55 protein-coding genes, 1 tRNA gene and 1 pseudogene are annotated in these 55031 nt (G+C 62.7%); 29 read left to right on the top strand and 28 right to left on the bottom strand.

From position 1 onward, the window contains the following. Positions 1-65 precede the first annotated feature (65 nt). The 3 genes from DQG18_RS14485 to DQG18_RS14475 form a co-directional block, all read right to left on the bottom strand. Positions 66-719 carry an SH3 domain-containing protein gene (locus tag DQG18_RS14485; protein WP_116654965.1) on the bottom strand — a complete coding sequence of 218 codons (654 nt, stop codon included), beginning with the start codon at positions 717-719 and terminating at the stop codon, positions 66-68. A 182-nt stretch (positions 720-901) separates the two neighbouring features. Continuing rightward, positions 902-1285: an acyl-CoA thioesterase gene (locus DQG18_RS14480; protein ID WP_116654964.1), complete on the bottom strand. Its 384-nt coding sequence runs from the start codon at positions 1283-1285 to the stop codon at positions 902-904. Further along, positions 1282-1881, bottom strand: coding sequence for a thymidine kinase (locus DQG18_RS14475; protein ID WP_116654963.1), 600 nt, complete (start codon positions 1879-1881; stop codon positions 1282-1284). Before DQG18_RS14475 ends, DQG18_RS14480 begins: the two co-directional genes overlap by 4 nt. Positions 1882-2180: 299 nt before the next feature. Here DQG18_RS14475 and DQG18_RS14470 point away from each other — a divergent pair, with 299 nt between their 5' ends. Then, positions 2181-2585 (top strand): DUF2147 domain-containing protein, encoded by a 405-nt coding sequence (locus DQG18_RS14470; protein WP_157970196.1) that lies wholly within the window; start codon positions 2181-2183, stop codon positions 2583-2585. Between the two features lie 75 nt (positions 2586-2660). Here DQG18_RS14470 and DQG18_RS14465 read toward each other — a convergent pair whose 3' ends face one another. Together DQG18_RS14465 and DQG18_RS14460 are read right to left on the bottom strand one after the other, a co-directional pair. Next, the gene (locus tag DQG18_RS14465; RefSeq protein WP_116654961.1) at positions 2661-3557 is read right to left on the bottom strand and encodes a DMT family transporter; all 897 of its coding nucleotides are present in this window, start codon (positions 3555-3557) and stop codon (positions 2661-2663) included. Between the two features lie 302 nt (positions 3558-3859). Then, a complete protein-coding gene (locus DQG18_RS14460) occupies positions 3860-4285 on the bottom strand; it encodes a CBS domain-containing protein (RefSeq protein WP_116654960.1) in 426 nt (141 codons plus the stop codon). Positions 4286-4429: 144 nt separating this feature from the next. Between DQG18_RS14460 and DQG18_RS14455 the strand changes: the two genes are divergently transcribed. Next, a complete protein-coding gene (locus tag DQG18_RS14455) occupies positions 4430-5632 on the top strand; it encodes a pyridoxal phosphate-dependent aminotransferase (RefSeq protein WP_116654959.1) in 1203 nt (400 codons plus the stop codon). 1280 nt (positions 5633-6912) lie between these two features. On the opposite strand, the gene DQG18_RS14450 is transcribed toward DQG18_RS14455, so the two are convergent. From DQG18_RS14450 to DQG18_RS14435, 4 genes are all read right to left on the bottom strand, one after another. Then, positions 6913-7806 (bottom strand): LysR family transcriptional regulator, encoded by an 894-nt coding sequence (locus DQG18_RS14450; RefSeq protein ID WP_116654958.1) that lies wholly within the window; start codon positions 7804-7806, stop codon positions 6913-6915. Positions 7807-7838: 32 nt separating this feature from the next. After that, complete coding sequence (gene trxB / locus DQG18_RS14445) at positions 7839-8789, bottom strand: thioredoxin-disulfide reductase (RefSeq protein ID WP_116654957.1); 951 nt, start codon at positions 8787-8789, stop codon at positions 7839-7841. Between the two features lie 367 nt (positions 8790-9156). After that, on the bottom strand, positions 9157-9630 hold the full coding sequence (gene greA, locus DQG18_RS14440) for a transcription elongation factor GreA (RefSeq protein WP_116654956.1): 474 nt from the start codon (positions 9628-9630) through the stop codon (positions 9157-9159). A gap of 299 nt (positions 9631-9929) precedes the next feature. Further along, the gene (locus DQG18_RS14435; protein ID WP_116654955.1) at positions 9930-10142 is read right to left on the bottom strand and encodes a cold-shock protein; all 213 of its coding nucleotides are present in this window, start codon (positions 10140-10142) and stop codon (positions 9930-9932) included. Positions 10143-10572: 430 nt separating this feature from the next. On the opposite strand from DQG18_RS14435, the gene ltaE reads away from it, so the two are divergent. Beyond that, positions 10573-11592, top strand: coding sequence for a low-specificity L-threonine aldolase (gene ltaE, locus DQG18_RS14430; protein ID WP_198669783.1), 1020 nt, complete (start codon positions 10573-10575; stop codon positions 11590-11592). A gap of 8 nt (positions 11593-11600) precedes the next feature. Here the strand turns inward: ltaE and DQG18_RS14425 are convergent, their stop codons facing one another. The 5 genes and pseudogenes from DQG18_RS14425 to carB all read right to left on the bottom strand — a co-directional run bounded on the left by DQG18_RS14425 (position 11601) and on the right by carB (position 17814). Further along, complete coding sequence (locus DQG18_RS14425; RefSeq protein ID WP_116654953.1) at positions 11601-11912, bottom strand: type II toxin-antitoxin system RelE/ParE family toxin; 312 nt, start codon at positions 11910-11912, stop codon at positions 11601-11603. Next, positions 11899-12189 carry a type II toxin-antitoxin system ParD family antitoxin gene (locus tag DQG18_RS14420; RefSeq protein ID WP_116654952.1) on the bottom strand — a complete coding sequence of 97 codons (291 nt, stop codon included), beginning with the start codon at positions 12187-12189 and terminating at the stop codon, positions 11899-11901. Before DQG18_RS14420 ends, DQG18_RS14425 begins: the two co-directional genes overlap by 14 nt. Positions 12190-12334: 145 nt before the next feature. Next, positions 12335-13132: pseudogene (locus tag DQG18_RS14415) on the bottom strand (phytanoyl-CoA dioxygenase family protein). Between the two features lie 350 nt (positions 13133-13482). Next, entirely contained in the window at positions 13483-14400 is a 918-nt protein-coding gene (locus DQG18_RS14410) for a DUF4344 domain-containing metallopeptidase (RefSeq protein ID WP_116654951.1), read from the bottom strand. A gap of 102 nt (positions 14401-14502) precedes the next feature. Continuing rightward, a complete protein-coding gene (carB, locus tag DQG18_RS14405; protein ID WP_116654950.1) occupies positions 14503-17814 on the bottom strand; it encodes a carbamoyl-phosphate synthase large subunit in 3312 nt (1103 codons plus the stop codon). 270 nt (positions 17815-18084) lie between these two features. Between carB and DQG18_RS14400 the strand changes: the two genes are divergently transcribed. Beyond that, the gene (locus tag DQG18_RS14400; protein ID WP_116654949.1) at positions 18085-18912 is read left to right on the top strand and encodes an aldo/keto reductase; all 828 of its coding nucleotides are present in this window, start codon (positions 18085-18087) and stop codon (positions 18910-18912) included. A 289-nt stretch (positions 18913-19201) separates the two neighbouring features. Beyond that, the gene (gene ypfJ, locus DQG18_RS14395; protein WP_116654948.1) at positions 19202-20104 is read left to right on the top strand and encodes a KPN_02809 family neutral zinc metallopeptidase; all 903 of its coding nucleotides are present in this window, start codon (positions 19202-19204) and stop codon (positions 20102-20104) included. Here ypfJ and DQG18_RS14390 read toward each other — a convergent pair. Then, complete coding sequence (locus DQG18_RS14390; RefSeq protein ID WP_157970195.1) at positions 20101-20631, bottom strand: cytochrome b; 531 nt, start codon at positions 20629-20631, stop codon at positions 20101-20103. The two genes, ypfJ and DQG18_RS14390, sit on opposite strands and share 4 nt — an antisense overlap. 74 nt (positions 20632-20705) lie before the next feature. On the opposite strand from DQG18_RS14390, the gene DQG18_RS14385 reads away from it, so the two are divergent. After that, a complete protein-coding gene (locus DQG18_RS14385; protein WP_116654946.1) occupies positions 20706-21146 on the top strand; it encodes a MarR family winged helix-turn-helix transcriptional regulator in 441 nt (146 codons plus the stop codon). Positions 21147-21407: 261 nt separating this feature from the next. On the opposite strand, the gene carA is transcribed toward DQG18_RS14385, so the two are convergent. Next, positions 21408-22607, bottom strand: coding sequence for a glutamine-hydrolyzing carbamoyl-phosphate synthase small subunit (carA, locus tag DQG18_RS14380; RefSeq protein ID WP_116654945.1), 1200 nt, complete (start codon positions 22605-22607; stop codon positions 21408-21410). A gap of 239 nt (positions 22608-22846) precedes the next feature. Between carA and DQG18_RS14375 the strand changes: the two genes are divergently transcribed. The 9 genes from DQG18_RS14375 (at position 22847) to DQG18_RS14330 (ending at position 30096) form a co-directional block, all read left to right on the top strand. Continuing rightward, positions 22847-23296, top strand: a complete 450-nt coding sequence (locus DQG18_RS14375) for a GatB/YqeY domain-containing protein (protein WP_116654944.1) — start codon at positions 22847-22849, stop codon at positions 23294-23296. Between the two features lie 43 nt (positions 23297-23339). Further along, the gene (locus DQG18_RS16770) at positions 23340-23858 is read left to right on the top strand and encodes a CopG family antitoxin (RefSeq protein WP_425454228.1); all 519 of its coding nucleotides are present in this window, start codon (positions 23340-23342) and stop codon (positions 23856-23858) included. 256 nt (positions 23859-24114) lie between these two features. Then, positions 24115-24672: an HdeD family acid-resistance protein gene (locus tag DQG18_RS14360; protein WP_116654942.1), complete on the top strand. Its 558-nt coding sequence runs from the start codon at positions 24115-24117 to the stop codon at positions 24670-24672. 122 nt (positions 24673-24794) lie between these two features. After that, positions 24795-26702, top strand: coding sequence for a DNA primase (gene dnaG, locus DQG18_RS14355; RefSeq protein ID WP_116654941.1), 1908 nt, complete (start codon positions 24795-24797; stop codon positions 26700-26702). 266 nt (positions 26703-26968) lie between these two features. Beyond that, positions 26969-29032, top strand: a complete 2064-nt coding sequence (rpoD, locus tag DQG18_RS14350; protein WP_116654940.1) for an RNA polymerase sigma factor RpoD — start codon at positions 26969-26971, stop codon at positions 29030-29032. Between the two features lie 15 nt (positions 29033-29047). Beyond that, positions 29048-29233 carry a DUF4160 domain-containing protein gene (locus DQG18_RS14345; RefSeq protein ID WP_116654939.1) on the top strand — a complete coding sequence of 62 codons (186 nt, stop codon included), beginning with the start codon at positions 29048-29050 and terminating at the stop codon, positions 29231-29233. Continuing rightward, the gene (locus DQG18_RS14340) at positions 29223-29495 is read left to right on the top strand and encodes a DUF2442 domain-containing protein (protein ID WP_157970194.1); all 273 of its coding nucleotides are present in this window, start codon (positions 29223-29225) and stop codon (positions 29493-29495) included. Before DQG18_RS14345 ends, DQG18_RS14340 begins: the two co-directional genes overlap by 11 nt. Before the next feature lie 10 nt (positions 29496-29505). After that, complete coding sequence (locus tag DQG18_RS14335) at positions 29506-29793, top strand: HlyU family transcriptional regulator (RefSeq protein WP_116654937.1); 288 nt, start codon at positions 29506-29508, stop codon at positions 29791-29793. 78 nt (positions 29794-29871) lie between these two features. Next, on the top strand, positions 29872-30096 hold the full coding sequence (locus tag DQG18_RS14330; protein WP_116654936.1) for a hypothetical protein: 225 nt from the start codon (positions 29872-29874) through the stop codon (positions 30094-30096). 132 nt (positions 30097-30228) lie between these two features. Here the strand turns inward: DQG18_RS14330 and DQG18_RS16225 are convergent, their stop codons facing one another. Together DQG18_RS16225 and DQG18_RS14325 are read right to left on the bottom strand one after the other, a co-directional pair. Next, positions 30229-30396 carry a hypothetical protein gene (locus tag DQG18_RS16225; protein WP_157970193.1) on the bottom strand — a complete coding sequence of 56 codons (168 nt, stop codon included), beginning with the start codon at positions 30394-30396 and terminating at the stop codon, positions 30229-30231. 69 nt (positions 30397-30465) lie between these two features. Beyond that, positions 30466-31077, bottom strand: a complete 612-nt coding sequence (locus tag DQG18_RS14325; protein WP_116654935.1) for a tellurite resistance TerB family protein — start codon at positions 31075-31077, stop codon at positions 30466-30468. A gap of 93 nt (positions 31078-31170) precedes the next feature. Here DQG18_RS14325 and DQG18_RS14320 point away from each other — a divergent pair, with 93 nt between their 5' ends. Continuing rightward, positions 31171-31791, top strand: a complete 621-nt coding sequence (locus tag DQG18_RS14320; RefSeq protein WP_116654934.1) for a GyrI-like domain-containing protein — start codon at positions 31171-31173, stop codon at positions 31789-31791. A 65-nt stretch (positions 31792-31856) separates the two neighbouring features. On the opposite strand, the gene DQG18_RS16580 is transcribed toward DQG18_RS14320, so the two are convergent. After that, entirely contained in the window at positions 31857-34118 is a 2262-nt protein-coding gene (locus DQG18_RS16580) for an OmpA family protein (RefSeq protein ID WP_116654933.1), read from the bottom strand. A 155-nt stretch (positions 34119-34273) separates the two neighbouring features. Beyond that, positions 34274-34633 (bottom strand): hypothetical protein, encoded by a 360-nt coding sequence (locus DQG18_RS16370; RefSeq protein WP_198669782.1) that lies wholly within the window; start codon positions 34631-34633, stop codon positions 34274-34276. A 337-nt stretch (positions 34634-34970) separates the two neighbouring features. Between DQG18_RS16370 and DQG18_RS14305 the strand changes: the two genes are divergently transcribed. Further along, positions 34971-35816, top strand: a complete 846-nt coding sequence (locus tag DQG18_RS14305; RefSeq protein ID WP_245958475.1) for a sulfite exporter TauE/SafE family protein — start codon at positions 34971-34973, stop codon at positions 35814-35816. 13 nt (positions 35817-35829) lie between these two features. Here the strand turns inward: DQG18_RS14305 and DQG18_RS14300 are convergent, their stop codons facing one another. The 3 genes from DQG18_RS14300 to DQG18_RS14290 all read right to left on the bottom strand — a co-directional run bounded on the left by DQG18_RS14300 (position 35830) and on the right by DQG18_RS14290 (position 39444). Continuing rightward, positions 35830-36543 carry an SIMPL domain-containing protein gene (locus tag DQG18_RS14300; protein ID WP_116654932.1) on the bottom strand — a complete coding sequence of 238 codons (714 nt, stop codon included), beginning with the start codon at positions 36541-36543 and terminating at the stop codon, positions 35830-35832. A gap of 373 nt (positions 36544-36916) precedes the next feature. After that, complete coding sequence (locus DQG18_RS14295) at positions 36917-38512, bottom strand: AMP-binding protein (protein ID WP_116654931.1); 1596 nt, start codon at positions 38510-38512, stop codon at positions 36917-36919. Next, positions 38509-39444 carry a hydroxymethylglutaryl-CoA lyase gene (locus tag DQG18_RS14290; protein ID WP_116654930.1) on the bottom strand — a complete coding sequence of 312 codons (936 nt, stop codon included), beginning with the start codon at positions 39442-39444 and terminating at the stop codon, positions 38509-38511. Before DQG18_RS14290 ends, DQG18_RS14295 begins: the two co-directional genes overlap by 4 nt. A 181-nt stretch (positions 39445-39625) precedes the next feature. Here DQG18_RS14290 and DQG18_RS14285 point away from each other — a divergent pair, with 181 nt between their 5' ends. The 12 genes from DQG18_RS14285 to DQG18_RS14230 all read left to right on the top strand — a co-directional run bounded on the left by DQG18_RS14285 (position 39626) and on the right by DQG18_RS14230 (position 50335). After that, positions 39626-40174 carry a MarR family winged helix-turn-helix transcriptional regulator gene (locus DQG18_RS14285; protein ID WP_116654929.1) on the top strand — a complete coding sequence of 183 codons (549 nt, stop codon included), beginning with the start codon at positions 39626-39628 and terminating at the stop codon, positions 40172-40174. Continuing rightward, positions 40174-41166, top strand: a complete 993-nt coding sequence (locus tag DQG18_RS14280; RefSeq protein ID WP_116654928.1) for an NAD(P)H-dependent flavin oxidoreductase — start codon at positions 40174-40176, stop codon at positions 41164-41166. Before DQG18_RS14285 ends, DQG18_RS14280 begins: the two co-directional genes overlap by 1 nt. Continuing rightward, positions 41167-41901, top strand: coding sequence for an enoyl-CoA hydratase/isomerase family protein (locus DQG18_RS14275; RefSeq protein ID WP_116654927.1), 735 nt, complete (start codon positions 41167-41169; stop codon positions 41899-41901). Further along, on the top strand, positions 41898-43103 hold the full coding sequence (locus DQG18_RS14270) for a CaiB/BaiF CoA transferase family protein (RefSeq protein ID WP_116654926.1): 1206 nt from the start codon (positions 41898-41900) through the stop codon (positions 43101-43103). Before DQG18_RS14275 ends, DQG18_RS14270 begins: the two co-directional genes overlap by 4 nt. After that, positions 43100-43861 carry an enoyl-CoA hydratase/isomerase family protein gene (locus tag DQG18_RS14265; protein ID WP_116654925.1) on the top strand — a complete coding sequence of 254 codons (762 nt, stop codon included), beginning with the start codon at positions 43100-43102 and terminating at the stop codon, positions 43859-43861. Before DQG18_RS14270 ends, DQG18_RS14265 begins: the two co-directional genes overlap by 4 nt. Positions 43862-43935: 74 nt before the next feature. Continuing rightward, positions 43936-44907, top strand: a complete 972-nt coding sequence (locus DQG18_RS14260; RefSeq protein ID WP_116654924.1) for a Bug family tripartite tricarboxylate transporter substrate binding protein — start codon at positions 43936-43938, stop codon at positions 44905-44907. Between the two features lie 85 nt (positions 44908-44992). Continuing rightward, positions 44993-46084, top strand: a complete 1092-nt coding sequence (locus DQG18_RS14255; protein WP_116654923.1) for an enolase C-terminal domain-like protein — start codon at positions 44993-44995, stop codon at positions 46082-46084. A gap of 5 nt (positions 46085-46089) precedes the next feature. Next, a complete protein-coding gene (locus DQG18_RS14250; protein ID WP_116654922.1) occupies positions 46090-47256 on the top strand; it encodes an ATP-grasp domain-containing protein in 1167 nt (388 codons plus the stop codon). Further along, positions 47256-48125 carry a succinate--CoA ligase subunit alpha gene (locus tag DQG18_RS14245; protein ID WP_116654921.1) on the top strand — a complete coding sequence of 290 codons (870 nt, stop codon included), beginning with the start codon at positions 47256-47258 and terminating at the stop codon, positions 48123-48125. Before DQG18_RS14250 ends, DQG18_RS14245 begins: the two co-directional genes overlap by 1 nt. Before the next feature lie 22 nt (positions 48126-48147). Continuing rightward, the gene (locus DQG18_RS14240; protein WP_157970191.1) at positions 48148-48600 is read left to right on the top strand and encodes a tripartite tricarboxylate transporter TctB family protein; all 453 of its coding nucleotides are present in this window, start codon (positions 48148-48150) and stop codon (positions 48598-48600) included. After that, the gene (locus DQG18_RS14235; RefSeq protein WP_245958474.1) at positions 48597-50114 is read left to right on the top strand and encodes a tripartite tricarboxylate transporter permease; all 1518 of its coding nucleotides are present in this window, start codon (positions 48597-48599) and stop codon (positions 50112-50114) included. The genes DQG18_RS14240 and DQG18_RS14235 overlap by 4 nt, the downstream gene beginning before the upstream one ends. A 145-nt stretch (positions 50115-50259) precedes the next feature. After that, positions 50260-50335 (top strand) — tRNA-Ile (locus DQG18_RS14230). 192 nt (positions 50336-50527) lie between these two features. Here DQG18_RS14230 and DQG18_RS14225 read toward each other — a convergent pair. The 5 genes from DQG18_RS14225 to DQG18_RS14205 all read right to left on the bottom strand — a co-directional run bounded on the left by DQG18_RS14225 (position 50528) and on the right by DQG18_RS14205 (position 54781). Continuing rightward, positions 50528-51355 carry a metallophosphoesterase gene (locus DQG18_RS14225; RefSeq protein WP_116654919.1) on the bottom strand — a complete coding sequence of 276 codons (828 nt, stop codon included), beginning with the start codon at positions 51353-51355 and terminating at the stop codon, positions 50528-50530. Next, complete coding sequence (locus DQG18_RS14220) at positions 51352-51921, bottom strand: metallophosphoesterase (protein ID WP_116654918.1); 570 nt, start codon at positions 51919-51921, stop codon at positions 51352-51354. The genes DQG18_RS14225 and DQG18_RS14220 overlap by 4 nt, the downstream gene beginning before the upstream one ends. Positions 51922-52042: 121 nt before the next feature. Then, a complete protein-coding gene (locus tag DQG18_RS14215; protein ID WP_116654917.1) occupies positions 52043-53098 on the bottom strand; it encodes a CBASS cGAMP-activated phospholipase in 1056 nt (351 codons plus the stop codon). A gap of 4 nt (positions 53099-53102) precedes the next feature. After that, positions 53103-53540, bottom strand: coding sequence for a type II CBASS E2 protein (locus tag DQG18_RS14210; RefSeq protein ID WP_245958473.1), 438 nt, complete (start codon positions 53538-53540; stop codon positions 53103-53105). Then, the gene (locus DQG18_RS14205) at positions 53537-54781 is read right to left on the bottom strand and encodes a nucleotidyltransferase domain-containing protein (protein WP_116654916.1); all 1245 of its coding nucleotides are present in this window, start codon (positions 54779-54781) and stop codon (positions 53537-53539) included. The genes DQG18_RS14210 and DQG18_RS14205 overlap by 4 nt, the downstream gene beginning before the upstream one ends. Positions 54782-55031 lie beyond the last annotated feature (250 nt).

Genomic DNA, 55031 nt, shown 5'->3' with positions numbered 1-55031 from the left:
CTTGAGGGAGAGGGGCCGGGGGTGAGGGGCTCGCGATGTGGCGACGAATGCTGGGTGCTCAGGCGTTACCGGGCGCGCGAGATCCAGTAGGAGGAGATGTCGTCCGAGAGCATGCCCAGATTGCGGACGGAGCGATCGATCACGGCGCAGCGGCCCGAGAAGTTGGTGTCGGTGCAGACCGTGGCTTCGGCGTTGCCTTCGACGCGGGCCGAGCGGATACGGTTGTCCCAGAAGCGCTCGATATAGCGGGCGCTGTCGCCGCCCGAGGCGCAGAAGCTGCGGCCGCGATAATCGTACTCTTCGAAAAAGCAGATCTGGCCCGAGGGGCGTGGGGGCGTGATGCCGGGACGGTTGCCGGTGCCGATCTCGAACGAAAAGTTCGGGGTGTTGATCGAAATACCCACATCAGGCTGGCCGGTCGGCGGGGTGGGGCGCACCGGCGTGCTGCCGCCCGCAACCTGTTGCAGATAGCGCGACGAGGCCCAGCCCTGGATGGTGCGATCCTGAATGCGACACCAGGTATTGGAGGGGGTGCATTCGAGAACCTGAACGACCTGGTTCTGCTCCAGGACACCCACGACGCGGTAATTGGTGCCGGGCCCCGAGCGGACGTTGAGCGCGGTGGTCGCGGCGGCATCGTAGGCGAAGGCCGCGCCTGCGCTGGTCATGAGCGTTGCGATGGCCAGGAGCGCGGCGGTGGCAAACTTGCGAGCGTTCATTTCATTCTCCCTTGGGCGAGATGCCGGTCACTTGGAAAGAAAACTTCCAGAGGGGCCGGTCAGTTCCGGGCAACCCGTCCGCCGTTACTGCCACGGCCGACGTTCAACATGGCCGCGACAAATAAACGGGGCCGGTTGAACCGGACATGAACGGGCCGATGCTTGCCGATACCGGAGGCGCGCTAAGTTCCGATGATACGCTTGTGGCCGTCCTCGGTGAGCGCGACATAGATGAACTTGCCCTCGGTTACCTTGGTGCGGTTGGGGGTGTGGCGCGAGCGGGTATAGGCTTCCATGCCGATGGTGATGGAAGTGTTGCCGACGCGATCGACCCAGGTATAGACGCAAAAGACGTCGCCCACCCGTACCGGCGCGATGAAGGCCATGGCCTCGATGGCGACGGTCGCGACGCGCCCGCCCGCGTGCTCGACCGCCGCGATGGCCCCAGCCACGTCCATCTGGCTCATCACCCAGCCGCCGAAAATGTCGCCCGCCGGATTGGTATCGGCGGGCATGGGCATGGTGCGGATGGTCAATTCGCCCCTTGGTTCGGTGTCAGCGTTCATCGTTTATCCTCTGGCCGGTAGCGGCCGGTTTCTTCCTCCCAGTGGGGGCGGCACAGCGAAACATATTTGTCGTTGCCGCCGATGTCGATCTGTTCGCCTTCGACCAACGGGGTTCCGTCGGCGCCCAGCCGGATGACCATGGTGGCCTTGGCGCCGCAATGGCAGATGGTGCGGATTTCGCGCAGGGTATCGGCGATGGCGAGCAGTTCGGCCGAGCCGGGAAAGAGCTTGCCCTGAAAATCGGTCCTGAGGCCATAGCACATGACGGGGATGCCCAGCCGGTCGGCGACGCGGGCGAGCTGCCAGACCTGGGCGGGGGTGAGGAACTGGGCCTCATCGAAAAAGACGCAACTGAGGGGCTGCCGGGCGTGGGCTTCGGCGATCTGGTTGAACAGATCATCCTCGGGGCCGAAGAGGCGCGCCTGTTCGGAAACGCCGATGCGCGAGGCGATGACGCCGAGGCCGGCGCGGTCGTCGAGCGCGGCGGTGAACAGGAGGGTTTTCATGCCTCGTTCGCGGTAATTGTGGGACGCCTGAAGCAGAATCGTCGATTTGCCGGCATTCATGGCGGCGTAGGAGAAATAAAGCTTGGCCATCGGCGCTCCGGGGGCAAGGGGCGGACCCTTGCTTCTTATCGCGCTCTGGCGGTGCGGCCATGCGCCGGTGCGGGGCATCCACAGAAAAACGGCCGCCGGGACGGGCGGCCGTGAAGGGAGCCGGCGGGGAACCGGCGGATGCAAGCGGGGTAAGGCTTGCTGGGGGTAGTGGTAAGGGGGCGGGATGACAGTGGTGTGACGGGGGTGCTTCCTTTTTTTTCGGCGCTTCCCTACGGTTCAGGCGTTGTTCATGTGGTTTGGGAAAAATGGCGGGTGTTGCCGCAGTCAGGAGCCGAACGATGTTGCGTAAAATGATTTCGCTGTGCCTTGGTCTCACGCTTGGCGTTGTGGGGGCGGCGGGTGTGGGAGCGCAGCAGGGGCTCGATCCGATCGGGGTCTGGGAGCCGGACAATCGTGAGTCCCGCTATGAATTTTCCTATTGCGGAGAGAATGGCGACCGGTTGTGCGCGGAGCTGATCTGGATTCAGGAGGACAAGAAGGACGCGCGCAACACCAAATATCTCAACACCTATATGTTCAAGAACGCGCGGCAGACGCGCTACGGACATTGGCAGGGCACGGTGACGCTCGAGGGCTTCAATATCGGCGGGACGGTGACCCAGACCGGGCCGGACAACATGGAACTCAAGGCCTGCGCGCTGTTCGTCATCTGCGAGAATATCGCGCTCAACCGGGTGCGGTAGAGCTGTTTTGATGAAGTCAAAACAGCTCCAAGCCTTTGATTTGTCGCGCTCCCGAACCGAATAAGTGGTGCCCACTTATTCTGGAAGCGCTTCAGTGCTGCGTCTGCGCAATTGCGGAATTGCTTCGACCAGGACGATGGCGGCAAAGATCAGCGCCGCCCCGGCATAACCTTCGGGCGGCAGGCGCTCGCCTAGCAGCAGCGCGCCGCCAAGCGCGGCGAAAAGGCTTTCGGCTGAAAGGATGATGGCGGCGTTGGCGGGGGGCACGTGCTGCTGGCCGACGGCCTGAAGGGTATAGGCGATGGCGGTGGACATGACGCCTGCGTAAAGGATTTCGACCCAGCCCGATGAGATCGCTTCGAGGGAGGGTGCCTCGAAGGCCAGCGCTCCCACAGCGCTGAGCCCGCCCGCGATCAGGAAGCTGATGGCGGAGATGAGGACCGGGCGTCTGGTCCTGGTGGCGAGCAGGCCGATAAGCAGGACGTGCAGCGCCCAGAAGACGGCGCTTGCGATGACCAGCGCATCGCCGCGGTTAATGGCGCTGAGTGTCGCTCCATTGAGCAGGAACAGGCCGAACAGCGCGAACGGGGCCGCGAACCACACGATGCGATGGGGCGCGGTGCGAAAAAAGACCAGCAGGATCAGCGGCACGAACAGCACATAGAGCCCGGTGAGAAAACCGCTGTTGGTGACGGTGGTGAAGATGAGCCCCAGTTGCTGGAGCAGCGAGGCGATGAAGAAAACCACGCTCATGACGCCGATGAGCGACCAGTCGCGACCCGTGAGCGGGGCGGTGCGCAAACCATTCTCGCGCAGGGCAAGCGGCAGGATGACGAGGCCGCCGAGCAGGTAGCGTGAGGCCATGAAAGTCAGTGGCCCCATGACGTCCATCGCCGTCTTCTGGGCAATGAAGGCAAAGCCCCAGATGGCGGTGGTCAGCAGCAGGCAAAAAAGCGCGATGGAACGGGGCATGTGGGGATGGGCTGCGGGAGACGAGGTGCCGGGAGTGGTAGCCGGTTGTGGGGGGAGGGGCAAGGGGAGGGCGTTAGCGGGGTGCTGTGATTTTTCTTAGTGCTCTGCGTTTGCGGGGGGCTATCGCATCCTGAATCTGCGTGTGTGGCTTCACCCCTCCCCAGCCCTCCCCATCAAGGGGAGGGTGCTTCCTTTGCTTGGCTGTCCCTATGCGCACAAGGCCAGCACCTCCCCCCTTGTGGGGGAGGTTGGGAGGGGGGAGGGAGGCGATGGGGCCGCTGGCTTTCGAGGGGAGAGGCCGTTCAGCTTGAAATGTATTCGCGCAGTTCGTTGGCTTCCTGTTCGGCCATGTCGATCTTGCGTTTGACGACGTCGCCCATGGAGATGATGCCGATGAGGCGGTCGTTTTCCATGACGGGAAGGTGGCGGAAGCGGCCAGTACTCATTTTGGCCATGGCGTCGTCGAGCGTGTCGTTGCGGGTGCAGGTCTTGGGGGTGCGCGTCATGATGGTGGCGACGGGCTGGCTGCGGAAGCCTTCGGCGCTGCTGGCGAGGTGGCGGACGACGTCGCGTTCCGAGACGATGCCGGTAAGCCGTCCATCATCGACCACGAGCACGGCGCCGATATTGTGCTGGGCAAGGGTGGCAATGAGTTCGCCGATGGTGGATCGCGAAGTAACGGTGACGATGGTGCCGTCCTTGGCGTTCAGAATCGTTTCGACGTGCATGGCGCTGGTTCCTCCTGATAGCTAGACCTTGCCTGCATGATGCTCAACGCGCAAGAGCGGCTTTGGTGGCATGGCGGGCGTGGCGCCGCCCCGTAGAGAGCGGTATATGAGAGCAAGACCAAAGACATGGACGGAGTTCGACTGATGGCCCTTTTATCGGATGCGCTTTTGCGGGTGCAGCCTTCGGCGACCGTGGGGATCAGCCAGTTGGCGCGCAAGATGCGCCAGGCGGGCAAGGACGTGATCGCGCTTTCGGCGGGAGAGCCCGATTTCGATACGCCCGAGCATGTGCGCGCAGCGGCCATCGCGGCCATCAACCGGGGGGAAACGCGCTATACCGATGTGGACGGGATCGCCGAGCTCAAGGAAGCGGTGGCGCAAAAATTCCGGCGCGATAACGGGCTGGACGTGACGGCGGACGACTGTTTCGTTGCGACGGGTGGCAAGCAGATCATTTTCAATGCCTTGCTGGCAACGCTCAATCCGGGCGACGAGGTGGTGGTGCCGGTGCCCTATTGGGTGAGCTATCCGGAAATCGTGCGGCTGGCGGGGGCCGAGCCGGTGTTTGCCGAAGCGAGCCAGGAGACCGGGTTCAAGCTCACCCCCGAAGTGCTGGAGGCGGCGATCTCGGAGAAGACCAAGTGGCTGATCCTTGGTTCACCCTCCAATCCGTCCGGCGCGGCCTACACGGCTGACGAACTCAAGGGGCTGGCCGAAGTGCTGTTGCGGCACCCGCACGTTCATATCCTTACCGACGATATCTATGAGGTGCTGGTTTATGACGGTCGGGATTTCGCGACGATCGCCCAGGTCGAGCCGCGGCTGATGGCGCGCACGCTAACTATGAACGGGGTTTCCAAATCGCACGCGATGACCGGCTGGCGGATCGGCTATTGCACGGGGCCGCGCGAAATCCTGAAGGCGATGACGAAGCTGCAGGGGCAATCGACGACCAATCCGCCCTCGATCTCGCAATGGGCGGCGGTGGAGGCGCTGAACGGGCCGCAGGCGTTTCTGGGCGCGTGGCGGGCGGTATTCCAGAAGCGGCGCGACTATGTGGTGGGGCGGCTTAACCAATGCGAGGGGCTCGAGTGCCTCGTTCCCGAGGGGGCGTTCTATGCGTTCCCCTCGTGCAAGGAATTGCTCGGCAGGACCAGCGCCGGGGGACGGGCGCTTGCAACCGACGAGGATGTGGTGATGGCGCTGCTTGAGGAGAACGGAGTGGCGCTGGTGCATGGCAGCGCGTTCGGGCTGGCGGGACATTTTCGCATTTCCTACGCGGCAGCCGATGCGGAGCTGGAACAGGCGATGGACCGGATCGAGGCGTTTTGCGCGGGGGTGCGGTAGGGGCAGCCTGCTACGGAGCATGATGCCGGCATCGCTGACCCCCTCACCCCCAACCCCTCTCCCACGGGGGGAGAGGGGGGCTCGTGTGGCGGCCCCGGTTCCCCTTCTCCCCTCGTGGGAGAAGGGGGCCGGAACGGAGTGGAGGTCGGATGAGGGGGCTGCGATGTTGCAGTCCGCTGCCGTGCGCAGCAAAAAAAGAGGCTCCGCCAGAAGACGGAGCCTTGATCGGGCGAACCCAAATCTTTTCAGTTTGCGGCCGGACCGTGGGAGGAGGATACGGCGGGCCGGGTGAACGGGGGTTCGTGGGAGGAGGATACGAACCCCGGTTCGGTTGTCATGAGCGAGGGGCCCAGGGAGGAGGAGGGGCGCGTCGCTCGATTGACAATGCGAATATGGGGCCAGGGGTTCCCCGCTTCAATGCGTAATTGCGCATATCAGCCATGCACGAGGCAAATCGCCCGAGCGGGCAAAAAAAGAGGCCCCACCTTGCGGTGGGGCCTGATCTGTCGGCCAAAATCGAGGGAGGAGGATCGATTAAGGCCGTGGAGCGGGTCAGGAAGGGAGGAGGAGAAACCTTTCCCGCTCAGTGTCACCTCGCGGGGGGCTTGGGAGGAGGAAAAGCGCGCCGCGTCAGTGACGGTCTCTATATGCATGCTTAATCACGACTTGGGAAGTCGTGATTAGACATGGCAGCCATGCATCTCGTGCATGTGTTGCCGATTTGCACTTAGAGCGCCTAACAGAACCAGAGATGGCCACGATGGCGATGAGGAAGGGCGGGCTGGCGCATGGGCAAAAAAAAGCCCCGCTCGAGGGGGGAGCGGGGCGGAGTGCAAGAGGTAAGCCTCTCGCAAGGAGGGAACATCAAACGCGCTCAAAGGGAGGAGGAGAAAAGCGCGCAATGTCTGCCGGGGAAGTAGTGTTTCGAGTGATGGAGGGCAAGCCCGGCAGGTTCATGTCAGCCATGCGTCTGGTGCATGGCTGGGCGTGCAGGGTGCGCAAGGGCCAGGGATACTGGGGGTTGCGCGGGGTGGTGGCAGGCTGGAGCGGGGAGGGTTGTCATTGTGTCGCAGGGGTAATGGCGAACGTGCCGGCTCTTTTTGTCCCTTCCTCCTTGAGGCCGGGCTACCACAGATGGATTTGCGTGTGTGGCTTCACCCCTCCCCAACCCTCCCCATCAAGGGGAGGGTGCTTCCTTTTCTTCGGCACTTCCATACGCGCAAGGCCAGCACTTCCCTCCTTTTGGGGAAGGGAATCTGTTGTGGGCTGGAGAGATCGGTTCAGAAATTCCAGTCGCGGGCCTTTTCGACGAGGAAGTCGCGGAAGACGGCGACGCGTTTGGAGTTCTTGAGGGCAGGGGGGTAGACGAAATAGGTCTCGAAGGCGGGCAGTTCGAGATCGGGGAGCACTTCGACGAGGCTGGGCTCCTGTTCGGTGATGTAGTGGGGCAGCATGGCAATGCCGATGCCCTGGCGGCACGCCTGCATCATGCCGTAGATGGCGTTGACCTTGAGCGCGGTGCGGCGCGGGCTGTTATCGGGGCGGCCGATGCGTTCGAGAAAGTTGACGTCGCCCAGATAGGAGGGCGAGGGCTCGCCAAAGGAGATGATCTTGTGGGCGTCAAGTTCCTCCACGCTTTGCGGCGCGCCGTGCTCGGCGATGTAACTTTGGGCGGCGTAGATGTGGAAGTGCACGGTGAACAGCTTGCGCTGGATCATCTCGGACTGGTTGGGCCGGTGCAGCCGAATGGCGACGTCCGCCTCGCGCATGGCAAGGTCGAGCTCGGCGTCGTCGAGCTTTATTTCGAGCTGGATGGTGGGATAAAGGTTCACGAATTCGTGGATGCGGTTGGTGAGCCAGGTCGAGCCGAACCCGACCGTAGTGGTGACCAGAAGCGGGCCGGTGGGCACATCCTGGCTTTCGGTCATCTGGGCGTGGACCGATTGAAGTTCCCATGCCATGCGGTGGGCGGTGCGGAAGAGTTGTTCGCCCACCTCGGTCAGCACCAGCCCGCGCGCGTGCCGGATGAAGAGTTTCAGGCCAAGGTCTTCCTCGAGCGCGGAAATCTGGCGCGAAACGGCCGACTGGGACATGCCGAGCTTTTCGGCGGAATGGGTGAAACTTCCCGATTCAGCGGCGACATGAAATATGCGCAGCTTGTCCCAATCCAGCATCCTCCTTGTCCCCTCTTTTACTATATTGCTGCCTATTCGGCGGCTTCAGCCAGTTCGTGCGCGGCAAGATAGCGCTCGGCTTCGAGCGCGGCCATGCAGCCCATGCCCGCGGCGGTAACTGCCTGACGATAAACGTCGTCGGTGACGTCGCCAGCCGCGAAAACGCCGGGCACCGAAGTCGCCGTGCTGTCGGGCGCGGTAACGATGTAGCCGCCGGGCTTCATGTCGAGCTTGCCGGCAAAGATCTCCGTGGAGGGTGCGTGGCCGATGGCGACGAAAATGCCGTCGACCTCGAGCTCGGCGGTCTCGCCGGTCGTGACACTATGCAGGACCGCGCCGCGAACCGAAGGGGGCATGTTGTCGCCCCGGACCTCGTCGAGCACGGTGTTCCAGCGCACTTCGATCTTGGGGTGCTTGAAGAGGCGCTGCTGCAGGATCTTTTCGGCGGTGAACCGGTCGCGGCGGTGAATGAGAATGACCTTCGAGGCGAAATTGGTGAGGAACAGGGCTTCCTCGACCGCCGTGTTGCCACCACCGACAACGAGCACGGTCTTTTCGCGGTAAAAGAACCCGTCGCAGGTGGCGCAGGCGGAAACGCCGAAGCCCTTGAATTTTTCCTCGGTGGGCAAGCCGAGCCATTTAGCCTGGGCGCCGGTGGCGATGATGACGCTGTCCGCGGTATAGACCGTGCCGCTGTCGCCGGTGAGCCGGAAGGGAGGACGGGAGAAATCGACGTCAACGATCAGGTCGTTCTCTATCCTCGTGCCCATGTTTTCGGCTTGCGCGCGCATCTGGTCCATGAGCCACGGCCCCTGGATGGGATCGGCGAAGCCGGGGTAGTTCTCGACGTCGGTGGTGATGGTCAACTGTCCGCCGGGCTGGGTGCCGGTGATCATGAGCGGTTCGAGCATGGCGCGAGCGGCATAGATGGCGGCGGTGTATCCGGCGGGGCCGGAACCGATGATGATGGTCTTGGCGTGCATGGGCTCTATGTGTCCGGTTCAGATGAACAAAATATGGCACGCCGCACGCACGTTACAAGCCGCGCGCGGGGGAAGGGGGCCGAAAGCTGTGAGCTTGCGGCTTATTTGCCGCAATGGGGAATGATTTGCCCGGAAAGGGGTATTTGGAGGGGGGATTTTGGGGGACGCGAATCTCTTGGGGGCAGGTTATTGGACGGTCCTGCGCTTGTAGCTTCACCCCTCCCCAGCCCTCCCCATCAAGGGGAGGGTGCTTTCTTTTCCTGTGCACTTCCCTACGCACAAGGCCAGCGCCTCCCCCTTGAGAGCGCAGAAAGGGTGCGGGTGAGAATGGGAGGGGGAAGGGGGGAGGCCGATCCCCCCGAGCGATTCAGGCGAAGGCGATCTTAAGAATTTCGTAGCCGCGGGCGCCGCCGGGGGCGGAGACTTCGATTGAGTCGCCGACCGATTTTCCGATGAGGGCACGGGCGATGGGGGAGGACACCGAGATGCGGCCGGCGCTGGCGTCGGCTTCGGGATCGCCCACGATCTGGTAGGTCTTTTCCTCGTCGGTGTCCTCATCGATCATGGTGACGGTGGCGCCGAACTTGACGGTGTCGCCCGAGAGCTTGGAAACGTCGATGATCTCGGCCAGCGCGAGCAGGGATTCGAGCTCCATGATGCGGCCTTCATTGAGGCTCTGCTGCTCCTTGGCCGCATGATATTCAGCGTTTTCCGACAGGTCGCCATGCGCGCGCGCTTCGGAGATCGCATCGATGATCGCGGGGCGGTCCTGGCCGGTGCGGCGCTGCAATTCTTCGACCAACGCGGCGTGTCCGGCCACGGTTATCGGGATCTTGTTCATTTTCCTTTTCGCTCCCGTAGATAAGGGGTGAGCCAATAAAAAGCCAACCTCGCCGATGCGTCATCAGCGCCATTCGCCTTGTACTGCCGGGGATTGCTTCGCGCAGGTTGCCCCCGACTTGGTGCGGGGTCAAGGGCGCGTTTCATATCCCGGCGGGTTGGGCGCAATATGGGGTGCAGGTGGCGGGCTGCAAGCCCCGGTCCGGTATAAGAAAAGGGCGCGAAACCTTTCCGGTTCGCGCCCTCGTGTTCTTGCCCCGGCCGTTTGAGCCGGGCGATGTGCTCAAGTGGCGGGGAGACCTATTCGGACGCCGCGAGGTTGCCGGCGGCGGATTTTCCGGTGCGCTTGTCCTTCACGATCTCGTAGGAGATGCGCTGGCCCTCGTCGAGCCCGGCCATGCCGCTGTTCTGGACGGCGGAAATGTGGACGAAGACGTCCGCGCCGCCTTCATCGGGCTGAATGAAGCCGTAGCCCTTCTGGGTGTTGAACCATTTGACAGTGCCAGTAGCCATGGCGTGTCCTTTCGTCGTGCTGTCGTAACTTGAGGAACCACCATCGACGGCTCCCGGTATATCGAAAGTTTGTGGTTCAGGACGTCAGCAGGCGAAAATCGCTAGGCTAGATCGGTCGGCCGCAAATTCGATCCCGTTTTTGTAGATGAAACAAGGGCAATATTCAAGCGAAACTGAATTGATGCCGAACCGAAAAATTTTTACTGGTTCGCTCGACAATAGAACTCCCGATCCGGGGCGCGAAGGGCTTCTAACATGCCAGTAACGTCGCCCGATCGTGGCGGGGCGGGCGCGGAGTTGCAAGTATTACGGCTCGGGCGCCGGGTAACAAGCGGCAGGTTGGGGCGCGGTGAGCCGGGAAAGCGATGGCCCGGCACGGCGGATGGCGCTAAGTGTATCGCCCGATGACCCAACCCGTTGCGAGGGCGCCTTGACCATACGTTTTTACGATTTCCGTTCCGATACCGTCACCCGTCCCTGTGCGGGAATGCGCGCCGCGATGGCGGCGGCCGATGTGGGCGACGACGTCTATGGCGAGGACCCCACGGTCGCAGCGCTCGAGGCGCGGGTGGCCGGATTGATGGGGAAGGATGCGGGGCTTTTCTTGCCCTCGGGCACGCAATCGAACCTCATCGCACTGATGAGCCATTGCGGGCGGGGGGATGAGTTCATCGCGGGGCAGGAGGCTCATTGTTACAAGTTCGAGGCGGGTGGGGCGGCGGTGCTGGGCTCGATCCAGCCCCAGCCGGTGGAGAATCTGCCCGACGGGACGATGGCGCTTGGCAAGATCGAGGCGGCGATAAAGTCAGACGATCCGCATTTTGCGACGACGCGGCTGCTGGCGCTCGAAAATACGATCGGAGGGCGCGTGCTGCCCGAGGATTTCGTGGTTGCGGCGACCGGACTGGCGCGGCGGCATGGGCTGGCAACGCATCTGGATGGCGCGCGCATATTCAACGCGGCGGTCAGGAGCGGGCGGGATGCAGCGGACCTCGCGGCGCCGTTCGATACGGTTTCGGTCTGTCTTTCCAAGGGACTTGGTGCGCCGGTGGGGTCGGTGCTGACGGGCAGCGCGAAGCTGATCGAAAAGGCGCGGCGGCTGCGCAAGATGCTGGGCGGGGGCATGCGACAGGCGGGCATTCTGGCGGCGGCGGGTCTTTATGCGCTCGACAACAATATCGCGCGGCTGGCGGAGGACCATATCCGGGCCAAAAGACTGGCGGAGGGGCTGGCGTGGTTTCCGGCGCTATCGGTCGAGATGCCGCAGACCAACATCATCTTCATGCGCGTCGAGAAGGGGCTGGCGGACCGGTTCGCCGGACATATGGCGGCAAACGGCATTCGCGTTTCGGGGCGCTATGGCGAAACGCGCTGGGTGACGCACAAGGATGTGGGGGACGAGGCGATCGAGGCGGCGCTGGGGACGGTGAGCGGGTTTTTCGGGGCGTAGGGAAGGCGTCAGGGGTTGCGGAGGAGGGTGTCGAAGTCCTGTCCGGCGTGGAAGATGTTGATGATGCGCACGGCTTCCACTTCAATGATATAGGCAATGACGGAGCGGCGCTCGATGGGGAGCAGGCGCAAGCCGGGACGGATGTCGTTGCGCTGGATGCCGCGATGCGGGAAAAGCGAGAGTGCGTTGCACTGTTGCTCCAGTCGCTTGACGTGATTTTTCGCAGAGGCCGGACTGCCAGTGTTCTCGAGGATATATGCAAATATCGTCGCGAGGTCGCTAACAGCTTCCTCGCGAAATGCGACTCTAAATATCGTCATACTTGCCCGTTGCCATAGCGCGTTCGTAGAGCTCGTCCATGCGCCGGCTTACCTCCTCACGCGGCACGTCTGGTCGCGGGTCGTTGATCGAGGCTTCGACGCGCTGGCGGATCGATTCGAGGCGGGCTTCGTGTTCCTCTTTTTTCTGCTGCCAGAGGCGCAGGGCGTCGCGGATGGCTTCGCTGGTCGAGGCGTAGCGGCCTTTTTCGACATCCTCGCGGATAGAGCGGGCCATTTCCGGGGTGAGGGTGATCGAGATTTTTTCGGCAGCTTCCATGGCGGGTCTCCTTGGGTCGAGGGTATAAAGTAGGATAAAATCCGACTGGCGGCAATGGCGGTGGATCGCCCGGATAAACCGGGCGACGACGGGTGTTGGGGCTCGTGGGGGAAGTGCCGGAGGCCCTTTGGGGCCTCCGGGGACTTCAGAGTTTCAGGCCGCAGGCCTTTCGGATGGCGGTCTGGACCGGGGAGGGCGGGAGCGCTGGGTCGAAGCCGTGGGCGGGCATGAGGGGTGGCTGGGCCATGAACTTTACCCGGCTGCCCCGGTTGGGCTGGGCGGCATGCACGAGGAAGGGGTGGCAGAGATAGACCGTTCCGGCCGGGCCTGTGGCCAGCGCCTCGGCACAGTGTTCGGTGTCGGCGAAATTGCCCGCCATCATCTGGTGCATGGTCGCACCGTTTTCGCCATAGGGCAGCAGGAAGCGGGCCATGTGGGCGTGCGAACCGGTGCGGATGCGAGTGGGCGCGTCGTCCTCGCCGACATCGGAAAAGAGGAACAGCATCAGGAGCGCGCGGCCTTTCGAGACGATGTTGGCGCGGATGCTGAAAAAATCGCTCTCATCGTCGCCGGGCAACATGAAGCTGGCATCGATATGCCAGCCGTCGTCACCGGGGGATTCGGGCGAGGGGAAGCGGATGGGGAAGGTGCCGAGACCTTGCGGGGCGAGCCATCGGTTTTCGCCCACGAGCTGGTCATAGGCCGAATGGAGAACCGGGGTGTTGGCGGCCTTGCGGAACGGTTCGTCCGCGTAGCCGCCGAGGCGGATCACCGGCTGGGTCCATGTGGCGGGATTGTCGGGATCGCAGCCGGTATCGCGCTAGAGGATGGCGCGGCCCTCATCGGCCAGTTCGCGGGGGAAGGCGTTGTCGAGCCGGACGAAGCCGTCGGCGATGAAGGCGGCGATCTGCGCGTCCGAGAGCGCGGGAAGGGGGTGGGTCATGTGATAGCGACTTTCGATAATTCAGCAAAAAGGGCTCCGCAGGGGTGCGGAGGTCGGGCCCGTGGCGGGCGGTGTGCTGAATTATCGGGTGCGCGTCATGAACATTGATGCAGAATACCGGGTATGGTGCAAAGGTCAACATGGAGAGGTTCGTTGAAAACCGTGCCAACCCGGTTCTTCGGGACTGAAGAGGCGCCGGTGACGAACGTGGCGCACTATTCGGGCGCTCTACGCGAGAGTCGACAGAAAAAGGGCCGTGTGGTGCGGCCCTTTTGGTGCGGGGCGAGAGCCTCCGATCAGATATGCCGCATACCGCAGAACATGCGGTGGGCGTCCTTGCAGACGACCGATCAGCGGGTAGCTGCGGCTGCGTCGTCGACCTCGTTCTCCTCGACCAGATTCTCGAACGGGGTGGAGGGTTCGTAGGCGCTTTCGCTAAAGAAGGCATCGATGTAGCCTTCGTCCAGCATCTCGGCCATCTCGTAGCAGAAGATGACGGCAGGGTTCCCGTCCAGAAAGGTCGGCGTATAGAAGGCGTTGGGAAAGCCGCATTCGCCGGTCCCGAATATAACATCCCTCGGCATCGCGATTTCATCGAAGACGAGTTCTGCGAGTTCTTCGAGGAAATCCAGCGCCTCCAGCCTTTCCCTGAGGCCGGCGTATGTTTCGGTCTCATCGTATAATATGATGGGTTTACCGATCTGCGCGGCTCCATCATCGAGGAAATGGGGCGTCAGAAGCTGGGCAAAGCTGCGCATGGCGCTTTCAAATTCGCTCTCACATCTGGCCATGCGCTCTTGGGAAAGGCCGTGACGTTCTGCATGTTCGGTAAAGCTGGGATGGCCCGAACCATGGGCAAGGCAGACGGCGGCAAAGGCGCGCTGGCGATTCAACGAATGCTCGTCAGCCATATAGGCGTCATCTATCGCCCCATATTCGTCTAACCCGAACAGAAACCAGTTGGTGACGAAGGCCTGCAGGTAGCGAGCGGCGCGCTCATCGTCTTCCTCGTCCTGAATCAGCAGGATCAGCGTTGCGATGGTGTCGGCCGCATCTTCCTCGCGGGCCAGAATTGGAATTTCAAGCTCGTTTATGATCAGGTGCCCGACTTCGTGGAGCATGATCGCAGTCGCGGCGCCGAGGACGAATTCATCGACCTCAGCGCGATCCTCGGGCGACTGCTCTACGGCCTGGGCCGACATGGGCGCGAAAGCGATTGCGCCGACGGCAAGAAACAAACCCAGAAATTTCAAAACGGTATTCTTCATGGTTCCCCCATAGTCGTATTCTGGGGGAGACGTTGGCTTGCAAAGTCTGGATAATTCACAAACGAAGTTGATGAATCGTTCCTTAGGGTGGGGACGCGCTCCTCATGCCGCGAAATATTCCTGCAGTGCCTTTACCGTCAGATTGCCGTCGCGATAGGCGATGATGCCTTCGACGGCGGCGTTGGCGCCGGGAATGGTGGTGTAGTAGGGCACCTTGGCCATGAGGGCGGCGCGGCGGATGTCGCGGCTGTCGGAGACGGCCTTGACGCCGTCCGTGGTGTTGATCACCAGATGGACCTCACCATTCTTGATGGCGTCGACGATGTGCGGGCGACCTTCCAGCACCTTGTTGATCTTGATGCAGTCGATGCCCTCGCCGGCCAGATAACGCTGGGTGCCGCCGGTGGCGATGACCTTGAACCCGATATCGGCGAGATGGCGCGCAGCCTCGACGATTGCCGGCTTGTCATCGTCGCGGACCGAGATGAACACGGTTCCTTCCTTGGGCACCTTGACGCTGGCCCCGAGCTGGGACTTGGCAAAGGCGATGGCGTAATCGGTGTCGAGGCCGATGACCTCGCCGGTGGATTTCATTTCCGGGCCGAGCACGGTATCGACGCCGGGGAAGCGGGCGAAGGGGAAGACCGCTTCCTTGATGGCGATGTGGTCGATCTCGCGTTCAACGAGGCTGAAGGAAGCAAGGCTTTCGCCCGCCATGACGCGCGATGCGATCTTGGCCAGCGGCACGCCGATGACCTTGGCGACGAACGGCACGGTGCGCGAGGCACGCGGGTTCACCTCGAGGATGTAGAGCGTGCCGTCCTTCAAGGCGAACTGCACGTTCATCAGCCCGCCGACATCGAGGGCTTTTGCCAGTTCGGTGGCCTGGCGCTTCAATTCATCGATGATTTCGGGCGAGAGCGAACGGGGCGGGAGCGAACAGGCGCTGTCGCCCGAGTGGATGCCCGCTTCCTCGATATGCTCCATGATGCCGGCAACGAACACGGTCTCGCCATCGGACAGGCAATCAACGTCGATCTCGGTGGCGCCTTCGAGATAGGAGTCGAAAAGGAGCGGGTTGGCGGCCAGGACCGAATTGATCTGGCCGGTCTTGTCGTTGGGGTATTTGTGCCGGATGTCGGGGGGAACCAGTTCGGTCAGGGTCGACTGGACGTAGCGCTCGAACTCCTCGGCCGAATGGCAGATGATCATGGCGCGGCCGCCCAGAACGTTGGACGGGCGGATGACCAGCGGGAAGCCCAGACCTTCGGCAACGAGACGGGCCTGTTCGAGACTGTAGGCGATGCCGTTGCGCGGCTGGGTGAGGTCGAGCTTGTTTAACAGCTTCATGAACTGGTCGCGGTCTTCGGCCAGATCGATCTTTTCGGGCTGGGTGCCCAGGATCGGCACGCCCGCGCGCTCGACGGCGGCGGCGAGCTTGAGCGGGGTCTGGCCGCCGAACTGGACGATGACGCCATGGAGCGTCCCGTTCTGCTGCTCGGTGGTCAGGATCTCGAGAACGTCTTCCTCGGTGAGCGGCTCGAAATAGAGGCGGTCGGAGGTGTCGTAGTCGGTCGAGACGGTCTCGGGGTTGCAGTTGACCATGATGGTCTCGTAACCGGCATCGGAAAGCGCGAAGGCGGCGTGGCAGCAGCAATAGTCGAACTCGATGCCCTGACCGATGCGGTTGGGACCGCCGCCAAGGATCACGACTTTCTTGCGGTCGGAAGGATGGGCCTCGTCGGCGGGCTGGCCGGCAAAGGGCGCCTCGTAGGTGGAATACATATAAGCGGTGGGCGAGGCGAACTCGGCGGCGCAGGTGTCGATGCGCTTGTAGACGGGGCGTACGCCCAGCGCGTGGCGGTGGGCCATGACGTCCCTGGCCGCCTTGCCGGACAGCTCGGCAAGGCGCTTGTCGGAAAAGCCCATGGCCTTGAGCGCGCGCAACTGGCCCTCGGTTTGGGGCAGGCCGTGCGCGCGGACCTTTGCTTCCATATCGACGATGGCCTGGATCTGCTCAAGGAACCACGGGTCGATCTTGCACGCTCCGTGGATCATCTGGTGGTCGTAGCCCAGCCGCATGGCTTCGGCGACCCAGAGCAGGCGATCGGGGGTGGGGGTGCCCAGCGCGGCGCGGACGGCGTTCTTGTCGTCGCCCTCGCCAAGACCGGGGATGCCGATCTCGTTGAGGCCGGTGAGGCCGGTTTCGAGGCTGCGCAGGGCCTTTTGCAGCGATTCAGGGAAGGTGCGGCCGATGGCCATGGCTTCGCCGACCGATTTCATCGCGGTGGTGAGCCGGTTGTCGGCGCCGGGAAACTTCTCGAAGGCAAAGCGCGGAATTTTGGTGACGACATAGTCGATGGTGGGCTCGAACGAGGCCGGGGTGGCGCCGCCCGTGATGTCGTTTTCAAGTTCGTCCAGCGTATAGCCGACCGCCAGAAGGGCCGCGACCTTGGCGATGGGAAAGCCGGTGGCCTTCGAGGCCAGCGCCGAGGAGCGCGAGACACGCGGGTTCATCTCGATGACGATCAGGCGTCCGTCCTCGGGGTTGACGGCGAACTGGACGTTGGAGCCGCCGGTTTCCACCCCGATCTCGCGCAGCACCGCCAGCGAGGCGTCGCGCATGATCTGGTATTCCTTGTCGGTCAGCGTCATGGCGGGGGCGACGGTGATGGAATCGCCGGTGTGGACGCCCATGGGGTCGATGTTCTCGATGGAACAGACAATGATGCAGTTGTCGTTCCGGTCGCGGACGACTTCCATCTCGTATTCCTTCCAGCCCAGAACCGATTCCTCGATCAGCACTTCGCTGGTGGGTGAGGCGTCGATGCCACTCTCGCAGATGGCGAGATATTCCTCGCGGTTATAGGCGATGCCGCCACCGGTGCCGCCAAGCGTGAAGCTGGGGCGGATGATGGCGGGCAGGCCGATATCCTCGAGCGCCTGCAGGGCCTCGATGGTGTTGTGGGCCAAGCGTGAGCGTGGCGTTGCAAGCCCGATGCGGTCCATGGCGTCGCGGAACAGTTCACGGTCCTCGGCCTTGTCGATGGCTTCGGCGGCGGCCCCGATCATCTCGACGCCGAATTTCTTGAGCACGCCCATCTTGTTGAGCGAAAGGGCGCAGTTGAGCGCGGTCTGGCCGCCCATGGTGGGGAGCAGCGCGTCGGGGCGCTCCTTTTCGATGATCTTGGCGACGACCTCGGGGGTGATAGGCTCCATATAGGTGGCGTCGGCGACGTCCGGATCGGTCATGATCGTCGCCGGGTTGGAGTTCACCAGAATGATGCGATAGCCTTCCTCGCGCAGCGCCTTGCAGGCCTGTGTGCCGGAGTAGTCGAACTCGCAGGCCTGGCCAATAATAATGGGTCCAGCCCCGATGATGAGGATGGATTTGATGTCTGTGCGTTTTGGCATATTTTGGCTTCTCGTGCATCGGGCGCGCGGCAAGGCATGCGGCGCGGCGGAACGGCTGGCGGATTCTGTTGGCTAAGCGGTCTCCTTAGAGCATGCGGTCGAGGATTTCCAGCACAAAGCGCCATTTTTTGCGCATGGGGGGATTGCGGTGCGCGCGGGCCGGTGGGCGTGGGCAGGCGCGCTGTGTCCGGGCTATCGTCAGCGGTTCGATTCGAGGGTAAGGCTTGCAGTGCCGGGGTCCGGTATTGCGCAACGATCAGGAGGCCAGCCATGTCCGACCAGACTTTCATCACGCTCAATGACGGCGTCGTCATCCCCCAGCTTGGGCTGGGGACGTGGCGGATTGGCGATGACGAGGCGGTGGCGGTCGTGCGCGAGGCGTTCCGGCTCGGCTACCGGCATATCGATACGGCGCAGGGCTATGGGAACGAGCGCGGCGTTGGGCGGGCCGTGGCGGAGGCCGGGCTTTTGCGCGAGGAGGTGTTCATCACCTCCAAGCTGCGCAATGGCGAGCATGGGTTCGATGAAACGCTGCGCGCGTTCGAGGGGACGATGGAGCGGCTGGGGCTCGACGTGCTCGACCTTTACCTGATCCACTGGCCTAGCCCGGCGGTCGACAGATATGTCGAGAGCTGGAAGGCGTTCATCCGGCTCAGGGAGGAAGGGCGCATCCGCTCGATCGGGGTATCGAACTTCAATCCCGACCATCTCGAACGGATCATCGGGGAGACGGGGGTGACGCCCTCGGTCAACCAGATCGAGCTGCATCCCTGTTTCCAGCGGCGGGATCTGCGGGACGTTCACGCCGGGCACGGCATCGCGATCGAAAGCTGGAGCCCGCTGGGACGGGGTAATCTGCTCGGGGACCCGGTCATCGCCTCGGTGGCGCAAAAGCATGGCAGGACGCCGGGGCAGGTGGCGATCCGCTGGCATATCGAGCAGGGGCTGATCGTCTTCCCCAAGACGGGGAACCCGGCGCGGCTGGCCGAGAATTTCAACGTCTTCGATTTTACGCTCGATGCGGAGGACATGGCGCGGATCGCAACGCTCGACCAGGCTGACGGGCGGACGGGGCCAGATCCGTTGCTGTTTCCCTGAAGGGGGTGGGGCGGCTTTTCGGTTTGAGCTGTCGTATTTGGAGACTGCGCTTGTGGCTTCACCCCACCCCAGCCCTCCCCATCAAGGGGAGGATGTATTCTTTTCTGGGCTGTCTTCTAACGCACAGGGCCAGCACCTCCCCTTGTGGGAGGCCGGGAGGAGAATTCGGCGTTAACCGAAGCCTATTCGATAGCACCGCCAAGCCGCGTGGCGCCGGACAGGGAACCGGGTTAGACATGGGGCATTAGCAATGTGGTTTGCATCGGTGTGATGCGCGAGGGAAAGAACCATGAAATGGCAGGGGCGTAAACGTTCATCCAATATCGAGGACCGGCGCGTGGCGCGTGGGGGCGGCATGTTCGGGCCGGGGCGGGTTTCGGGGCCCGGGATGCGCATTCCCACGCGGGGCGGCGGGATGGGCATCGGGGCGATCGTTGTGATTCTCATCATCGGGATGGCGTTCGGGATCAATCCGCTGGCGCTGCTCGAGGGCACCATTTCCCCCACGGGCGGGACAGGAAGCCAGACCTCGCGGGAGCTTCCCGCCGAGGGCGAGGACGAACTGGCCGATTTCGTTGCCGTCGTGGTGCAGGAGACCGAGGATCTCTGGCATCAGGTGTTCGTGGAAAACGGGCTGGAATACGAGCCGACGACGGTGGTGCTGTTTTCCGGGCAGGACCGGTCGGCCTGCGGGCTGGCCGATGCGCGCATGGGGCCGTTCTACTGCCCGGCGGACAACAATGTTTACATCGATCTGTCGTTTTACGAGCAGTTGCACCGGCAGTTCGGCGCGCCGGGAGATTTCGCGCAGGCCTATGTGCTGGCCCATGAGATCGGGCATCACGTGCAGAACCTGACGGGCGTCCTGCCCGAATTCAACCGGGCGCGGCAGCAGATGAGCACCGGGGAGGCCAATGCCTGGTCGGTACGGATCGAGTTGCAGGCCGATTGCTATGCGGGAATCTGGGCCAATTACGCCGGTCAGCAGAACCTGCTCGAAAGCGGCGATATCGCCGAGGCGCTGAACGCGGCCGAGCAGATCGGGGACGATACGATCCAGCAGCGCACGCAAGGAGTTGCGGTGCCCAAGACCTTCACCCACGGCACCTCAGCCCAGCGGCGGGACTGGTTCAGCCGCGGGTATGAGAGCGGCGACGTGGGGGCGTGCGATACGTTTTCGGGAGCGGTTTAAGCCCGTCCAACCATCCGGGCCAGCGTCCTGTCGCGGCGGATGAAGTGGTGGTAAAGGGCCGCCGCGATATGGAGCACGAGCAAGGCCATGAAACTCCATGCCAGCAGCCCGTGGGCCCGGCGGGGGCCGATCTCGTCCAGCGGGGGGATGGGGGCGCCCGTCGAAAGGGCTTCGAGAACCCCGCCCGTGAGGTTGGTTGCGATGCCCGATGCGGCCAGCGCGATGATCACCGCATAGACCAGCAGGTGCGTGATCCGCGCCAGACTGGCAAAGAGCGGTGGCGTGTCCGGAAGGGTGGCGGGCTTGCGGTCGAAGAACCACCACCAGACGATGCGGGCAATGGTGAGCACGAGGGTGAATATACCCAGCGCGATATGGGGCAGGAGCAGGGTGCGGCGCATCTCGTCGGTCGGGGCGTTGGCGGCGTTGAGCCCCAGCGCGAGCAGTGCGACGATGAGGATGGCGGTGAGCCAGTGAAAGGCGATCGCGACGGCGCCATAGCGGTCGGTAGTGCTTTTGAGGGTCATGGTGAGGCCCGTTGGGTTGCGTTCCTCGATAAATAGCATAGTATGCTATGTAAAGTAAATAGCATGCTATAGGTATGATGAAGAGCGAGGATTCCGCCGGGTACATGACCAATCTGGCCGCGCGGCTGTTCGCGCAGGCAATGGAGCGTGCGATCCGTCCGCATGGGGTGGCGGTGGCCTATGTGCCGGTGTTCTTTGCGCTGAGCGGCGGGCGGGAGATGACACAGGCCGAGCTCGCGCGGCACGCGGCGCTGGAACAGCCCACCATGGCGGCAACGCTCTCACGCATGGAGCGCGACGGGATGCTGGTGCGCAGGCCGCACCCGGAAGACGGGCGCAAGATGCTGATCGGACTCGCGCCCGAAGCGCGTGAGAAGCTGGAGGCGGTCGCGGGGGCCGTGGCGTCGATCAACGGGGTGGCGCTCGGGGGGCTGACGGCGGATGAGCGGCGGATTTATCTCGACCTGCTGGGGAAGATCGCGGGCAATCTGGGGGTGAGCCTGGAGCGGGGGTAGGAGTAGGGTCGGGTCACCCGGATGAACCGGGTGACGACGGGGAGGGGTGATATTGCACGGGGTTCGGCTTACGCCGAATACCCCCCTCCCCTTTCTGCGCTCGCAAGCGTCCACTGGACCCTTGCGTTCCGGCGTTGCCGGAACCGCTTGAAAGTCCCCCACAAGGGGGGAGGTGCTGACCTTGTGGGTAGGGAGACAACAAGGAAAAGGAAACACCCTCCCCTTGATGGGGAGGGCTGGGAATCAGAGGCTGGGACGAGATCAGGCTGTAGTGAATTCCGGCTTTGCCGCCATGCCTTTTTGTTCGCGCACGTGGTTGAGGAAGCGCGTAAAGAGGTAGTGGGCGTCGTGGGGGCCGGGGGAGGCTTCCGGGTGGTATTGCACCGAAAAGACCGGCTGGCCTTCCACCGCAAGACCGGCGTTCGAGCCGTCGAAGAGGGAGACGTGGGTTTCGACGACGCCTGAAGGCAGGCTGTCGCGGTCGACGGAAAAGCCGTGGTTCATCGAGGTGATCTCGACCTTGCCGGTGGTGAGGTCTTTCACCGGATGGTTGGCGCCGTGGTGGCCCTGGTGCATCTTCTGCGTCTTGCCGCCCAGCGCCAGCCCCAAGAGCTGGTGGCCGAGACAGATGCCGAAGACGGGCTTGCCGGTGTCGATGAGCGTGCGGATGGTGGGCACGGCGTATTCGCCGGTGGCGGCGGGGTCGCCGGGGCCGTTGGAGAGGAAAACTCCATCCGGCTCGAGCGCCAGAATGTCTTCCGCCGATGTGGTGGCGGGCACGATGGTGATGCGCGCGCCCTGTTCGGTGAGGCCGCGCAGGATGTTGCGCTTGGCGCCGTAATCAATGGCAACGATATGGAATTGCGGATCTTCGATGGTGCCGTAGCCCTCGCCCCAGCGCCAGCGGGTCTCGTCCCAGTGATAGGTCTGGGTGGTGGAGACCTCCTTTGCGAGATCAAGGCCCTCAAGGCCCGGAAAGGCGTCCAGTTCGGCCCTGAGGGCGGCTTCGTCGAACTTTCCATCGGGGGCGTGGGCGATGACGGCGTCGGCGAGGCCGTTCTCGCGGATGAGCGCGGTGAGTGCGCGGGTGTCGAGCCCGGCGATGCCTACGATGCCGCGCTTTTTGAGCCAGGCGTCGAGCCGTTCGGCGGCGCGGTAGTTGGAAGGGTTGGTGATGTCGGCCTTGATGATCACGCCGCGCACGCCCGAGGCGGCGGCCATGTTCACGGTCTCGATATCCTCGTCATTGGTGCCGGTGTTGCCGACATGGGGGAAGGTGAAGGTGACGATCTGGCCGGCATAGGATGGGTCGGTGAGGATTTCCTGATAGCCGGTCATGGCGGTGTTGAAGCACACCTCGCCCGCGCTCGTCCCCGTTGCGCCGATGCCGCGGCCTTCCAGGCGCGTGCCATCGCGCAGGATGAGGACTGCGGTGGGGGGCGTTTCCTGCCAACCGGACATGGGGCATCTCCTTGGGATCGTGGCGTGGGGATTCCGCCGGGCGGGCGCCGGGGAGACCTCATCGTTCCTTCATAAAAGGGTTGGGCGGAAACTAGTTCAAGGCGGGGGCGCGGTCAACCGGGGCGTGCATTGGAAAAATCATTGATTTTCAATAGCTTGGTGAAATGTTGTAGCGGGTGGTGTTGGCGGCGGGGTCGGGTGTATGTTCGGCGGAAGGACTCAAGGAAGGATTTTCAGTCATGCGCGAGACGATCAATGCGGCAATGAAGGAGGCGCTCAAGGCGCGCGACGCGGCCCGCACCTCGACCCTGCGGCTCATCAGTGCCGCGATCAAGGACCGGGACATTGCGGCGCGCGGCGAGGGCAAGGAAGCGGGTGAGGAGGATATCCTGGCGCTGTTGCAAAAGATGGTGAAGCAGCGCGAGGAATCGGCGGCGATCTACGCCCAGAACGCGCGGCCGGAACTGGAGGCCAAGGAACGCGCGGAAATCGCCGTCATCCAGGAATTTTTGCCTCAGGCGCTCGGGGCGGACGAGGTCGACGCCGCCATCAAGGCCGCGATCGCCGAGACGGGCGCGCAGAGCATCAAGGACATGGGCAAGGTGATCGGGGTCCTGAAGGCAAAATATCCCGGCCAGATCGATTTCGGAGCGGCGTCGGCCCGGGTGAAGGCGGCGCTGGGCGGGTAGGGCTCGTCTTGCGTTTGTCTATACAAAGGGCTACATTTACGTGATGCAGATTGCCGGGTTCGATTGGGATGAAGGCAATTGGCCCAAATGCGGCAAGCATGGCGTGTCGAAAGCCGAGATCGAACGGTCATCGCGGAAGCGCGATTTGTCGTCGATGATCCCAATCCCGGAGAAAAGCGGCTTCGGACGGCAGGAAAAACATTGGTCGGACGGTATGTCTTTGTGGCTTTCACCTTTCGCGCAGGGGCGGGAAAGCAGCTTATCCGTCCGATCAGCGCCCGCTACATGCACCGTAAGGAAATCGAGTTCTATGAAAAAGAAATGGCCCGACTTGAGAAGCGATGAGGATGCGGAACGCTTTGTCGAGGAAGCCGACCTGACCGAATACGATTTCTCCCAGATGAAGCCGGTGAGCTTTGAATTCGAGAAAAAGTCCGCTGCGTTGAACATGCGCATCCCGCAGGCGTTGCTCGATGCGCTCAAGGGCAAGGCAAAGGCGAAAGGCGTGCCGTTCACGCGCTATGTACGGATGCTCATCGAACAAGACATATCCCGGCCTTAGAGTTGGTCGGGGAGCTGTGAGGCTGGGTTGCCCGGATAAACCGGGCAATGACGGGGGAGGAGAAGACTGAAAGGGAAAAGCGGACGAGGTGGGGCTGGCGCGGTCCTTTGATCGGGCCTGCTCTCTTTGTCCATCGTCGCCCGGTTTATCCGGGCGATCCAGCTTCCCGCAAAGGTAGGCATTATCCCTCTGGAGATGCGCTGAAATCGGGATTATTCTCGATTGTGGAGTTTCATCCGGCGAGGGGCCATTCGATATGTCTGAATCTTCCAAAAATTCCCGCCTTCCGTCCATCCTGACCGGGTTGCGCGGGCTTTTGATGCTGTTGGCGGGGCTTTATGCGCTGATCTTTCCGGGGATGGCGCTGCTGGTGCTGACCGTGGCCGCGGGGGCGCTGTTTCTGATCGATGGCGTGCTGGGGCTGTGGTCCATCACCTTCGGGGGCGCCAAGACGGGGAATTTCTGGTTCGACGTCGTACGCAACGTGCTCTCGATCATATCGGGCGTGCTGATCCTTGTCTGGCCGCTGCTGGGGACGCTCGTATGGGCGATGCTGCTGGTCTATCTCGTGGCGTTCCAAGCGATTTTCGTGGGGGTGATGGAGATCGTGGTCATCGTCCGCGAACGCGAGAGCTACGCCAGGATCTGGCCAGTGCTGCTCTCGGGCGCGCTTTATGTGCTGTTCGGACTGCTGCTCGTGTTCTGGCCGCTCTCGGCGGCAACCGCGCTGGTGATGGTCGGCGGCGTGCTGATGATGATCTTTGCGTTCGGGCTGTTCGGCTGGGCGTGGAAGCTCTATCAGGCGGGGCATTGAGTCTTTTGTTTGGTCGCGAGATCGAACCGGGAAAGTCTCCAACTTTCCCTGATCCCACTCCGGTCCCTGTGGAAAACGCCTGATGGCGTGACTTTTGGCGCATGGGTGCTTACCTAGCATCCATGCGTTTTTCCGATGCCTTTCTGGATGAGATCCGAAACCGCCTGCCGATCACGCAGGTGGTGGGGGAGCATGTTGTCTGGGACAAGCGCAAGAGCCAGCCGGGCAAGGGCGACATGTGGGCGTGCTGCCCCTTCCACGGCGAAAAGAGCCCCAGTTTCCATGCCGACGACCGGCGCGGGCGCTATCATTGTTTCGGGTGCGGGGCTTCGGGGGATCATTTCCGGTTCCTGACCGAAAAGACCGGGATGAGCTTTCCCGAGGCGGTCGAGGTGCTGGCCGGGCGGGCCGGGGTGCCGATGCCCGAGCGCGATGCGCGGGCGGAAAAGCGGGCCGAGGCGCGGCGCTCGCTTTATGACGTGATGGAACTGGCGACCACCTATTTCACCGAAGCGCTGGCGCATAATGTCGGCGCGCGGGCGCGGGGGTATCTGCTCGAGCGCGCGGTGCCGGCGGCAATGCAGCAGCGGTTCCGGCTGGGGTTCGCGCCAGACAGCCGCAACGGGCTCAAGGAGTTCCTCGCGGCCAATGGCGTTACGCTCAAGGATATGATCGATACCGGGCTGGTGGTGCATGGCGAGGATATTGCCGTGCCCTATGACCGGTTCCGCAACCGGCTGATGTTCCCGATCACCGATTTCCGGGGGCGGGTGATCGCGTTCGGGGGGCGGGCGCTGTCGGCGGATGTCGCCGCGAAATATCTCAACTCGCCGGAAACCGAACTCTTTCACAAGCGCCAGACGCTTTATAACGGGCAGGCGGCGCGGCAGGCGGGCTATGACGGCAAGCCGGTCGTCGTGGTCGAGGGATATCTCGACGTCATCGCGGCGGTGGCGGCGGGGTTCGAGGGGGCAACGGCCGGGATGGGCACGGCGCTGACCGAGGACCATCTGGCGCTGTTGTGGCGGATGACCGATATTCCGGTCTTGTGTTTCGACGGGGACAGCGCGGGGATGCGGGCGGCGGAGCGGGCGGCGGACATCGCGCTGCCGATATTGCGGCCCGGCAAGAGCATCGCCATCGCCACCCTGCCGGACGGGCTGGACCCGGACGACCTGATCAAGCAGCGCGGGCGGCAGGCGTTTGTGGACCTGATCGCCAATGCGCGGCCGCTGGCCGAGGCGGTGTGGGGGATCGAGACGGCGGGGGGCATTCCCGAGGCGCCCGAGCAGCGCGCGGCGCTGGAAGCGCGGTTGCGCGAGCGGGCGGGGCGGATCGCCGATGTTTCGGTGCGGCGGCACTACTCGCAGGCGTTCGACGAGAAAATTTCATCACTGTTCGTTTCGGCGCGCGGCAACTATCAGGGGCGCGGGCGGGGCGGATATGATGGACGCCGGGCGGGCGGGCGCTCCAACCCCAAGGCCGTTGTCTCGGATTCGCTCATGCGGCGCCTCAAGGGGCCGCTGGACATTCATCCGCGCGATGCAGTGATCGTCATGAGTCTGGTCAATCATCCCGAACTCGCGCAGGCGCGGGTGGAATCGCTGGCGGAAATCGAGTTGCAGTCGCCTCCGGCGCGGCAGGTGCTGGCAGCGTTTCTCGACCTTGCGACCGTCTACCCCGACCTTGGCACCAACGGGGTGCATGAGGCGCTGATCGCGCGCGGGCACGGGCCGGTTCTCGACCGGATGCGCACGTTGCTGGCGCGGCAGGGGGTGTGGCAAGTGGATGCAGACAGCGCACAAATCGACGCAGAGACCGGATTAAAGCACGCGCTGGCCTTGCATTACAAATCCGTTCAACTAAATAGGGAACTCAAAGCAGCCGAGACAGCGCTAGGCGAAGACCTGAGCGAACATTCATTTGAAAGGCTGCGTGACATCCAGAACCAGATTTCCAGTGTCGATGGAACAGAGGCGCTGATCGAGGGATTTGGTTCGTTATCCGGGCGTGCGACGCGGAGCCTCTAAACAGAGGTCTTTCGTGTCCGTGCGCTTTTGCGCATAGGCGCATACGCAGGAAATGGCGCGGTGACGGACCGGATTTCGGGGTTTTCTTTGCGGGTGCAAGCAAAATGTTAACCCTGATGTCGTCCCTTGCCCAGTTGAGCCGTCCTACCCACATCGGGGATCATCATGTCTCGTAAGATCAAGCCGGTAAAGCCCCAGGGCTTTTCTCGATTTCACTCCAAGGGATACACGGCGCCCCCGGCCGGCGCGCTCAGGAGAGCAACTTAATGGCGACCAAGACTGCCAACCCGACCAAGACCGAACAGGACAACAAGCCCGAAGCCAGCAGCGAAGGCCCCGACGGCCCGCTTCTCGACCTTTCGGATGCCGCGGTCAAGAAACTCATCAAGACCGCCAAGAAGCGCGGTTATGTGACCTATGAAGAGATCAACGCCGTCCTGCCCAGCGAGGAGGTGACCTCCGAGCAGATCGAGGACATCATGGCGATGTTCTCGGACATGGGCATCAACGTTGTGGACGAGGACGAGGTCGAGGAAGCCGAGGCGGACAGCGGCGAGGAAGAAGGCGGAGAGCTGGCACCGGCCAGCAGCGGCACCGCCGTTGCCACCACGTCCAATACCAAGGCCGGCTCGGACCGCACCGACGATCCCGTCCGCATGTATCTGCGCGAGATGGGCTCGGTCGAGCTGCTGAGCCGCGAGGGCGAGATCGCCATCGCCAAGCGTATCGAGGCGGGCCGGGAAACCATGATCGCGGGGCTGTGCGAAAGCCCCCTGACCTTCCAGGCCATCATCATCTGGCGCGACCAGCTCGCCGAGGGCGAAATCCTTCTGCGCGATATCATCGACCTCGAAGCGACCTATGCGGGCCCCGACGCCAAGATGGCGGACGCAACCGCGGGCAATGATGAGGAAGAAGAGGACGAAACCCCGGCCGCAGCCGGCCGTCCGCAGCAGGCGGACGCCTCCAAGCCACGCGAGCAGCAGGCCAATGGGGAAGGCGGCGAACAGGCTGAAGGCGGACAGACCGAAGAGGACGACGAGGACGACGAGTACGAGAACAACCTCTCGCTCTCGGCGATGGAGGCTGAACTCAAGCCCCAGGTCGTTGAAACCTTCAACCGCATTGCCGACACCTACGGCAAGATGCGCAAGGTGCAGGACCAGCACGTCGAGGACCAGCTTGCGGCCAAGTCGCTCGATGCGGGCGAGGTCAAAAAGATCGATGCGTGGCGCGACGAGGTGATCCGCGACGTCAAGTCGCTCTCGCTCAACAACAGCCGCATCGAAAGCCTCGTCGAGCAGCTTTACGACATCAACAAGCGGCTCGTGCGCAATGAGGGCCGGCTGTTGCGGCTGGCCGAGGGCTACAAGATCAAGCGCGAGGACTTCCTTTCCGCCTATTACGGGTCGGAACTCGATCCCGACTGGTCCGACAAGGTCAGTCAGCGGCCCGAAAAGGGCTGGACGGAATTCGTTGCCAAGGAGCTTGCGACGATCGACGAGCTGCGCGCCGAGATCCAGACGCTGGCCACCGAAACCGGGCTCGATATCGCCGAATACCGCCGCATCGTGTCCAAGGTGCAGAAGGGCGAAAAGGAAGCCGCCATCGCCAAGAAGGAGATGGTGGAGGCCAATCTGCGGCTGGTGATCTCGATCGCCAAGAAGTACACCAATCGCGGCCTGCAATTCCTCGATCTCATTCAGGAAGGCAATATCGGGCTGATGAAGGCGGTGGACAAGTTCGAGTACCGCCGGGGCTACAAGTTCTCGACCTATGCGACGTGGTGGATCCGGCAGGCGATCACCCGCTCGATCGCCGACCAGGCCCGCACCATCCGTATCCCGGTGCACATGATCGAGACGATCAACAAGATCGTGCGCACCAGCCGCCAGATGCTGCACGAGATCGGGCGCGAGCCGACCCCGGAAGAGCTGTCCGAAAAGCTCCAGATGCCGCTCGACAAGGTGCGCAAGGTTTTGAAGATCGCCAAGGAGCCGATCAGCCTCGAAACGCCGATTGGCGATGAGGAAGACTCCAACCTTGGGGATTTCATCCCCGATACCAACGCGATCCAGCCGATTGACGCGGCGATCCAGTCCAATCTGCGCGAGACGACGACACGAGTGCTGGCAAGCCTCACCCCGCGCGAGGAACGCGTTTTGCGCATGCGGTTCGGGATCGGGATGAACACCGACCATACGCTCGAGGAAGTGGGCCAGCAGTTCTCGGTGACGCGCGAACGTATCCGCCAGATCGAGGCCAAGGCGCTGAGAAAGCTCAAGCATCCGAGCCGGAGCCGGAAACTGCGGAGTTTCCTCGATAACTGATGCTGGGGCGGGGCGATGCCGACGATATCAAGGTTCTTCGGCATCGACATCCGCATGTATGCGCGCGATCACCTGCCGCCGACCGCGCGGAGGCTCGTGCATGAATGGGCATATTTGCACCGGGCTGAGCTAGCTGATAATTGGGAGCTTGCCCAAAAGGATGAACCCCTGCTGCGGATCGAGGGTCTCGATGTTGACTAAGGTCACGAGTTTGACGGTGCTTTCGCCCTATCGCCTTGCTGTCCGGTTCAATGACGGGACGAGCGGCATTCACGATTGCGCGAAACTGGTGTCGGGGACCGGATCCTTGCTCGAGGATTTGCGGCGCCCGGAGTTCTTTGCAAGGGCTTCGCTGGAATACGGGGCGCCGACTTGGCCCAACGGCTTCGATATGGATGCCGAATGGCTCCGGCGGGAAATGGAACAGGCTGGCGAACTGGAACCCGACGCGGCCGCGCAATAGGAGACTTACGGTGTCATTCCTTAAATCCCTTTTCGGTCTCGGCAGCGACAAAGCCCCCGCCACACCTTCCGTGGATGCTCAGGAGGAGCATGAAGGCTTTGTCATCAAGGCGACGCTGATGAAGGCCGGGGGTGAGTTCCAGATCGCGGGGACCATCGAAAAGGAGATCGATGGGGAGACGAAGACCTATTCGTTCATCCGGGCCGACAAGTTCTCCAATAAGGACGATGCAGCCGCCGCGACGCTGGGCAAGGGGCGGCAGATTATCCGTGAGCAGGGGGCGGCGCTGTTTTCCTGACCCGATTTGCCTTTGCGGGGGCGTAGGGCTAGAAGAGCGCCAGCTTCCCTTTTCCTTTGACAGAACTGGACATTCCTTATGGCAAGGAAACCGACCGTACGTACGGAGTACGTGCTTTTCGACGTCGTCTATGAGGACGGCAGCCAGCGCTCCAACCGCAAGGTGGACACCAGTCTTCTGGGCGGGCTCGACGGCGATGAGCCGGCGCGCACCGCCATCATGGAGCAGGACCGCGAGATTTCGCTCAAGTCCGGCATTCCGCCGCTGGCGATCAAGACGATCGCGCGCAGCGGCAAGAAATAGGCCTCCTCGGGCGCGGCACCCGCCTCGAACTGCTCGCGCGTTACGGACCGAGAAAGGCCATCTCGATCGTGGCTCCGCCCCGATCGAGATGGCACATGCGTGTAACCATCGCCCGGAACAGGGCGCTTTTTTTTAACGCGCAGCAGGCTCGGGTACGATGATCGGCGCGCCGTTGGGATCGGTGCCCACGGTCAGGGCGAACCAGCCGAATGCGATCAGCCCGACCACAAAGGCGATGCGCACGATCCAGCGGATGGTATCGTTGCGGGTGTGCGGATGGCTGGGGTCGAGATAGGTCATGGCAGGACCTCGCAGTTGCATTGCCTCGAAACGTTAACCTTGGCGGCCGGAATCGGTTCCTTCAATGGGTTACTGTGCCGCAGCGGCGTGAATCTCGGATACCAGCGTATCGGGAAGATTGAGGCGGGCCGCGAGAGTTTCGAGATAGCGCAGTTCCTCGGGGCCGTTGCCGTCGATGGCAACGAGGGAGGCGGCATAGATCTCGGCGGCGTGCTCGGGCGTGTCCGCCCCGCGTACCACCGCCTCGATATCGAGCGGAGTGGAAAGCTCGTCGAAAACGAAGGCCTTGTCGGCGGCGGACAGATCCATTGATTCGAGCCGGGCGAAAATGCGCTCCTTTTCATCGGCGTCGATGCCGCCATCGGCCTTGGTGGCCGCGATCATGGCGCGGACGAGCGCCTTGCCCAGATCTTCCCTTGCGGCTTCATCGGCCTCGGAAGGCATGAACGGGCCGGGGGGCGGGGTTTCGACGGCGGTGGAATCATCGGGCTGGCGGTTCTTCTGCCAGGCGTTGTAGGCAATGGAGCCGATGGCGGCGAGGGCGCCGTATTTGACGAGTTTCCTGACGCCGCCACCGCCGAGCAGCATGCCCGCGGCAAGCCCGGCCGCGCCCGCGCCCGCGGTGCGCTGCATGTTGGGGTCGGTCCTGAGGGCGGTGACGATGCGGTCGATGTCGAACATTGTTTCTGGCTCCGATAAGCGGTTGACTTGAGATAGGAGCGGCGCCGATTCCGCACAAGACCGGCACGGGAAATTTGGGAAAAAGGGCAAGCGATGGGTGAGAAGGTCGATTTCAGGAAGGCGATGAAGCCGCTTTACGGCCCGACCATCCGGCAGGGCTTGCACATCGTCGATGTGCCGCCGATGCGGTTCCTGATGATCGACGGTAAGGGCGATCCCAATACTGCCGCGGACTATCGCGACGCGCTCGAAACGCTTTATCCGGTCGCCTATGCGATCAAGTTCGCGAGCAAGACCGAACTGGGCCGGGACTATGTGGTGCCGCCGCTGGAAGGGCTGTGGTGGGCGGACGACATGAAAACGTTCATCACCCGCGAGAAGAGAAAGTGGCAGTGGACCATGATGCTGATGGTCCCCGAATGGGTGGGGCCCAAGGTGATCGATGCGGCGATCGTCAGGGTCGGGAGAAAAAAGAATATGCCCAAGGCGCTGGGCAAGCTGCGGGTCGAGCTTTTGGAGGAAGGCAGGGCGGCGCAGGTGCTCCATATCGGGCCCTATGACGATGAGGGACCGGTGCTGGAAAAGATGCATCGCGCGTTCATCCCGGCGCAGGGGCTGACGATGGTGGGCAAGCATCACGAAATCTATCTCTCCGATCCGCGCAGGGTGGTGGCGGCGAAACTGAGGACGGTGCTGCGGCAGCCGGTGCGGTAGGGGGCGGCGAGGCCAGTTTAAAAAAGAGGAAGGCCGGGCGCTTGGACGCCCGGCCTTCTCTTTGGTTAGCCTATGGAGCCGACGGGGGTGATGAGCGGGGTTATCCTGCGGATCGTGACGCGGCGGTTGAGGCGTTCGGCGGCCTGCGTGTTGATCTTGAGGTAACGCTCGCCATAGCCCTGGGTCGCGAGGTTTTCCGGCGGGATGCCGTAGACGCGGGTGAGAGCGTAGGCGATGGATTCCGCGCGGCGGTTCGAGAGCTCGAGGTTGTAAAGATCGGCGCCTACTGCGTCCGTGTGGCCTTCGATGAGGAAGGTTTCGGCGGGATTGGCGGCGATGAGGTCGAGCATGGCGTTGGCGACCGCCGAGAGCGTTGCCACCTGATCCTGGCCGATATCGGCGCTGGCGGTGGCAAAGGTCAGGTCGCCGATTTCGAGGCGCCGGACCATGTCGCGCAGGCGCGAGGAGCGCTTGACCTCCTCGATGGTGTAGTAACGCTCGAGCGTTTCCACCGGGGGTTGGCCGAGAAAGCTCGCCACGCGCTGCTCGTTGGCATGGCTTGCATCGAGCACGTATTCGCGCGCGGGGATGTTGAGCCGGAGCGGGGGCAGCTGGCGGCCCGGATCGATCCAGCGGCCCTGTTCGTCGTAACGGCGATAGCTGTCATCGACATAGACGAGCAGGATTTCGCGGCCATCGCGCTCGATGCGCGAGCGGCGGACGATGTCGCCATAGCGATCGCGGATAGTGACGAGCTGGGTGCCGTCGGGGCGCACGATGACCTCGCGGGTCCGCCCGCCGGGCAGGTCCTCGACCCAGTAGTCGCGGTAATTGTCCTCGATGATGCGCGGGGTATCGAGCGAATCGATGAAGTAGTTGGCGCCGATGGCAAAGACCGTGGCCAGCCCGATGGTGGTGATCAGCTCCATGTTGGAGGGGCGCTCCACGGGACCCACGAGTTCGGCGCCCTGCTGCTCGGCGGTGAGCGGCGCGGTTTCGCGGCGCGTGCCTTCCTCGGCGGTGATGGCCTCGATCTGCTCGACATCGACATCGGGCTGGGCCTCGGCGTCACTGACGGGGGGAGCGGTCTGGGCCGTTTCCTCGACGGGGGCGGGGGTGGTTTCGGCTTCGACGTCCGCTTCGGCCTCGACATCCGCTTCGGCTTCGCCCTCGGCTTCGACCGCGGTTCCGGTTTCACCGCGCGCTTCCTCGGCGGCGGCGTCCTTTTCGCTGTCGAGCAGGGGCGCGACCTCATCGACGTCGACGTCTTCGGGAACGATTTCGCCCTGGACGTCGCCATCAAGGACGATGTCGTCGCGCAGTTCTTCGTCCTCGACCGGCTGTTCTTCCTCTACGACCGGCTGTTCACCCGTTTCCTCGGGGGCGGGCAGGGTCACAGTCGGGGTCTGGCCATCGGGGGCGACGATTTCGAGTTCGATGCCGAAGGTGGCAAGGCAGGTGTCGAGATCGGTGAGGCCGACGGTGGCGCAGATGTCGCGCAATTCGGCTTCCGCGCCGGCCAGAGCGTTGGCGGCGGCGTCAACGTCGCCGCCCGCTGCGAGGGCCGCCTCGTAATCGGCCACCGCCTGACGGTAGGCGTCGACCGCATCGACCAGCGGGCCGGGCGCGGCAGTGGGTGCAGGTTCCTCAGCGGGCGGTTGCTCGACCGGGGGTTCGGCGGGCTGTTGCGGCGCCTCGACAGGGGCGGGGGTTTCATCGACGGGGGCGGGTTCTTCCGCTGCCGGTTGCTCGACGGGGGCGGGCTGCTGCTCGGGCTCAGGGGCGGGCGCAGGCTCGGGAGCGGGGGCCGGTTGCGGCTCGGGCTCTGGCTGCGGGGCAGGCTGGGGTTCGGGCTCGGGTGCCGGCTGGGGCGCGGGTTCGGGCTCCGGGGCCACCTCGGGCTCGGGGGCGGGCGGCGCTGCTTCCGGCTCGGGCTCGGGGGCAGGTTCTGCAATGGGTTCGGGCTGCGGTTCGGGTTCGGGGACCGCTTCGGGCTGCGGTGCGGGGGCTTCAAGGCCGCCGCTCTGGGCTAGCGCGATGCAGGCCTCGATATCGGGCTGGCCGATGGCGGCGCAAAGCGCCGACAATTCGCCCTCGGCGGCGCTCAGGTTCTGGGCTGCTGCTGCGGTGTCTTCGCCGGCGGCCTCGGCATTCTGGAGCGCGGCGCGGGCTTCAAGATAGGTCTGGATGGCGCCGGCAAGGGCGGGCGGCACGGCCTGGGCGACATCGATGCGGGCCGCTGCGATGCCCTGGGCCTGAACGGGCAGATAAGGCGTTGCCAGCATCAGCATTGCGCTGCTGGCCATGAGTATTTGCTTGAGCTTCATGAAAAAATCTCCTCTGCCCCCCGGCAACGGAAAAGCCACGTGCGCAACCTCTTGCGCTCTGCGGCCAAGTGATGATCGGGACTTATTATACGCAATATGACTACAGGCTGAACGCACCTTCAGGGGTGTGAAGGTGCGTTCAGGGTATCAGGTCGTTAGCCGCCGGGGGCGGGCTCAACCGGAGCCGGTTCGACCGGCGCGGTTTCCGCCGGAGCGGCGGGCGCATCGGTCGCCGGGGCGGTTTCGGTCGCCGGGGCCGGCTCGGTCATGGGCGCGGGCTCGACCATCGGCGCCGTGCCATCGGCAGGCGGAGCGACCGGGGTTTCAAGGGTCGTTGCCGCCGGATCCACAGGGGCAGGCTCGCCGCCGCTCATGGCGATGAAGCCGATGATCAGAACGGCAAGGACAAGCAGGCCCGCAATCCACCAGCCGGCGCTGTTGCCGGTGCTCATGGACTGGTAGTGAGTGCGGTCCGAGCGCTCACGACCAACATAGTCGCGATCAATATCAGCCATTTATCTTCTCCATAATTGCGCCGGTGTTTCCAGGCTCAAGGGCAAGAGCGTATTCACCGGCATTCAGCCCACCGGTCCTGCGCGTGCATCGCGATGCACGCCGCCCGACCATCGTGACTGGATTGTGTGAAAACGCGAGGATGCGGTTTGGGTTCCCGCGCGGAAATCCGATAGGTATCGGCATGTGGCGGAGAAGAGACATATGCGGTGGGAACAGGCCGCAATCATGGCCGGAAGATCGTTTCACCCAGCCTTGGTCCTCGCAATAGCTGGCGGGAAAACGGGTGGGGGCCTTGACCTCAGGGGGTGGACAGGGCTGATAGGCCGGTATCGTTTCTTGCCCCGAGTCTTCGCCTTGCCCGAAATCCTGACGCTTTATCTTCCCTTTGCCCTTGGCCTGATCGCCACGGGGCTCGTTTCCGGTGTGATGGCGGGGCTGCTCGGCATTGGCGGGGGCATCATCATGGTGCCCGCCATGGTGCTGGCCTATCAGCTTTTGGGTTATGACCCGGCGGTCATCATGCATGTGGCGGTGGGCACTTCGCTGGGCGTCATCATCCCCACGGGGTTGCGGAGCGCAGAATCGCACAACAGGCGCGGTGCGGTGGACTGGACGATCACGAAGCGGTGGGGGCCGTGGATCGTCATTGCCTCGCTGATCGGGGGGCTGATGGCGGGGCTTTATACGGCGGCGGCGCTCAAGATCATCTTCGGGGTGATGGCGCTGTTCATCGCGCTCAACATGGCGCTGCCGGTACAGCGGCAGTTGATGGAACAACTGGCGCATGTGCCGCTGGCCAACCGGATATCGGCGGCGGTGATCGGCTATGTCTCGGCGCTGATGGGGATCGGGGGCGGCTCGCTGACGGTGCCCACGCTGGTCGCTTTCGGGGTGCCGGTTCACACGGCGGTGGGGACGAGTTCGACGCTGGGCGTGATGCTGGCAGTGCCCGCCGCCACCGGATTCGTGATTTCGGGCTGGGGTGTGGCGGGCGTGCCGCCCTTGAGTCTTGGGTTCGTTAACATCCCCTCGCTCATATTGATCGGGGCCATGGCGGCGCTGAGCGCGCCGCTGGGGGTGGCGCTGGCGCACCGGCTGGATGGAAAGCTGCTCAAGGCGGTGTTTGCGGCGTTCCTCGTGGTGGTGGGCCTGCGCATGATCGCGCAGGCGGTGTTCGGGTAGCGCTCCGGCCGGATCAATCGTCGATCGACCAGGTGACGGTGGCGGTGACCGAATAGCTCAGTTCGCCCGCCTCGACGGGAACCGACTGGGCGACGGCCATGTCGAAGGCTTCGGCGCGCATCATCGGGCGGGGCGGGGCGGCGTCCTGCTGCTCAATGATCTTTTCGATCTCGCCAAGGCGGACGCCGGCGGCCTCGGCATAGACCACGGCCTTGTCGCGGGCCGCGGTGAAGGCGCGGCGGCGGGCCTCCTCGAGCAGCTTGGCCGGGTCGGCCACCGAGAAGGTGATCCCGTTGACCGTGTTGGCGCCGACCGACACGGCCTGGTCGAGCACCGCGCCGAGATTTTCAAGGTCGCGCACGGCGATGGTGAGGGCGTTGGAGACCTGATAGCCCGAGATTTCCGGGGGCAGGGTGTAGCCGTTCTCGTCGCGCTGGTCCGAATAGACATATTGCGGGCTGACGTTGAAGTTCGAGGTCTGGATGTCGCGATCCTCGAGCCCGGCGCCGCGCAGGACGCCGATCAGCTCTTCCATGGCGGCCGAATTGGCATTGAGCGCCTCGCGGGCCGTTGCGGCCTGGGTGACGACGCCGGTCGAGACGGTCGCCATGTCCGGGGCGGCGTGGACGACCCCGGTGCCCGAAAGCACCATGTCGCCATCGGCGAGTGCGGGCGCGGCAAGTGCAAGGACGAGCACGGCGGGGGCAGCGGCTTTAATGAGGTTCATTGATGGTCTCCTTGAGATCGAAACGGCGGAACGGCGCTCATCAGGCCGCCCCGATTGACACTTGACTGCCTGCCCGTGCCTGAACCCGGGCTGAATGCAGCGCAATGGAACTGTTGAGACGACCGGCGGCCATCGATCCTTGGTTTCGAGCGCCAATGCGACCGATTTTGGGCAATGGCGCTGGCGCGGTCAACGCTCGCCAAATACGGACAAATGGACGGCGGGGGCGAGATCCACTTGCACACCGGGGAGGATCGTTTCAGGGCTTGATGGAAACTACAGCTCCGGCTTCCGGGGGCGGATCGCTCTGGATTTGGGGACCAGTTGCCGCAATGTCACGCTGGAAGCAGTCGATTCCCGGCACATTTCCGATTCAGCAGAATCTTTGTGCAGCATCCAGCCGCAATCGCGCTTTCTGGACCTTGCCGCTGGCTGTAAGTCCCAGAGGCTCGAAACTATCGATGACCGCGATGTGACGCGGCAGCTTGAAGCCGGCCAGTTGCGTCTTGGCCCAGGCCAAAATCTGGCCGGGGTCCAGCGCAACCCCATTCCTTGGTATCACATAGGCTACGGGGATTTCGATCAGACGTGGATCTGGCATGCCGACGACCTGGGCCTGGGCGATGTCCGGATGGTTCAGCAGCACGTCCTCGATTTCGCCCGGCGAGACGTTCTCGCCGCCCACCCTGATGATTTCCTTGAGGCGGCCGAGAAAGCGGATTCGGCCGTCCTCTGCCATGACACCCATGTCGCCCGTGCGCAAAAACCCGTCTTCGCCCAGCGTTGCCGCTGTCTCCCGGGGCTTGTCAAAATAGCCTTGCATCACCGTCCAGCCCCGGACCCGGATCTCGCCCGACTGGCCGGCAGGGAGGGGCAGGCCATTCTCGGGATCGGCGATGCACACCTCAAGGCCTTCATGGGGGCGCATCCAGCCGGCAATGCGATCGGGGAGGGGGTCCTGGCAATCGGAGATCGCGACATTTGGGGAGGCTTCGGACAGCCCATAGGCGACAACCATGTTTCGGGCGCCGAGTTCGGATACGGCACGCTCGATGACGGCAGGGGAGGCCGCGGCCCAGCCGCCGATGAGGCGGCTCTTGCTGTGCGCATCCTCGCGCTCGAGCAGCATGAGGAACATTGTGTCATTACCCGAAAAATGCGTGCACCTTTCGGTGTCCATCAGAATTACGGCGTCCTCGGCGGTAAATCGCAGCATGGTGACAAGCGTTGCACCCACCACCGCTGAGGCGGCAATGGAAAGTGTGGTGCCCGCCACATGGAAAAACGGGCGGGCGCTGAGATAGCGATGACCGACTTCAAGGCCCATCCGGCTTGCGACCGCCGCAGCGTTGCGAACCATGGAGCCGTGAGTGAGCATGGCACCCTTGGGCTGGCTCGTCGTGCCGGACGTGTATTGGATCAAGGCGACGTCACCCGGGCCGGGCGATGCCGGAACGGGGGCCCCGGTCCCCTGACCGAGAAAATCGGCAAGGCCGCGGCAATGAGGGTGATTGCGTTCACCGAGCAGGACGACGTCTTGCAGATGGGGCAGGTCGGATTGGGGGTATCCGCTTGTCATGCCATGGGCAACGTCTTGGAAAACCGTCAAGAAGTCGATCGAGAGCAGACGGTCAGCCAGAAACAACAGCCTTACACGCGCCTGAGCGAGCTGGTAGCGGATCTCGGCAGGCTTGAGCCTTGTGTTGATGGGCACGCAGACGGCTCCAGCCTTGGCGATGCCATAAAACAGCGTCACCCATTGCCCGGTATTTCCCGCGCAGATGCCGACATGATCCCCCTTTTTGATACCGGCGGCGCCAAGGGCGCTGGCAATCCTGTCGCTTTCCCGATCGATCCGGGCGTAGTTCAGGCGCCCGTCGACGCCCACAATGGCTTCTGCGTCGCCGAAGCGGCGTGCCGCGTCGCGAATGAGTTCAGCAAGGGTTGCGGGTACTGGCAAGGCGTTCATTGCAAGGCTCCCAGAAAGGGCGACAGGCCGGTTCGCGTCACCTTGCCCAATAGCTCTCGGCCGATGGCAGCTTCGCACCGGCGAGCCGTATCGATCAGTCCACCCAGATCGATCCCGGTCCGGATGCCCATGGCTTCAAACATGTTGACAAGGTCTTCGGTCGCGACGTTACCGGTGTAGCCATTTCCGTATTTGATCCTGGCAGGGTGTCCGCCGGCGCCCCCAAAGGCAGTATCGAAATAGCGGCATCCTGCCTGATAGGCGGCAAGGCAATTGGCAAGGCCCAGCCCGCGCGTGTCGTGGAAATGGGCGACAAATGTCAACTTTGGGTGTGCCGTTGCCAGGCTTTCAAACATATCGCAGATCCGGTCCGGTGTTGCCGCGCCAATCGTGTCGCCCAAGCTGATGGTGGAAACCCCCAGATCGGCGAACCGGGCGCAATCCTGCGCGACGATGTCGGGTGAGACAGGACCGTCGAACGGACAGGCGAATGCCACGGAGAGCGAGCCGACGAGATTATATCGTCCCGCGGCGACTGCGATCATCTCCGAGATTCGCTCCCACTGTTCTGCCTTGGTCGCGTTGAGGTTCTTCTTCGAGTGACCTTCGCTGGCCGAGGCGAGAAGGCTGATTTCGTTCGGTCCCGCCCCTCGGTCGAAATCGGCATTGGCGCGCTCGACGGCGCGCACATTGCCGCAACTGGCCTTGTAGAGCACCCCCTGGCCACGCCGCATGCCGGCCAGAACCGCGCTGGCGTCGGCAAACTGGGGCACGCGCTCGGGATTGGCGTAAGAGGTTGCCTCGATGCGCTGGAAGCCCAAGTCCGTAAAGCTGTCGATCAGGGCGACCTTGCTTGCTGTGTCCACCAGATCGGACTCGTTCTGCAAGCCGTCGCGCGCAAAGCACTCATTGAGGATGACATCCCGCTCCATCGCCGCCGCTCACTCCCCTGAAGGTTGGAAATCTGGCGTGACATTGAAAAAAGTAGTAGATAATGTCAACCATATCATACATAATAACAACCGGTTTGAACGAACGGCACGCATCCGGTAGACATTGGCACAGGTCTGTGGAACCACCAAAGCCAAGAGGTCACAACGGAGAACAGCTCAGATGGCAGTCGTGAAAAAAGACGGGATCGGCAATGAGGGCGGAGACATCCGTGACCTTTTTTCCTACAATTTGCAGCGGTTGGCGGGCGTTTCCACGCGGATTGCCCTGCTCGACATCAAGCCGCAATTTGAACTCAACATGCACGACTGGCGAGCCCTGGCGGTGCTCGATTACCTCGGTGCGGCGCCGCTTCAGGTCCTCGCGCAGCGCGCCGGTGTGCAAAAGAGCCAGATGAGCCGTACGACGGCGGCGCTTGAGGAGCGCAGGTTGATCGCCCGGCAGGACAATCCGCGCGACAAGCGCAGCACGCTGCTGCGGCTGACCGGCGAGGGCAGGGAAGTGGTGCGCCAGGTGCTGGAAACCAGCCATGAACGTAATCGCCGGATGCTGGCCTATCTTGACGGCGACGAGCGTGTCCAACTGATGGCGCTGATGGAAAAGGCGACGCGCGGTTCGCTCGAACTGCTCGCCGATCTCAAGGGGCATGTTTCCGAGAGCGACCTCGCGACGCCCGAGCCCGCGAGCCTGTTTGAAACGGAGCCGATGTAATGGCGGTCTCGACCCTGCTGTCACAGCGCCTGGGTATTGATTACCCGATCATACAGGCTGGAATGAGCTGGGCCTCGTCAAACGTCGCCTTGCCGGCCGCCGTTTCCAATGCGGGCGGCCTGGGCGTTCTTGCGGCGGGGCCCATGCGCCCGGACGATCTGCGTATGGCGCTTGCGCAGTTGCGCGACGCAACCGATCGTCCATGGGGCGTCAACATTCCGCTCTATCGCAAGGGCGTGGAGGAGATTCTCGATATCGTCGCGGATGCGCGGCCCAGCGTGATTATCGCCTCTCAAGGCGCCCCCGGCAGCCATCTCAAGCGTTTTCACGACCTGGGCAGCCTGTGGCTGCACGTCACAGCCTTCCCAAGGCATGCGGAAAAGGCCGCGGCGCAAGGGGTCGATGGCGTTATTGTCGTGGGCACGGAGGCCGGAGGGCATCCGCCCGACAACGGGGTGAGTACGCTCGTCGCGGTGCGCCGCATCCTGACCCTCGTCGATTGTCCAGTGATCGCCGGCGGTGGCGTGGCCGATGGATATGGCATTGCCGCGCTGCTGGCGCTGGGCGCCGATGCGGTGCAACTGGGCACCCGATTCCTGATGACGCACGAAGCTGGCGTTCACGACAACTACAAGCATGCGGTTGCGGAGGCCGGCATCGCCGATACGGTGCTGGCAGGCCGCGGCAACCTGCCCGTGCGATGCGTTCGGAACGATTTCACGGCATCAGTACTTGCCGCCGAGGCTACGGGCCTTCCTGCCGCCGATCCCGAGCGCTGGGCCGAACTCCTGTCGGGTGCGACGCTCAAGCAGGCCGCTCTTCACGGCGATGTGGCCATGGGCAAGGTCGAGGCCGGACAATCGGCGGGCCTGATCGCCAACATCGCGCCCGCCGCGGAGGTGATGGGCCAGTTGGTGCGTGAAATGGAGGCTGCAATGGCGCGGCTCCGCAGCTTTACACATCCCGTTCCCACTAGAAGAGAATTTGCATAAATGAGTGACGTGCTTGCCGTGCGCGACGAAGGTTCTGTTCGCGTCCTGACAATGAACCGACCAGAAAAGCTCAACGCGCTCAATTACGATCTTACAAGCGCGTTGGTAAACGCGCTTGTGGCAGCCGACGCGGACAGCGAGGTGCGCGCGGTGGTCCTGACCGGGGAGGGGCGCAGCTTTTGTGCCGGCGCGGATACATCCGAGTTCAAGACCTTGACGCCTCAAAACGCCGACAGCGTGAACGAACGCGCACGACTGACCGGACGGCTGCATGCCATCATTCCACAGATGGGCACGCCCGTCATCGGGGCGGTCAACGGCTTTGCCATGGGCGGCGGAGCCGGGCTTGCGCTTGCCTGCGACTATGTCGTTGCCGACGAGAACGCCGTTCTTGCCTATCCCGAGGTCAAGCATGGCATCGTCGCGGCCATCGTCATGGCGTCACTGGTGAAGCATGTGGGCCGCAAGGCTGCATTCGGGCTGATTGCCACGGGCCGCAAGGTGGATGCCAGAGAGGCGCTGATGCTGGGTCTGGTATCGGAATGCGCCGCCGCCGGTACGGCGGTGGAGCGATCCTTTGACCTCGCCCGCGAGATTGCCGGCTTTTCCCCGACTGCCGTTTCGGCTTCGAAAAAGCTTCTCCACGCGGTGGCCGATATTTCCCTGACCGACGGGATTGCGCTGGGGGAGAAAGAAAACGCCCGCATGCGCAGCTATCGTGAGCAACTCGCATGAAGCCGCTCGAAGGCATAACGGTGCTCGAACTCGGCCGTGTCCTGGCGTGTCCCTTTGCGGGCATGATCATGGCGGAGCTGGGTGCGCGGGTGATCAAGATCGAACACCCCAAGGGCGGCGACGAAACGCGCTCTTACGAACCGTTCGCCGAGGGCGATCCTGATCGCCAGGGGGAACGCAGCGCATATTTTTACGCATGCAATCGGTCCAAGGAATCGGTGACCGTCAATCTCAAAAGCGCTGAGGGGCAGACGCTGATTCGCGATCTTGCCCGGCACGCCGACGTGGTCATCGAGAATTTCCCGACAGGCGCCCTGAAGCGCTACGGTCTCGATTACCGCTCGCTCGAGCCGGTCAATCCCGCTCTCGTCTATCTCTCGTGCACGGGGTTCGGCCAGGACGGGCCGCTGTCGAGCCGAAAGGGCTACGACACGGTCTTTCAAGCCATGAGCGGGCTCATGAGCCTTACTGGCGAAGCGGGACGCGGCCCGGTCAAGGCAGGGTTGCCTGTTGCCGATCTCACATCCGGGCTGTGGATCGCCATCGCGGCGCTCGGCGCCCTTGTCGGGCGCCAGCAATCGGGGAGGGGCGCCTTTGTCGACATGGGGATGCTGGACGGGCAGATTTCTCTTTTGACCCTGGCGGCGGCGCGCTATTTCGCCCTCGGCGAAGTGCCCGAGCGGCTGGGTACAGAGCATCCCGGGCGTGTGCCCTCCGCCACCTTCGTGTGCGCCGACGGGGGACACGTGCACATCACCGGTGCCGATCAGCACTGGTTGCCGCTGTGCCGCGCGCTCGGGATCGAGGCCTGGGGCGCCGATCCCCGATTTGCCGATAACAGCGCGAGGGTGCGGTTGCGTGACGAGATCATGCCCGAACTGGCCGGGGCCATTGCCCGCTGGCCGCGAGACGATGTGATGGAGCGGCTCGACGCACATGGCGTGCCCTGTGGCCCGGTGCGCGAGATCGATGAAGTGCTGGCCGATGCGCACACGCACGCCCGGGCGATGGTGCGCGAGTTCGAGCATCCTGTAGCCGGCGCGTTCAAGGGGTTGCCTCTACCGTTCAAGTTCGAAGGGTTCGACCAGCCGGGCTTCGCCCGCCCGCCGCTTCTGGGCGAACACACCGATGTGGTGCTCGCCGACCTCCTGGGCTATGACGCTGCCCGCATTTCAGACCTCAAACGGGAAGGCGCCGTATGAAAACCCTCGAACTGATCGCGCTGTCCAAGGTCTCGCATGGGGACAAAAGCTATGCGCGACTGCGGCTCAACCGCCCGCAGGCCCGCAATGCACTCAACAACCAGTTGGCGCAGGATCTCTATGCGGCTTGCGCCGAGATCGCTGCCGATGGCGACGTTTCCCTTGCCGTCATCGAAGCGGAGGGAAGCGTCTTTTGCGCCGGTGCCGATGTCAAGGAGCGCGCGGCGCTCGACGAGGACCAGGTGCGTGCCCGACGCCTGCGGGGCTTCCGCGCCTATGCGTCGATCGAGGCGCTGCCCATGCCTGTCATCTGCGTCGTCGACGGCGCCTGCGTCGGATCGGGCTGTGAAATCGCACTGGCCAGCGACTTCATCATCGCATCGGACCGCGCGAGTTTCCGTACGCCCGAGGCGCGGTGGGGCACGGTGGGAGCGACGCAACGCCTGTCCCGGGCCATCGGCTTGCGCCGGGCCAAGCAATTGATGTTCACCGGCCAAACCATCGACGCCGCGCGCGCGGAGCGGTGGGGTCTCGTCAATGAGGTTGTTCCAGCCGCCGATCTCGAGCGGACCGTCGAGAACCTGCTTGCCGAGATGCTGCAGGCTCCCAAAACAACTTTGCGCCTGGCCAAGCGAGCGATGGTGGCCGGTTTTGAAGACAGCCGCCATGGCGCCCTGGCACATGAAATCTACGCCATTGAGGACAACCTCGATGAAGGCGACTGGAAATCGGGCATGCAGCAGGCCCTGCGAAAATGAGAAATTAGTTGACATTGTTATCTTAATCGATAACTTAGTTTCCTATAATCTGAATATTGATCAGGGAGGATAATATGACTGTTACAGGCAAGACCTGGGTTCGCGCATTTATGACGGCTGTCGCCATGACCGTTGCCGCCCCCGCAATGAGCCAGGATTATCCGAGCCGTCCGCTCGAGCTTTTGATCCCGTTCTCGGCTGGAGGGGCCAACGATCAGGTGGCGCGTGCACTCGCGTCCCGGTTGGAAGGTGAACTCGGGCAGCCAGTGGCGCCGATCAACCGCACAGGTGCGGGCGGATATGTGGCGGCGCAAGAAATCGTGACGAGCCCCGCCGATGGCTACAAGCTCGCGCATCAATCTCTGGGTACGTTCATTCTGACGTCGCTGTTCGATGAGCAATCCGTCGATCCGCTTGAGGACATCAGGTATGTGGCGCAGATGGCGCAACTCACCTCGGCGATCGCAGTATCCGCCGATAGCCCCTATCAGACGCTGGAAGAACTGCTCGAAGCCATGCGTGCCGCGCCTGGAGAGTTTTCCTGGGGCCATACGGGGCAGGGTGGTTTCCATCATGTCAATGGCGTGAGCCTGTTCCAGGCGACCGGCGTTGACGCAGTGGATATTCCGTTTCAGGGCAGTTCCGCATCGGTGGCCGACCTCATGGGCGGACACATTGATGTGGCGGTGCTGTCGAGCTCGAACTATCTGGGCTTTGAAGATGAGCTGCGCTTCCTGGCCTTCATGAGCGAAGAGCGTGATGCTGTGTTGCCCGATGTACCGACGGTTGTCGAACTGGGCATCGACATGGCCATGGTCGAAACCCCGTCCGTTGTCGTGGTCCACAAGGACACGCCCGACGCGGTGGTCGATCGTCTCCAAGCCGCCATCGAAGCTGTGGTCGCGCAGCAAGATTACCAGGAGTCGCTGCTGCAGATGGGTGTTTCTCCGATCTTTGCCACCGGCGAAGAGATTCTCGAGCGTATCGAAATCAACATTCCGCGTTGGCGGGAAGTCATCGACTCCACACGCGAAACAGCCAACTGATCGCTGTTGCCGAGCCGCACCGGGGGCAGGGCTTTCGCGCCCTGTCCCTTTCCCGTCACAAGCCCCTAAAAGGCCAAAGCCCAAAATGCTCACGCCGACCCGCATCGTCAGGGCTGAAATTCGGGCGGTATCCCTGACCTACAAGGAGCCGATCGAGTGGACCACGGGCGGCATAGAAGCCCATGCCGACTATCTGGTGGTAAGAATATGGGATTGCGATGGGCGGCAAGGGGCGGCCGAGGCAGTGTGCCGGCCGACATGGAACAGCATGAGCCAGGGCGCATTGCTCGCGCTGTTCGCCGATATCGGATGGCCGCTCCTGTCCTCGACCGGCCTTGCCCCCGAAGACCTTGGCCAGATCCGCAATGTTGGCGCGCTGACAGCGCTCCTCGACAGCCTGCTGGCCGACCTTTACGCTGACGATCAAAACGTAGCGCCCGCAGCGATCGCGGGTCCCGCCGTAGCTGTCGTGACGCGGGGAAATCCGCGCGAAATGGCCCGCGCAGCCGAAGCGGCTGCAACGCGTGGTTTCGGGGCCGTCAAGATCAAGCTCGGCCAAGGCCTCGCAACCGACGCGGCGGTACTCGGTGCGGTGCGATCCGCCGTCGGCGGGGACTTCGCCATCTGTGGGGACGCGAATGGCGCCTATGGGATAGCGGAGTGTGCCGCCCTGATGAGGCTGGCTGAGCGCCATGGGCTGACCTTTGTCGAGGATCCGTGCAGACTGACGCCGCTGGCGGCCAGCCTCGATCGGATGGCGCGTTCGACGGTGCCCGTGGTCGTTGACCGCTTCTGCGATTCGCTGCTGGCGGCCCGGCAGTTTGTGGATCTGGGGCAGATCGATATCGCGGCCAAGCCGGGCCGATGCGGCAGCCGGGGCGCGGGAGAGATGCTCCAGGCCGCTGTTGCGCGCGGCGGTCATGCCGTCATTGGCCTTTTTGGAGAAACCGAGATCGGGGCGCTGGCGCAACTGCGCATGGCGGCCGGCGCCGAAGGCACGACGATCTGGGGAATCGAAGCCTCGTTTCACGACGCGCTCACCGAGCATCTGCTGCACTTCGATCTCGGCCTCGATGGCGGCAGTTACGCCGTCCCGCCAACGCTGCATGGGGCCAGCGCCATCGATTGGGAGAGGGTGGAAGCGCTCTCTTCGTCGGCGTTAGTACTGAGAAAGTAAGATAAATGGATTTATGTGAATGGGATGCGAAATCGTTGCTGCGGGCGTACAATCTGCCCGTGCCGAGCGCGTGCCTGGTCGATCGTGAGATTGACGCAACCGTCGAGATCGATCCTTCCGACATCATCAAGGCCCAGACCCTGTTCGGGGGCCGGGGAAAGGCTGGTCTCGTACGCAGGGCTGGCGACGATCCTGCAGCGACCATCGATGCCATCGGCAAGGCCCTTGCCGAGCGCGGCCTGCCGCAAGTCGTGATGATCGAAACCGCGAGCGTGTTCGAGACCGAACTCTACCTGTCGGTGGTGCTGGACGATCTCACCGGATCTCCGGTGCTTATGTTTTCGGCGCAGGGCGGGGTTGAGATCGAGGACAACGGTGGCGTCCGCTCGATGACGCTTCCGGCCGATGCCCAGGTTCGGGCACATATGCTTGTCGACTTTTTCGTGTCAGCGGGGGCGCCCACCGCCGCCGTCACGCGGCTGGTGCGGCTCGCGGCCGATGTAGTGCGCATTTTCCGCAACGAAGATCTGACCATGATCGAGATCAACCCCCTTGCGGTTACGGCGGAGGGACGTCTGATCGCACTGGACTGCAAGGCGACCGCCGATGACAGCGCCCGGTATCGGCATCGCGACAGATCCTTCGCCCTGTCGCAACGCCTCGCCGACATCAAGCTCTCGCCGGCCGAACGTGAGGCGCGTGAGGCGGGCTATGTGCTCATCCAGTCGCCCGGCGACGTCGTCCTCATCACAGCGGGCGCGGGGTTGGGCATGATGGTGTCCGACCTTCTGGCGGATGCCGGCTTTAAAGCGGCGACCTTCTTCGACAATGCCGGCGGCGCGCGCGGGGAGACCGCCGACGCTCGCCTGGAAATGGCCTGGAGGCTGGCCGAGGCCGACGAGATAAAGGCGATCATGTTCTATCAGGCGCTGTCGACCCGCGATCTCGCGCCGCGTGTTCTGGGGCTGCTGGAACGGCTCAAGGCCGCACCGCCGCCCAAGCCGTTCTATTTTGGCCTGAGCGCCAGCTTTGTGGCCGAAAAGACCATGACCGCCAAAGCAGCGCGCGAGGCCATAGCAGCGGCGGGCTATCCGGCATTCGAGTTTCCCGAGCAGGTGGTCGAACGGATGGCTGTCGATCGCGATGCCGGTATCATGAAGAGGGCCGGCTGATGAGCATACTGTTGAAGCGCGACAGTCGCGTGATCATCCAGAACATCCATTCCACCTATGCCAGGAACATGATCGGGCAGATGCGCGACGCCGGCACGGCCATTGTCGGGGGCGTTGCCGCCGGCGCTGGTGGCACGAGCTATCTCGATCTGCCGGTGTTCGACACCGTAGCGGAGGCGGTTCGCCAGACGGGAGCCGATACCTCTGTCATCTACACGCCGGCCTTCGGCGTGGCCGACGCCATCGTCGAGGCGGCGGATGGCGGCATCAAGCTGGCGGCGGCGACAGCAGAACACGCTCCGGTCCACGATGTCATGCCCGCGCTCGCCTATGCCCGTACCAAAGATACCTGGGTAATCGGCCCCAATGCGCTGGGGCTCCTGAGCCCGGGGCAGGGCATGCTGTGCGGTTTGCCGCCAGCATTCGGCCTGCCCGGCCGCGTCGGCGTGATCTCGCGCAGCGGCACCCTGTCCATCGCGATGCTGCGCGCCCTTACAGCCAACGGCGTGGGCCAGAGCACGGCGGTTTCCATCGGTGGGGACTCCATCGTCGGCCGCCGGCCGGTCGAATACGCACACCTGTTCGACGCCGATCCGCAGACCGATGCCATCGTCGTGGTCGGTGAGATCGGGGGGGGCAAGGAGGCCGAGTTGGCGGAAGCGATGGGCGGGCTTTCCAAACCCGTCTTCGCCATGATTGTGGGCCGCAGCGCCCCCGAGGGCCGCACGCTGGGGCACGCGGGCGCGCTGGCGCGCAATGCCTCGGAGACGGCAGCCTCCAAGATCGAGCGCCTCAAGCAAGCCGGCGCCACCGTCTGCATCTCTCCGCTCGCGACGGCCCAGGCCGTGCGGCAGGAACTCGGACTATGATGCTTCAACCGGGGAGCCCATCATGATTCAGGACAAACGCGATTTTCTGGGAGGGATGCTCCTGCTTGCCGCTGGCAGCGCGGTCGCTCTTTATGCTTCGACGCACTACCCGTTGGGCACTGCGCAGCGCATGGGGCCGGGCATGTTCCCGTTCGGCGCCGGCGTGATCATGGCTCTGCTGGGCATCCTCGTGATCATACCCGCCTTCTCGCGCCGTGACGCAGCGGGCTGGGGCAAAGTGCCGCTCAGACCCCTCGTTTTCGTTCTCATCTCGATCGTCTGTTTTGCACTTGCCATTCCCCGCTTCGGACTGGCACCCGCAATTACGATTCTGGTTCTGATTTCCTCACTCGGCGATCGCCGCTTCAGCATCGTCAACGCCATCATCGTCTCGGTGGTGATGAGCGTTCTGAGCTACATTATCTTCGTTTTGGGGCTCAATCTGCCCTTCATCATGTTCCGGTGGGCGCTATGATCGAATTGTTCGGAAATATCGCCATCGGACTTGAGACAGCAATCACGCCCGTCAATTTGCTGTACTGTTTTGTCGGCGTGTTCGTGGGCATGCTGGTGGGCGTGCTGCCTGGCATCGGGCCGCTCACCGCCATCTCGATGCTGTTGCCGCTGACCTATCATTTCGACCCCACGACCGCGCTCATCATGCTCGGCGGCATCTGGTACGGCACGGCCTATGGCGGTTCTACCGCAGCGATCCTGCTGAACATTCCCGGCACCACCTCGAGCGCCGTAGCGTGCCTCGATGGCTATCCGATGGCTCAGCAAGGCAGGGGCGGCGTCGCGCTGCTGATGACGACCGTCGCTTCCTTTGTCGGCGCCTCGATCGCCATCGTCATCCTGATGGGATTTGCACCCGTAATTGCCCGCTACGCGCTCCAGTTCGGGTCAGCGGACTATTTTGCGCTGATGGTGCTGGGGCTGGTGGCGGCTTCGGCCATCTCGGATGGATCAGCCGCCAAGGGCCTGGGAATGGTGGTTCTGGGCATTGTTCTCGGCACCTTCGGCATGGATATTTATTCGGGTCAGACCCGTTTCAATTTCGGGTTTCTCGAACTCGCCAACGGTATCAGCCTTGTGGGCCTCGCGATGGGCCTCTTCGGTGTTGCCGAAGTCGTTTCCAGCGTCGGCGGCAGTGATCGCAAGCCGATCGACAGGTCAACTGTACGCTTCAAGGCGATGAAGCCCACCAAGGAAGACCTGAGCCGCTCGTGGATACCGATTCTCCGCGGCACAGGGCTGGGGTCGTTCTTTGGCACCCTCCCCGGCACGGGGCCGTCCATTGCCTCGTTTATATCCTATGCGCTCGAAAAGCGGCTCGCCAGGGAGCCGGCCCGCTTCGGCAAGGGGGCCATCGAAGGCGTCGTGGCGCCCGAGGCGGCCAATAATGCCGCTGACCAGACGGCGTTCATTCCCACGTTGGCGCTCGGGATTCCCGGCAGCGCCACCATGGCGCTGATGCTCGGTGCGCTGACAATCAACGGCATTTCGCCGGGTCCCTCGCTGATGACGCAGCAACCGGGGTTGTTCTGGGGGCTGATCATGAGCTTCTGGATCGGCAATCTGATGCTTCTGGTGCTCAACATTCCCATGATCGGTTTTTGGGTGCGCCTACTGCTCGTCCCCTACAACCTCCTGTTCCCGGCAATTCTGGTCTTCATCTGCATCGGCACATATTCGATCAATTCGTCCAGCTTCGACGTGATGATGATCGTTGCCTTCGGCGCGCTGGGCTGCCTCATGCGCTGGCTGGCCTTTCCTGCCGCGCCGTTGTTGCTGGGCTTTGTTCTGGGCCCGCTTATGGAAGAGCATTTCCGCCGCGCCATGCTGCTTTCGCGGGGCGACTTCGCGACTTTCATAGACCGTCCGATCAGTGCAACGGTGATGTTCATTTCGGCCCTGTTGCTGGTTTGGACGGTTGTCGCTCCCTTTATCAAGAAGAAAAGCAGACCTGCGATGACCGGCAATCCCTGAAGGTGCGCGGGTGTGGAGCGTGATCGAAAGGTCCGGGCCGTGCTAAGCTCACCGCGGCCAGGATGGAGACAGAACCCCAGAACAAGGCGAAATGGTCCAACATCGCCGCTTGCAACCACGGAATGAAAATCATAGGAAATCTGCGGGGCCTGTAGCTCAACGGTTAGAGCCGACCGCTCATAACGGTCTGGTTGGGGGTTCGAGTCCCTCCGGGCCCACCAATGATTTCAAGGGGTTGGCGGGAAATCGTCGGCCCCTTTTGCGTTAGGGAACCGAATGGGGAACCGAGCAAGTGCTAGGGAACCTGATCCGCTCCACGTTTGCAATTCTGTGGAGTGAAATTCCAATCCATACTGATGCATCCGGAGCCGAAATCAAGCTAACACCCGCTTAGCTTCACTTTCCTTGCACAGTCACCAACCCGGTGGCTCGGGACCGAATCGGCTTAGATCGATGACTTTTTCAGGATCGAAAACCCTTTCGAAATTATACCCTCGCGGATTGCACACGACCCGGCACCCATCGACGGTGTAATCGAACGGTGTATGCGTGTGCCCGTGCACCCACAAATCGATGTCGAACCTGGCGAAGACATCCGACATGTCACTGACGAAGCCCGGGGTCACCGGATCGCCAGCGAATTCGGCGGCGACACTATTAGGATGCGGCGCATGATGGGTCACGACGACAGTCTGGCCGTCGAAATCGCGGCGCAGTTCGTCCTCGAGGAAAAACCGCGATTTCTTATGCAGCTCGAGCGCATGCCGCGGCGAAAAAAGCTCCAGGCTGCCATGCGCCAGTCCGATATTGACGTGGTCAGCCAGGCCGGTTTTGCACGCGTACATGTATTTCCGGCGCAGCTCGTCATCGCAGTCTGCATACAGCTCATAATCCGTCCAGAGGGTGCTGCCGATGAATCGTACGCCGGCAATGGTGACCGCGCTGTCGTCGAGCAGATGGATGCCAAAACGATCGGCTGCCTCGGTCGCAGCCTTGCGAGCGTCGGCAAGGTTCTCCCCATAGAAATCGTGATTGCCGAGCACCGCCACCACAGGCATGCGGGGCTTGATGTGGGTCGCAAGCCATTCCATGGAAGCCTCGGGGGCACCGTCCGTGAAATCGCCCGCAATAACGGCGACATCGGCATCGGGAATTGTTGGCACCGATTCGACGTAGAATTCGCGCAAATTCGATCGCTCGCGCGGCACAAGATGCAGATCCGAGATGGTCCAGAGCCTCATACTTTGAGCCCCGAGCTTTCGTCCAGGCCGGACTCATCCGTGTCATCATGGACAATGAGCTTGGGAAGTGTCGCAAGGCGCGCGCGAATCTGCGGAAGGTCCACTGGCATGAATTGCCAGTCGTCGACCCCAACGTCGCAGCTTTGGCTGTTACCAGGCAGGCGGCTATGGGAATGCCCGTAAAGCATCAAGGCTCCATGACGCATCGAATTCCAGACCCGCAGGCCGTAGTGACATAGTATAATGCGTTGCCCGCCCACCGAGATATCGGCCATCTTCTCCACGGTTTCCCAGCCCATTTCACGAACCCATGGCCCATCGTGATTGCCAACAATCAGATGCTTGGTGCCGTGCAGCCGATTGAAGCGTTTCCGTGCAGCATCCTTGTCCGACCGATAGGCGAAATCGCCAAGGTGGTAGACGGTGTCTTCAGGCCGAACCGTGTCATTCCAGCACTGCTCAAGATAGCGGTCATGGTGATCGATATCGTCGAACCGGCGATCGCAAAACCGCAGGATGTTTGCATGGCCGAAATGATGATCGGCTGTGAAAAATACTCTCGACATAAGTAGGAACTCCCGTTGATCTCAAGGTTATCGCCGGGATCCATGCAAGGAACAAACCGATCATTGAAAGAATGGCATCGGCTGGGTGATCTACGGTCTCGCCAAGCGACAACAATAGGAGCTAGGCAGCCGTATTTTTGACAAAGCCAACGGCCTCTTCCTGAAGAAACATCTCCTGGATGCGGTGACCGGAGCCTTCAACGACATGCCTGGCTACAGTCGGCAGCTCGGTGCACGCACGCTCAACGTCATCGATTTCGATAGGATTTGAACCCTCGGCGGCATCGAGACGCAAAAAGTTTGGTTTCCCAACCAAGAGTCCGGCCTGCCCGTTTGCATTGTGGGACTGCGCCTTCACAGCCACCTCGAAGACCAAAGGAAGTTTTCCCCGGAGATAGGCAGGTGAGATCCACTTGCGCAGCCCGCCGTTCTTGACGCCCTTGGTTGAGAGCAAGGTGTCGCCAGTCCCAAGGCTCAGAATGCGAACCTGATGGGGGTCGAGGTCGTAACAAGTCAGGGCATCGACCAGCGCGTTCATGACAGGGTTGTTCGCCCACAAGCCACCGTCGACCATGGTGTAACCGTCGTTCTCCACGCTGGCATAAAAGGTGGGTGCTGCCGCAGTATGTAGTGCCACATGCGCCATCTTTTCTGTCCGATCCTTCGTGAAATCAGGATGGTGCGGTGTCTTGTAGATCCAGGGCTCACCATGGGTGCCTTTGAACGCAGGAATGACCAGGCGAACCTCGGCATCGTCCAGCCTCTTGTCCTGGAAGACACGGAGGAGCTCGTTTTTGAGGCGCTCCTGGTCGTGCTTGATCTGGAATAGCCAACCCAGCTTTTGCGCAATTTTTTTCCACCCTTTGTGAACCGGGAAGATGTGCCGGCCGCGTTCGAGATATATATCGCGCGCTTGGTGAGCCGTCGTTCCCTTCGACAGCGCAAGCGCGATGATGCCGCCAGTCGATGTGCCAGCGATCATGTCGAAATAATTTGCAATCGATTGTCCATTGAGAAAGCGGGTCTCGAGCTCGGCAAGAATGCTTGCCGGCAACACGCCCTTGATACCGCCGCCGTCGATCGAAAGAATGCGGAAGGGTTTGTCTTTGGGCCATGGCAACTTGTGCCGAAATTGCTGTTGAGTGCCGTCCGAGCGGCGGGGTGGTGCGTAGTTCATATCCTCACCTCGCCGTCTGGATTGCACACTCCGGGTGTCGGCCGCCGCCGACCCACTTCTCGGTCATCGTCCAGATTTCGTAGCAGGTCAGCCAATCGAAGATCCATGGTACGGTCGTTTCGGCGATCAACATGCTCTTGTCCCATTCGCCCTGTGCAGGGTCAAAAAGGCATAGAATTGGACCGTCAGCCTGCCAATAGACGTGAGGGAGCTCGCCTTCGACATTCTCTGGCAAGCGACGCAGTAAGGGGTGCAGCACGCGAACGTGGGGGAATTCAAAAGACTCCCCGTATGTGATCTCGACCGTGAAATTTCCCAGATGCGGGCGAACCTGCCCGATCCAGGATGTGCCGCCATGGCGAGGTCGGCGTGCCCGCTTGAATTGGGGCCACGCCTTTGCCATCGATTTCGCCTGCTTACGCATCGACAGGGCTACACTCATGGCAACTTTCCTCCGAAGAAGGTGTGCTTGGGAGAAGGGATTTCGCCGCGGGCGATTGCGGGTGATGCGAGCCCTGCCGAGGCAGGCAACACGATGCGGCCGTCAGGCCGATATCGATGGCGACCTTCCTGAATCGCTGTAGCGCGTTTCGCAATCGCGTCTGCAGCCTTGGTCACGACATGGCTGCCGAACATGTCCCGAAGCCAATCATTGATCTTCCAGGCTGGCATCCGACCGCTCTTCGCCACGCGCAACCCTTCAGCCAGGTCCTCGAGCTTCCGGGCGAAGGTGTCTTGCTGAATGATGTCCCTCGGCCAGCGATCCGTGAACAGATCGTCGTAGTGGCGAGGGTTGCGGACTTCCACTTTTTCCCAACGTACTGACGCAGCCCGCATTTCGCGAGCAATGAAGTCGCACTGCCTGATCAACATATCGGACAGCGTCATGTTGGCCTGCGCAGCGTGCCCGGCAAAGCAGGACAGCATCACGGAGGGCGGAATGCGGCCCTTTTCGCTCTCATAGACGATGTTGCGGTAACGCTTGACCAACTGCAGTGCAAGGGTCGCAGTGTTCTTGACCGTGAAGGGAGTTTGGTCCGGAACTTCGTCTATGTCGGCGTCAGCGCGGACCTGGAGCCCGGCATCGCTGAAGAACCGACTGGCAGCCTTGACCACCCTTCGTTCGATCGGCGTGCGTTCGATATACCAATCAGCGAAACCGTAGGCGTTCATGGCGATGAACTCATCGTCATCCCTGTCGAAGGGACCCTTGGCGTGAGCAATCAGGCTCTGGCGATCTGCTGTTCCGTACTCCCGAAGCGCCGGGGTGATATCGAGATGCATGCCATCGGAATAGTAGATTGTCACGCACCGGGTCTGACGCTTGACCTCCATACCTCGATATCCATCAAGGGCTTCAAAAAGTTCATCGAGGATTTTGCAGGGGGACATACCCCTGAACCGACCGCCGAGTTGCGCGACGATGTCGATATCGTACTCGGCATCCGTGCCGCGGGTCGAAATGGTGGCATCGATTGCCATCGAGCCCTGCGGATAAAAATGCTCGATTTGGTCGGCAAATGCATCGGTCCCATCAAGGTGGGTGCAAACCGAATTGGCTCGGGAGGATGCAAGCTTGTACAACGACGGCGGCAGTTGGGCGCTGAATGCGATTTCAGCCAACAGCTCGCCGATAGGGTCAGGGAGGGGGTTGAATTGATCTTCAGAGACAAAAGAATTCATTTTGGTGTTCCTTATAAGTGAAAGGCCCGGTTGGGCTGGTTCTGTTCGACATGGTGCTCTCCATCTGTTCTGTGGGTTTGAGAATGCTGTGGCCTTAAAGCCATTATTTTTATTGATCTCCTTTGGCCTGCCCCCTGAAAAGTGGTCCTCCCTGAAGTAGGCTATTTAGCCGTTAGAGAGGATTTTGGAATGCCCCAGAAGAAGCACAAGCCCGAAGAGATCGTCGCGAAGCTGCGCCAGGTCGATGTTC

Source organism: Pelagibacterium sediminicola (assembly GCF_003390885.1).
GTDB lineage: Bacteria > Pseudomonadota > Alphaproteobacteria > Rhizobiales > Devosiaceae > Pelagibacterium > Pelagibacterium sediminicola.
Note: the sequence above shows the minus strand (reverse complement) of the source record. Positions and strands in the feature narration are given on the sequence as shown.

What these genes read in the sequence shown, in the direction of transcription:
- DQG18_RS14485 (WP_116654965.1), bottom strand. Translation starts at nt 719, where the DNA reads ATGAACGCTCGCAAGTTTGCCACCGCCGCGCTCCTGGCCATCGCAACG.
- DQG18_RS14480 (WP_116654964.1), bottom strand. Translation starts at nt 1,285, where the DNA reads ATGAACGCTGACACCGAACCAAGGGGCGAATTGACCATCCGCACCATG.
- DQG18_RS14475 (WP_116654963.1), bottom strand. Translation starts at nt 1,881, where the DNA reads ATGGCCAAGCTTTATTTCTCCTACGCCGCCATGAATGCCGGCAAATCG.
- DQG18_RS14470 (WP_157970196.1), top strand. Translation starts at nt 2,181, where the DNA reads ATGTTGCGTAAAATGATTTCGCTGTGCCTTGGTCTCACGCTTGGCGTT.
- DQG18_RS14465 (WP_116654961.1), bottom strand. Translation starts at nt 3,557, where the DNA reads ATGCCCCGTTCCATCGCGCTTTTTTGCCTGCTGCTGACCACCGCCATC.
- DQG18_RS14460 (WP_116654960.1), bottom strand. Translation starts at nt 4,285, where the DNA reads ATGCACGTCGAAACGATTCTGAACGCCAAGGACGGCACCATCGTCACC.
- DQG18_RS14455 (WP_116654959.1), top strand. Translation starts at nt 4,430, where the DNA reads ATGGCCCTTTTATCGGATGCGCTTTTGCGGGTGCAGCCTTCGGCGACC.
- DQG18_RS14450 (WP_116654958.1), bottom strand. Translation starts at nt 7,806, where the DNA reads ATGCTGGATTGGGACAAGCTGCGCATATTTCATGTCGCCGCTGAATCG.
- trxB (WP_116654957.1), bottom strand. Translation starts at nt 8,789, where the DNA reads ATGCACGCCAAGACCATCATCATCGGTTCCGGCCCCGCCGGATACACC.
- greA (WP_116654956.1), bottom strand. Translation starts at nt 9,630, where the DNA reads ATGAACAAGATCCCGATAACCGTGGCCGGACACGCCGCGTTGGTCGAA.
- DQG18_RS14435 (WP_116654955.1), bottom strand. Translation starts at nt 10,142, where the DNA reads ATGGCTACTGGCACTGTCAAATGGTTCAACACCCAGAAGGGCTACGGC.
- DQG18_RS14425 (WP_116654953.1), bottom strand. Translation starts at nt 11,912, where the DNA reads ATGACGATATTTAGAGTCGCATTTCGCGAGGAAGCTGTTAGCGACCTC.
- DQG18_RS14420 (WP_116654952.1), bottom strand. Translation starts at nt 12,189, where the DNA reads ATGGAAGCTGCCGAAAAAATCTCGATCACCCTCACCCCGGAAATGGCC.
- DQG18_RS14410 (WP_116654951.1), bottom strand. Translation starts at nt 14,400, where the DNA reads ATGAAGAATACCGTTTTGAAATTTCTGGGTTTGTTTCTTGCCGTCGGC.
- carB (WP_116654950.1), bottom strand. Translation starts at nt 17,814, where the DNA reads ATGCCAAAACGCACAGACATCAAATCCATCCTCATCATCGGGGCTGGA.
- DQG18_RS14400 (WP_116654949.1), top strand. Translation starts at nt 18,085, where the DNA reads ATGTCCGACCAGACTTTCATCACGCTCAATGACGGCGTCGTCATCCCC.
- ypfJ (WP_116654948.1), top strand. Translation starts at nt 19,202, where the DNA reads ATGAAATGGCAGGGGCGTAAACGTTCATCCAATATCGAGGACCGGCGC.
- DQG18_RS14390 (WP_157970195.1), bottom strand. Translation starts at nt 20,631, where the DNA reads ATGACCCTCAAAAGCACTACCGACCGCTATGGCGCCGTCGCGATCGCC.
- DQG18_RS14385 (WP_116654946.1), top strand. Translation starts at nt 20,706, where the DNA reads ATGATGAAGAGCGAGGATTCCGCCGGGTACATGACCAATCTGGCCGCG.
- carA (WP_116654945.1), bottom strand. Translation starts at nt 22,607, where the DNA reads ATGTCCGGTTGGCAGGAAACGCCCCCCACCGCAGTCCTCATCCTGCGC.
- DQG18_RS14375 (WP_116654944.1), top strand. Translation starts at nt 22,847, where the DNA reads ATGCGCGAGACGATCAATGCGGCAATGAAGGAGGCGCTCAAGGCGCGC.
- DQG18_RS16770 (WP_425454228.1), top strand. Translation starts at nt 23,340, where the DNA reads ATGCAGATTGCCGGGTTCGATTGGGATGAAGGCAATTGGCCCAAATGC.
- DQG18_RS14360 (WP_116654942.1), top strand. Translation starts at nt 24,115, where the DNA reads ATGTCTGAATCTTCCAAAAATTCCCGCCTTCCGTCCATCCTGACCGGG.
- dnaG (WP_116654941.1), top strand. Translation starts at nt 24,795, where the DNA reads ATGCGTTTTTCCGATGCCTTTCTGGATGAGATCCGAAACCGCCTGCCG.
- rpoD (WP_116654940.1), top strand. Translation starts at nt 26,969, where the DNA reads ATGGCGACCAAGACTGCCAACCCGACCAAGACCGAACAGGACAACAAG.
- DQG18_RS14345 (WP_116654939.1), top strand. Translation starts at nt 29,048, where the DNA reads ATGCCGACGATATCAAGGTTCTTCGGCATCGACATCCGCATGTATGCG.
- DQG18_RS14340 (WP_157970194.1), top strand. Translation starts at nt 29,223, where the DNA reads ATGTTGACTAAGGTCACGAGTTTGACGGTGCTTTCGCCCTATCGCCTT.
- DQG18_RS14330 (WP_116654936.1), top strand. Translation starts at nt 29,872, where the DNA reads ATGGCAAGGAAACCGACCGTACGTACGGAGTACGTGCTTTTCGACGTC.
- DQG18_RS16225 (WP_157970193.1), bottom strand. Translation starts at nt 30,396, where the DNA reads ATGACCTATCTCGACCCCAGCCATCCGCACACCCGCAACGATACCATC.
- DQG18_RS14325 (WP_116654935.1), bottom strand. Translation starts at nt 31,077, where the DNA reads ATGTTCGACATCGACCGCATCGTCACCGCCCTCAGGACCGACCCCAAC.
- DQG18_RS14320 (WP_116654934.1), top strand. Translation starts at nt 31,171, where the DNA reads ATGGGTGAGAAGGTCGATTTCAGGAAGGCGATGAAGCCGCTTTACGGC.
- DQG18_RS16580 (WP_116654933.1), bottom strand. Translation starts at nt 34,118, where the DNA reads ATGAAGCTCAAGCAAATACTCATGGCCAGCAGCGCAATGCTGATGCTG.
- DQG18_RS16370 (WP_198669782.1), bottom strand. Translation starts at nt 34,633, where the DNA reads ATGGCTGATATTGATCGCGACTATGTTGGTCGTGAGCGCTCGGACCGC.
- DQG18_RS14300 (WP_116654932.1), bottom strand. Translation starts at nt 36,543, where the DNA reads ATGAACCTCATTAAAGCCGCTGCCCCCGCCGTGCTCGTCCTTGCACTT.
- DQG18_RS14295 (WP_116654931.1), bottom strand. Translation starts at nt 38,512, where the DNA reads ATGAACGCCTTGCCAGTACCCGCAACCCTTGCTGAACTCATTCGCGAC.
- DQG18_RS14290 (WP_116654930.1), bottom strand. Translation starts at nt 39,444, where the DNA reads ATGGAGCGGGATGTCATCCTCAATGAGTGCTTTGCGCGCGACGGCTTG.
- DQG18_RS14285 (WP_116654929.1), top strand. Translation starts at nt 39,626, where the DNA reads ATGGCAGTCGTGAAAAAAGACGGGATCGGCAATGAGGGCGGAGACATC.
- DQG18_RS14280 (WP_116654928.1), top strand. Translation starts at nt 40,174, where the DNA reads ATGGCGGTCTCGACCCTGCTGTCACAGCGCCTGGGTATTGATTACCCG.
- DQG18_RS14275 (WP_116654927.1), top strand. Translation starts at nt 41,167, where the DNA reads ATGAGTGACGTGCTTGCCGTGCGCGACGAAGGTTCTGTTCGCGTCCTG.
- DQG18_RS14270 (WP_116654926.1), top strand. Translation starts at nt 41,898, where the DNA reads ATGAAGCCGCTCGAAGGCATAACGGTGCTCGAACTCGGCCGTGTCCTG.
- DQG18_RS14265 (WP_116654925.1), top strand. Translation starts at nt 43,100, where the DNA reads ATGAAAACCCTCGAACTGATCGCGCTGTCCAAGGTCTCGCATGGGGAC.
- DQG18_RS14260 (WP_116654924.1), top strand. Translation starts at nt 43,936, where the DNA reads ATGACTGTTACAGGCAAGACCTGGGTTCGCGCATTTATGACGGCTGTC.
- DQG18_RS14255 (WP_116654923.1), top strand. Translation starts at nt 44,993, where the DNA reads ATGCTCACGCCGACCCGCATCGTCAGGGCTGAAATTCGGGCGGTATCC.
- DQG18_RS14250 (WP_116654922.1), top strand. Translation starts at nt 46,090, where the DNA reads ATGGATTTATGTGAATGGGATGCGAAATCGTTGCTGCGGGCGTACAAT.
- DQG18_RS14245 (WP_116654921.1), top strand. Translation starts at nt 47,256, where the DNA reads ATGAGCATACTGTTGAAGCGCGACAGTCGCGTGATCATCCAGAACATC.
- DQG18_RS14240 (WP_157970191.1), top strand. Translation starts at nt 48,148, where the DNA reads ATGATTCAGGACAAACGCGATTTTCTGGGAGGGATGCTCCTGCTTGCC.
- DQG18_RS14235 (WP_245958474.1), top strand. Translation starts at nt 48,597, where the DNA reads ATGATCGAATTGTTCGGAAATATCGCCATCGGACTTGAGACAGCAATC.
- DQG18_RS14225 (WP_116654919.1), bottom strand. Translation starts at nt 51,355, where the DNA reads ATGAGGCTCTGGACCATCTCGGATCTGCATCTTGTGCCGCGCGAGCGA.
- DQG18_RS14220 (WP_116654918.1), bottom strand. Translation starts at nt 51,921, where the DNA reads ATGTCGAGAGTATTTTTCACAGCCGATCATCATTTCGGCCATGCAAAC.
- DQG18_RS14215 (WP_116654917.1), bottom strand. Translation starts at nt 53,098, where the DNA reads ATGAACTACGCACCACCCCGCCGCTCGGACGGCACTCAACAGCAATTT.
- DQG18_RS14210 (WP_245958473.1), bottom strand. Translation starts at nt 53,540, where the DNA reads ATGAGTGTAGCCCTGTCGATGCGTAAGCAGGCGAAATCGATGGCAAAG.
- DQG18_RS14205 (WP_116654916.1), bottom strand. Translation starts at nt 54,781, where the DNA reads ATGAATTCTTTTGTCTCTGAAGATCAATTCAACCCCCTCCCTGACCCT.